General features: G+C 41.2%; 46 protein-coding genes (1 of these 46 running past the window's edge). 23 read left to right on the top strand and 23 right to left on the bottom strand.

Annotation, left to right across the window (positions count from 1 at the left end; translation table 11 throughout):
- The 7 genes from ssuE to PSF67_RS11430 form a co-directional block, all read left to right on the top strand.
- Nucleotides 1-487, top strand: partial view of an NADPH-dependent FMN reductase gene (ssuE, locus tag PSF67_RS11460; protein WP_272676935.1) — the 3' portion only. 35 nt of this gene lie to the left of the window's left edge; only the last 487 of its 522 coding nucleotides appear in the window; its start codon lies off the left edge, out of view; the stop codon is at nt 485-487.
- A 62-nt stretch (nt 488-549) separates the two neighbouring features.
- Complete coding sequence (gene ssuC, locus PSF67_RS11455; protein ID WP_272676934.1) at nt 550-1,329, top strand: aliphatic sulfonate ABC transporter permease SsuC; 780 nt, start codon at nt 550-552, stop codon at nt 1,327-1,329.
- Nucleotides 1,326-2,066 carry an ATP-binding cassette domain-containing protein gene (locus PSF67_RS11450; protein WP_272676933.1) on the top strand — a complete coding sequence of 247 codons (741 nt, stop codon included), beginning with the start codon at nt 1,326-1,328 and terminating at the stop codon, nt 2,064-2,066. Before ssuC ends, PSF67_RS11450 begins: the two co-directional genes overlap by 4 nt.
- Before the next feature lie 49 nt (nt 2,067-2,115).
- Nucleotides 2,116-3,267: an FMNH2-dependent alkanesulfonate monooxygenase gene (gene ssuD, locus PSF67_RS11445; protein ID WP_272676932.1), complete on the top strand. Its 1,152-nt coding sequence runs from the start codon at nt 2,116-2,118 to the stop codon at nt 3,265-3,267.
- A 47-nt stretch (nt 3,268-3,314) separates the two neighbouring features.
- Nucleotides 3,315-4,253: an aliphatic sulfonate ABC transporter substrate-binding protein gene (locus PSF67_RS11440; protein ID WP_272676931.1), complete on the top strand. Its 939-nt coding sequence runs from the start codon at nt 3,315-3,317 to the stop codon at nt 4,251-4,253.
- Nucleotides 4,254-4,509: 256 nt separating this feature from the next.
- A complete protein-coding gene (locus tag PSF67_RS11435; RefSeq protein ID WP_272676930.1) occupies nt 4,510-4,953 on the top strand; it encodes a PACE efflux transporter in 444 nt (147 codons plus the stop codon).
- Nucleotides 4,954-5,347: 394 nt separating this feature from the next.
- Entirely contained in the window at nt 5,348-6,361 is a 1,014-nt protein-coding gene (locus tag PSF67_RS11430; RefSeq protein ID WP_272676929.1) for a sulfate ABC transporter substrate-binding protein, read from the top strand.
- Nucleotides 6,362-6,664: 303 nt separating this feature from the next.
- On the opposite strand, the gene PSF67_RS11425 is transcribed toward PSF67_RS11430, so the two are convergent.
- The 3 genes from PSF67_RS11425 to PSF67_RS11415 form a co-directional block, all read right to left on the bottom strand.
- A complete protein-coding gene (locus PSF67_RS11425) occupies nt 6,665-7,609 on the bottom strand; it encodes an OmpG family monomeric porin (protein ID WP_272676928.1) in 945 nt (314 codons plus the stop codon).
- Between the two features lie 440 nt (nt 7,610-8,049).
- Nucleotides 8,050-8,820, bottom strand: coding sequence for a triose-phosphate isomerase (tpiA, locus tag PSF67_RS11420; RefSeq protein WP_181489948.1), 771 nt, complete (start codon nt 8,818-8,820; stop codon nt 8,050-8,052).
- A gap of 178 nt (nt 8,821-8,998) precedes the next feature.
- On the bottom strand, nt 8,999-9,628 hold the full coding sequence (locus tag PSF67_RS11415; protein WP_181489947.1) for a DUF1454 family protein: 630 nt from the start codon (nt 9,626-9,628) through the stop codon (nt 8,999-9,001).
- 35 nt (nt 9,629-9,663) lie between these two features.
- Here PSF67_RS11415 and PSF67_RS11410 point away from each other — a divergent pair, with 35 nt between their 5' ends.
- Nucleotides 9,664-10,083: a DUF805 domain-containing protein gene (locus PSF67_RS11410; protein ID WP_166267044.1), complete on the top strand. Its 420-nt coding sequence runs from the start codon at nt 9,664-9,666 to the stop codon at nt 10,081-10,083.
- 58 nt (nt 10,084-10,141) lie between these two features.
- On the opposite strand, the gene fpr is transcribed toward PSF67_RS11410, so the two are convergent.
- A complete protein-coding gene (gene fpr, locus PSF67_RS11405) occupies nt 10,142-10,888 on the bottom strand; it encodes a ferredoxin--NADP(+) reductase (RefSeq protein WP_272676927.1) in 747 nt (248 codons plus the stop codon).
- Between the two features lie 456 nt (nt 10,889-11,344).
- On the opposite strand from fpr, the gene emrD reads away from it, so the two are divergent.
- Nucleotides 11,345-12,529, top strand: coding sequence for a multidrug efflux MFS transporter EmrD (gene emrD / locus PSF67_RS11400; RefSeq protein WP_166267040.1), 1,185 nt, complete (start codon nt 11,345-11,347; stop codon nt 12,527-12,529).
- A 43-nt stretch (nt 12,530-12,572) separates the two neighbouring features.
- Here emrD and PSF67_RS11395 read toward each other — a convergent pair whose 3' ends face one another.
- From PSF67_RS11395 to PSF67_RS11385, 3 genes are all read right to left on the bottom strand, one after another.
- Nucleotides 12,573-16,346 (bottom strand): hypothetical protein, encoded by a 3,774-nt coding sequence (locus PSF67_RS11395; protein ID WP_272676926.1) that lies wholly within the window; start codon nt 16,344-16,346, stop codon nt 12,573-12,575.
- A gap of 233 nt (nt 16,347-16,579) precedes the next feature.
- The gene (glpK, locus tag PSF67_RS11390) at nt 16,580-18,106 is read right to left on the bottom strand and encodes a glycerol kinase GlpK (protein ID WP_166267036.1); all 1,527 of its coding nucleotides are present in this window, start codon (nt 18,104-18,106) and stop codon (nt 16,580-16,582) included.
- A gap of 3 nt (nt 18,107-18,109) precedes the next feature.
- Nucleotides 18,110-18,970 carry an MIP/aquaporin family protein gene (locus tag PSF67_RS11385; protein WP_166267034.1) on the bottom strand — a complete coding sequence of 287 codons (861 nt, stop codon included), beginning with the start codon at nt 18,968-18,970 and terminating at the stop codon, nt 18,110-18,112.
- A gap of 305 nt (nt 18,971-19,275) precedes the next feature.
- Here PSF67_RS11385 and zapB point away from each other — a divergent pair, with 305 nt between their 5' ends.
- Nucleotides 19,276-19,515 carry a cell division protein ZapB gene (zapB, locus tag PSF67_RS11380; RefSeq protein WP_004265299.1) on the top strand — a complete coding sequence of 80 codons (240 nt, stop codon included), beginning with the start codon at nt 19,276-19,278 and terminating at the stop codon, nt 19,513-19,515.
- 520 nt (nt 19,516-20,035) lie between these two features.
- Here the strand turns inward: zapB and rraA are convergent.
- From rraA to priA, 7 genes are all read right to left on the bottom strand, one after another.
- Nucleotides 20,036-20,560, bottom strand: coding sequence for a ribonuclease E activity regulator RraA (gene rraA / locus PSF67_RS11375; protein WP_166267032.1), 525 nt, complete (start codon nt 20,558-20,560; stop codon nt 20,036-20,038).
- A 119-nt stretch (nt 20,561-20,679) separates the two neighbouring features.
- Nucleotides 20,680-21,603, bottom strand: coding sequence for a 1,4-dihydroxy-2-naphthoate polyprenyltransferase (locus tag PSF67_RS11370; protein WP_166267030.1), 924 nt, complete (start codon nt 21,601-21,603; stop codon nt 20,680-20,682).
- A 187-nt stretch (nt 21,604-21,790) separates the two neighbouring features.
- Nucleotides 21,791-23,125 carry an HslU--HslV peptidase ATPase subunit gene (gene hslU, locus PSF67_RS11365; protein WP_102140415.1) on the bottom strand — a complete coding sequence of 445 codons (1,335 nt, stop codon included), beginning with the start codon at nt 23,123-23,125 and terminating at the stop codon, nt 21,791-21,793.
- A 9-nt stretch (nt 23,126-23,134) separates the two neighbouring features.
- Nucleotides 23,135-23,665, bottom strand: coding sequence for an ATP-dependent protease subunit HslV (gene hslV / locus PSF67_RS11360; protein ID WP_004265304.1), 531 nt, complete (start codon nt 23,663-23,665; stop codon nt 23,135-23,137).
- Nucleotides 23,666-23,834: 169 nt separating this feature from the next.
- On the bottom strand, nt 23,835-24,641 hold the full coding sequence (gene ftsN / locus PSF67_RS11355; protein WP_166267026.1) for a cell division protein FtsN: 807 nt from the start codon (nt 24,639-24,641) through the stop codon (nt 23,835-23,837).
- A 73-nt stretch (nt 24,642-24,714) separates the two neighbouring features.
- A complete protein-coding gene (cytR, locus tag PSF67_RS11350; protein WP_181489943.1) occupies nt 24,715-25,743 on the bottom strand; it encodes a DNA-binding transcriptional regulator CytR in 1,029 nt (342 codons plus the stop codon).
- Between the two features lie 341 nt (nt 25,744-26,084).
- Entirely contained in the window at nt 26,085-28,283 is a 2,199-nt protein-coding gene (gene priA, locus PSF67_RS11345; RefSeq protein ID WP_272676925.1) for a primosomal protein N', read from the bottom strand.
- A 218-nt stretch (nt 28,284-28,501) separates the two neighbouring features.
- Between priA and rpmE the strand changes: the two genes are divergently transcribed.
- Nucleotides 28,502-28,717: a 50S ribosomal protein L31 gene (gene rpmE / locus PSF67_RS11340; protein WP_004265313.1), complete on the top strand. Its 216-nt coding sequence runs from the start codon at nt 28,502-28,504 to the stop codon at nt 28,715-28,717.
- A 66-nt stretch (nt 28,718-28,783) separates the two neighbouring features.
- Here the strand turns inward: rpmE and PSF67_RS11335 are convergent, their stop codons facing one another.
- Nucleotides 28,784-29,512 (bottom strand): outer membrane protein, encoded by a 729-nt coding sequence (locus PSF67_RS11335; protein WP_166267020.1) that lies wholly within the window; start codon nt 29,510-29,512, stop codon nt 28,784-28,786.
- A 365-nt stretch (nt 29,513-29,877) separates the two neighbouring features.
- Nucleotides 29,878-30,195 carry a met regulon transcriptional regulator MetJ gene (metJ, locus tag PSF67_RS11330; RefSeq protein WP_004265315.1) on the bottom strand — a complete coding sequence of 106 codons (318 nt, stop codon included), beginning with the start codon at nt 30,193-30,195 and terminating at the stop codon, nt 29,878-29,880.
- A 315-nt stretch (nt 30,196-30,510) separates the two neighbouring features.
- Here metJ and metB point away from each other — a divergent pair, with 315 nt between their 5' ends.
- The 3 genes from metB (at nt 30,511) to ppc (ending at nt 37,168) form a co-directional block, all read left to right on the top strand.
- Nucleotides 30,511-31,671 (top strand): cystathionine gamma-synthase, encoded by a 1,161-nt coding sequence (gene metB / locus PSF67_RS11325; protein WP_166267018.1) that lies wholly within the window; start codon nt 30,511-30,513, stop codon nt 31,669-31,671.
- 12 nt (nt 31,672-31,683) lie between these two features.
- Nucleotides 31,684-34,125: a bifunctional aspartate kinase/homoserine dehydrogenase II gene (locus tag PSF67_RS11320; protein WP_166267016.1), complete on the top strand. Its 2,442-nt coding sequence runs from the start codon at nt 31,684-31,686 to the stop codon at nt 34,123-34,125.
- 403 nt (nt 34,126-34,528) lie between these two features.
- Nucleotides 34,529-37,168, top strand: coding sequence for a phosphoenolpyruvate carboxylase (gene ppc / locus PSF67_RS11315; RefSeq protein ID WP_166267014.1), 2,640 nt, complete (start codon nt 34,529-34,531; stop codon nt 37,166-37,168).
- Nucleotides 37,169-37,236: 68 nt separating this feature from the next.
- Here ppc and gadC read toward each other — a convergent pair whose 3' ends face one another.
- The 4 genes from gadC to argE all read right to left on the bottom strand — a co-directional run bounded on the left by gadC (nt 37,237) and on the right by argE (nt 43,239).
- Nucleotides 37,237-38,790, bottom strand: coding sequence for a glutamate:gamma-aminobutyrate antiporter (gadC, locus tag PSF67_RS11310; protein WP_210843126.1), 1,554 nt, complete (start codon nt 38,788-38,790; stop codon nt 37,237-37,239).
- 112 nt (nt 38,791-38,902) lie between these two features.
- Complete coding sequence (locus PSF67_RS11305; RefSeq protein ID WP_102140406.1) at nt 38,903-40,303, bottom strand: glutamate decarboxylase; 1,401 nt, start codon at nt 40,301-40,303, stop codon at nt 38,903-38,905.
- 667 nt (nt 40,304-40,970) lie between these two features.
- Nucleotides 40,971-41,855 carry a methylenetetrahydrofolate reductase gene (gene metF, locus PSF67_RS11300; RefSeq protein WP_102140405.1) on the bottom strand — a complete coding sequence of 295 codons (885 nt, stop codon included), beginning with the start codon at nt 41,853-41,855 and terminating at the stop codon, nt 40,971-40,973.
- A 229-nt stretch (nt 41,856-42,084) separates the two neighbouring features.
- Entirely contained in the window at nt 42,085-43,239 is a 1,155-nt protein-coding gene (gene argE, locus PSF67_RS11295; protein ID WP_272676924.1) for an acetylornithine deacetylase, read from the bottom strand.
- Between the two features lie 102 nt (nt 43,240-43,341).
- On the opposite strand from argE, the gene argC reads away from it, so the two are divergent.
- From argC to argH, 4 genes are all read left to right on the top strand, one after another.
- Entirely contained in the window at nt 43,342-44,346 is a 1,005-nt protein-coding gene (gene argC, locus PSF67_RS11290) for an N-acetyl-gamma-glutamyl-phosphate reductase (RefSeq protein ID WP_102140403.1), read from the top strand.
- Between the two features lie 14 nt (nt 44,347-44,360).
- Complete coding sequence (gene argB / locus PSF67_RS11285; RefSeq protein ID WP_272676923.1) at nt 44,361-45,137, top strand: acetylglutamate kinase; 777 nt, start codon at nt 44,361-44,363, stop codon at nt 45,135-45,137.
- Nucleotides 45,138-45,181: 44 nt separating this feature from the next.
- Nucleotides 45,182-46,402, top strand: coding sequence for an argininosuccinate synthase (locus tag PSF67_RS11280; RefSeq protein ID WP_166267008.1), 1,221 nt, complete (start codon nt 45,182-45,184; stop codon nt 46,400-46,402).
- A 78-nt stretch (nt 46,403-46,480) separates the two neighbouring features.
- Entirely contained in the window at nt 46,481-47,857 is a 1,377-nt protein-coding gene (argH, locus tag PSF67_RS11275) for an argininosuccinate lyase (RefSeq protein WP_166267006.1), read from the top strand.
- A 63-nt stretch (nt 47,858-47,920) separates the two neighbouring features.
- On the opposite strand, the gene PSF67_RS11270 is transcribed toward argH, so the two are convergent.
- The gene (locus tag PSF67_RS11270) at nt 47,921-48,274 is read right to left on the bottom strand and encodes a hypothetical protein (RefSeq protein ID WP_272676922.1); all 354 of its coding nucleotides are present in this window, start codon (nt 48,272-48,274) and stop codon (nt 47,921-47,923) included.
- 1,111 nt (nt 48,275-49,385) lie between these two features.
- On the opposite strand from PSF67_RS11270, the gene oxyR reads away from it, so the two are divergent.
- Nucleotides 49,386-50,291 carry a DNA-binding transcriptional regulator OxyR gene (oxyR, locus tag PSF67_RS11265; RefSeq protein ID WP_102140398.1) on the top strand — a complete coding sequence of 302 codons (906 nt, stop codon included), beginning with the start codon at nt 49,386-49,388 and terminating at the stop codon, nt 50,289-50,291.
- Nucleotides 50,292-50,369: 78 nt separating this feature from the next.
- Here the strand turns inward: oxyR and sthA are convergent, their stop codons facing one another.
- A complete protein-coding gene (gene sthA, locus PSF67_RS11260; protein ID WP_102140397.1) occupies nt 50,370-51,767 on the bottom strand; it encodes a Si-specific NAD(P)(+) transhydrogenase in 1,398 nt (465 codons plus the stop codon).
- Nucleotides 51,768-52,229: 462 nt separating this feature from the next.
- Between sthA and fabR the strand changes: the two genes are divergently transcribed.
- Both fabR and PSF67_RS11250 read left to right on the top strand, forming a co-directional pair.
- Entirely contained in the window at nt 52,230-52,886 is a 657-nt protein-coding gene (fabR, locus tag PSF67_RS11255; protein ID WP_004265350.1) for an HTH-type transcriptional repressor FabR, read from the top strand.
- A 12-nt stretch (nt 52,887-52,898) separates the two neighbouring features.
- On the top strand, nt 52,899-53,288 hold the full coding sequence (locus tag PSF67_RS11250; protein WP_102140396.1) for a YijD family membrane protein: 390 nt from the start codon (nt 52,899-52,901) through the stop codon (nt 53,286-53,288).
- Between the two features lie 68 nt (nt 53,289-53,356).
- Here the strand turns inward: PSF67_RS11250 and trmA are convergent, their stop codons facing one another.
- Nucleotides 53,357-54,454, bottom strand: a complete 1,098-nt coding sequence (gene trmA / locus PSF67_RS11245) for a tRNA (uridine(54)-C5)-methyltransferase TrmA (protein ID WP_272676921.1) — start codon at nt 54,452-54,454, stop codon at nt 53,357-53,359.
- 481 nt (nt 54,455-54,935) lie between these two features.
- On the opposite strand from trmA, the gene btuB reads away from it, so the two are divergent.
- Both btuB and murI read left to right on the top strand, forming a co-directional pair.
- Nucleotides 54,936-56,822 carry a TonB-dependent vitamin B12 receptor BtuB gene (gene btuB / locus PSF67_RS11240; RefSeq protein ID WP_206276392.1) on the top strand — a complete coding sequence of 629 codons (1,887 nt, stop codon included), beginning with the start codon at nt 54,936-54,938 and terminating at the stop codon, nt 56,820-56,822.
- Entirely contained in the window at nt 56,767-57,630 is an 864-nt protein-coding gene (murI, locus tag PSF67_RS11235; protein WP_166267002.1) for a glutamate racemase, read from the top strand. The genes btuB and murI overlap by 56 nt, the downstream gene beginning before the upstream one ends.
- Nucleotides 57,631-57,671: the final 41 nt, after the last annotated feature.

Below are 57,671 nucleotides of genomic sequence, written 5' to 3'. Positions count from 1 at the left end.
GAAATCACTTTCATCTGCCTTGCTTGATTATGTTGAGAAATGGTTAAGTGCATATGATGTAATGATTGAACGGGTTAGTGTGAATGAATTTGATTCAAGTGTGCTATTAAAAGCAGAATGTCAACATTCTCAAATAGAATTATTTATTAAAAAAGTTAAGAGAGCAGATGGTGTTATTATAGCTTCACCAGTTTACCAGTCATCGTATAGCGGTGTATTAAAGTCATTAATTGATTTGTTGCCACAAGGCTCATTTGCTAATAAAAGGGTATTGCCAATTATGTCTGGAGGTAGTGAGTGCCATCAATTAGCACTGGATTATGCATTCAAACCTTTATTAATGGCATTAAAAGCTGAAGAAATTATGCTTGGAATTTATATTAGTAATAAACAATCACAGTATTCAGAACAGGCTAAAAAATATATTTTTAATGACGAAATTATTGGTAGGGTAAATCATACCTTACGTTTTTTTATCGCTCACTAAATAAAATTGGTGGCATATATTAGAAGATAAATTATACACGGTTGTTGAATAGGGAGAACAAAATGAGCTATCAACGTAACTTATTTTTGAGTTGGCTGGTACCTATAGCATTACTTATGATCTGGCAATTTTCCGTGAATTCAGGCTGGGTATCAAGTCGTATATTACCAGAACCACTTCAAGTAATGAATGCTGGTTGGAGGTTAATAAAAAGTGGTGAGCTATGGGAAAATATGGTTGTCAGCACATTACGTGCCTCGATAGGTTTTATTATTGGCGGTTCGATAGGGCTTATACTAGGGCTAATTACAGGGCTATCCCGATTAGGTGAAACTTTATTGGATAGTTCGATACAAATGATCCGCAATATACCCCACTTGGCACTTATCCCTTTAGTTATTTTATGGTTTGGTATTGATGAGAAAGCTAAAATATTTCTCGTCTCATTAGGTACTTTTTTCCCTATTTATTTAAATACATTACATGGTATTAGACATATTGATCGAGGTTTGATTGAGATGGCAAAAAGCTATGGGCTAAGTGGATATCAATTATTCCATCACGTTATTTTTCCGGGGGCATTACCATCAATATTAGTTGGTGTCCGTTTTTCTCTTGGATTGATGTGGCTAACATTAATTGTCGCTGAAACTATTTCTACAAATGCAGGGATCGGATATTTAGCAATGAATGCACGCGAGTTTCTCAGAACTGACATTGTAGTATTTACCATCATTGTTTATGCCTTACTGGGTAAAATAGCAGACTGGTCGACCTATTTATTGGAAGTTGTACTTTTGCGTTGGCACCCTATTTGGCAGAAAAAAAGGGTTACAGCATGATGATAAGTCAACCCCTTAGAAATGCAGGCGTTACAGTTAATGTTAAGCAGATTACTCAACAGTTTGGTGCCCATGAAGTACTTAAATCCCTTAGCTTTACAATTCCTGCAGGGCAATTTGTCGCGATTGTTGGGCACAGTGGCTGTGGTAAGAGTTCTTTATTACGCCTAATAGCTAATTTAGATTTGCCCTCATCAGGGGAAATCACAAGCGAAACACTATCACTAGCTCATTTTTATGATGATACACGCATGATGTTCCAAGAACCGCGATTACTGCCATGGAAAAAAGTCATTGAGAATGTAGAGCTTGGACTTAAAGGAGAATGGCGTAATGAGGCACTTGAAGCGCTAGATGCTGTTGGATTGATTGATAAAGCTAATGAATGGCCTGCAACATTATCAGGGGGACAGAAACAGCGTGTCGCATTAGCAAGAGCGCTTATTCATCGTCCTCGTTTACTATTACTTGATGAGCCTTTGGGTGCACTTGATGCATTAACTCGAATAGAAATGCAGCAGTTGATCATTAAGCTATGGCAAGAATACCAATTCACCGTCGTACTTGTCACACACGATGTGCATGAAGCTGTGTTTATCTCTGAACGAGTTTTGATGTTAAAGGATGGTGGGCTGTATTTAGATTTACAAGTAAATGAAGATTACCCCAGAATACTGACGAACTCTCGATTGATTGAACTTGAATCGAAGGTATTGAGTGCACTTACAGCGTTCTAGAGATATTAAAAATAATTTCTGGTTATTACCAAGTAAATAGGAATTAAATATGACAGTACAGCAAGAACTACAGCTATTTTGGTTTTTACCGACGCATGGAGAAGGGCGCTATTTAGGAACACAAAAAGGTGCTCGTCCAGTGACATTATCTTATTTACAGCAAATTGCTATCGCAGTGGATAGTTTAGGTTTCTATGGTGTACTGATCCCTACAGGTAAAAGCTGCGAAGACTCATGGTTAATCGCTGCAGCATTGGTTTCAGTGACCAAACAATTACGCTTTTTAGTTGCGGTTAGGCCTGGTCTTCAACCTCCCTCACTAGCTGCTCGCATGTCCTCAACTTTGGATAGATTATCTGATGGACGATTATTGGTAAATGTGGTGACAGGTGGTGATCCAATAGAAAACAAAGGTGATGGAATTTTTTTAAATCATGCAGAGCGATATAAAGTGACAGAGGAATTCCTTGAAGTTTATAAACGTTTGATCCGTGGAGAAAAACAAGTGAATTATCAAGGAGAACATATATATGTTGAAAATGCAGAATTGCTATTTCCTCCAGTACAATCATTAGGGCCTCCACTGTATTTTGGTGGTTCATCACCAGCTGCATTAACGGTTGCAGCAGAACATATTGATACATATTTATCATGGGGCGAGCCAATCGCTGACGTAGCTGAAAAAATTACAGCGGTACGGAAACTCGCAGATGAGAAAGGTAATCAATTGGAATTTGGTATCCGTTTACATGTGATTGTGCGAGAAACAGAGCAAGAGGCTATTGATGCGGCAAATAAGCTGATTTCACATCTTGATGATGAAATTATTGCTCAAGCCCAATCTATTTTTTCGCGCATGGATTCAATAGGGCAAGGGCGTATGCAATCACTCCATAATGGTTCTAAAGATAACTTATTTATTGCACCTAATTTATGGGCTGGTATTGGTTTAGTTCGAGGTGGAGCTGGAACGGCTTTAGTTGGTTCACCTGAACAAGTTGCAGAACGAATCAGGGAATATCAGGCTGTGGGTATTAGCAAGTTTATTTTTTCAGGTTATCCACATTTAGAGGAAGCACACCGATTTGCAGAGTTAGTAATGCCTTTATTAGAGGGGCAAAAAGAGTTTTCTTTCCCTAAAACATGTATTAATACAGGACCATTAGGTGAAACAATTGCCAATGATTCAAGGCCAAAATAAGTGAGTGAAAACTACTTTAGATAACTAATTCCATCAGGAGCCCTATTATGAAAAGGTTAATACTACTTGCTTCTTTATTATTGATTTTCATCTATCCCAACTTTACTTTTGCAGAAGCGAAAATAATTAATATTGGGTATCAAAAATCCAATATTTTTGCAATATTAAAATATCGAGGTTCATTAGAAAACGAATTTAAAAAATATAATGTTAATATTAATTGGATTGAATTTCCTGCAGGACCACAAATGTTAGAAGGGTTAAATCTAGGAAGTATTGATTTAGCTGCGACGGGAGATGCACCACCTATTTTTGCTCAAGCAGCACAAGCTGATTTTGTCTATTTAGGTCACTCACCTGCTAATCCCAAATCAGAGGCAATTGTTGTTCCTGAAAATTCATCAATTAAGTCTATCAATGATTTAAAGGGAAAGCGTATTGCATTAAATAAAGGTTCTGATGTGAATTATTTGCTTCTGGCCGCATTGCAACATGTGGGGCTTAATTACAGTGATATTATACCAGTTTATTTACAACCATCAGATGCGAGAGCAGCCTTTGAGAAAGGAGCAACTGATGCATGGGCGATTTGGGACCCTTTTTTAGCTGAAGTTGAAACCAACTTGCCAGTTCGTCAAATCGTTAATGGTGAAAATTTAGTTCCTCATTACACCTTCTTCCTTGCTAGTCGTAACTTTGCTGAAAAAAAATCTAAATATGTTGAAGTGATTATTGAGCAACTAATACAACAAAGTAAATGGGTTAATACGCATCCTCAAGAGACCTCAGAGGTATTATCAGCCTCAACAGGGCTAGGCAAAGATATATGGTTAAAAGCATTACAACGCATAAATTATGGATTTGTTCATATGAGTGATGATGCGTTTGTGAAGCAGCAAAAAGTTGCAGATATTTTTGTAAAAGCACATCTAATTCCTGAGCCTATTGATGTCAAAAAAGCACAATGGATGATTAAGGTAAATTAACTTTTTAATAAAAACATATAAATTTAATAATTTATAAGTTTATATAAAGTCGCTAATTTAATACGAGAATATTAAATGCTATTTTTCGTCTGATCAGGTGTTTTACTAATTAATGTAATTTTGGGTGTTCGATACCTGCTGCTTCTCAGCAGATGAAACTGTCTCCTACGATAAAAAATTGAGTGGCTAAACTTTATTAATGTTGAAGGGTGTTTATTCTATCACTTTATGGGTAATAATATCTTGGAGGTGGAAAATGCAGGGGATAAAACGTAGAATTGTATTTATAACGATTTATGAAGTTATTGGTTGGTTTATTTCAGCATTAGCACTGGCTTTTCTTTCTGGTAATTCAGCGGGAACTACAGGTCCATTAGCATTAGTAATAACGACTATTGCAGTCAGTTGGAATTTTATTTTCAATACCGTATTTGAATATTGGGAGTCGAAACAAAAATCACGTATTAGGACATTTAGGCGTCGTTTTGTTCATGCCATATTGTTTCAAATAACACTGGTTTTTTTCTTAATTCCATTAATTGCATGGTGGCTTTCAATTAGTCTTTTACAAGCGTTAATATTTGATGTTGCCTTGATTATTTTTATCCCAATTTATACTTTCTTTTTTAATTGGGCTTTTGACAAAATCTTTGGTCTGCCAAAATCAGCATTACCGCAAGAAAATGAAACGACATTATAACGTTAAAATTGTATTTCCTTTTATTTGTTAAGAAAGGAAACTATTGATAATAGGAGACTCTTGTAAATAACGAAATAGGTTTAAACGTTTTCATCTTATACCAGATTACAGATCAATTATTCTATTTATCAGATACACTTTTCCAAAAGGCTGGCCATAATAGAAATGGCCAGCTGACCTTTGCGGAATGCTAATACCACTTAAATTTTTGTAAGTGTTACATGGCTTTTTCTAATATGGAATGAACGATACATTTTAGAAGGTGGTTATTTTTACGTCTTTATTTTTTTGTTCACATATTCCTCATTATTATAAGTTTTTCTTTTTAATTATTTCCCGTAATTGGTGCTATCTGTCAGCCTCTCCTTATCATAAATTTAATGAGGAAAGGCAGATGGCAAGTTCATGGCAGGTAACAAAATCACAATTCACCACAGCATTGTTATTGCTGTTAGCGACAGGGGCATGGGCGAAAAACATTCAATTACTGAATGTGTCTTATGATCCGACTCGTGAGTTTTATCAACAATATAATCAGGAATTTAGTGATTATTGGAAAAAGAAAACGGGGGATACTGTCACTATTCGGCAATCTCATGGGGGTTCAGGTAAGCAAGCCATATCAGTAGTGAATGGGTTAGAAGCTGATGTTGTGACGTTGGCTTTAGCCTATGATGTTGATGCTATTGCACAAAGTGGCCGTATAGATAAAAACTGGATAGAAAAACTCCCCGATAACTCAGCACCTTATACATCGACTATCGTCTTTCTAGTCCGTAAAGATAACCCGAAAAATATTAAGGACTGGGATGACTTAGTCCGCAAAGACGCCTCTGTGGTGACACCGAATCCGAAAACCTCAGGCGGAGCACGTTGGAATTATTTAGCGGCATGGGGATATGCGTTAGATAAAAACCAGCAAGATCCTGAAAAAGCAAAGCAATTTGTTAAACAACTTTATCAAAATGTGGAAGTACTCGATTCAGGGGCTCGTGGTGCGACCAATAGTTTTGTTGAACGCGGCATAGGTGATGTATTAATTGCTTGGGAAAATGAAGCGTTGTTAGCTATCAATGAGTTGGGGGAAAGCGGGCAGTTTGAAATAGTGACGCCAAGTATTTCGATTCTTGCTGAGCCAACCGTCGCTGTTGTTGATAAAACTGTCGATAAACGTGACCGCAGGGCTGTTGCAGAAGCTTACCTAGAGCATCTTTATTCTGCGGAAGGGCAGGAAATTGCAGCGAGAAACTATTATCGTCCACGAAATGTGGAAGTGGCTAAAAAATATCAGCAGCAGTTCCCTGAGCTTAAGTTGCTGACGGTAGACGCCAGTTTCGGTGGTTGGCAATTAGCACAAGCAACGCATTTTGCGAATGGGGGGGTGTTCGACGAAATCATTCGACGCTAATACTCTTCATATTTCGTACTGTAGCGTTGTTGGCGACGCTCGCTAACCCTAGTCACATACTGGTGTATGCTCCTAGGGATTAGCTTCTCTTGCCGCCTAGCTACAGCACGAACTATTTTGAGTATTGTACTCTTGTCATATTTTGCATTGTAGCGTTGTTGGCGACGCTCGCTACCCCTAGTCACATACTAGTGTATGCTCCTAGGGATTAGCTTCTCTTGCCGCCTAGCTACAGCACGAACTATTTTGAGTATTGTATTTTCGGGTATTTCTCTGTGAACTAAGTTAGTTGCAATCTAAAAATTACCACTGATATTTTACGCCGATTTTACCGAGATATAGGGTTTGCTTGTTATCATATCCTGACGTGATCCCATTCTTTTTAGGCGATTTCCATGTTGAGGGCTCATAGGCGAGTTCACTCCATAAAGTTAGAGATGGTGTAGCTTTGTATTCCACGCGGGAGCCAATGCGGAAGCCATTTTTAATTTCCTGAGTTAAATAATTATTTTTGTCATAGGTATTTTCTTGTAAGAAATAGCGTACATACGGTGTAATTTTCCAGTTGGGTTTAATGGTAATGGGTAAGTAAGCGCGAACTTGTGATTGTAAAAAGCGGGTACTGAAATGTTTATCCCATTGGTTATCAATATAAACAGTGAGTTTTGCTTTTAATGCATCTGAATATTTATAAGTCACGCCATATTCGGTTTCTGCTTCATGGCTACTGTCGTTGAAATAATTGCTGTAATAAAGATAAGAGAGCCAAAAGTTAAAAGACCAATCATCGTTGAAACGGTACTCACCGGCAGGGGTTAAGCCATATAAACGATTCGAAGAACGTGCTTTGCTGTTAGGCTCCACATCGTTTGATTCTTTTCTGTAACGAAAACCAAGTTCTAAGTCTGATTTTAAGGTGTTGATAATTTGCTTGATAGCATCAATTTGCGTGCGGTTCCGAATGTAAGAATCCCGTGAGGTTGAGAAATTGCGACCATGATTCCTTAAGGATTCACGATGATCTAGGGTAAAACGCCAGTCAGATTTAGGGTTGTATAGCTTTAATTGGCCAACTGTGCTGATTTTATCGTAGACTTTATTTTTGAATGAATCACGCTGACCTTGGTATTCTTCTATTTCCAAATAAATATTAGTATTAACTCGCCAAGAGTCATCGTTTGATTCAGAAAAACAAATTGCAGGGAATATAGTTATGATGCTATAGATTAAACCAACTATATATTTCATATTTATCCTTCAAGGTAAAAGTTATTAATGTCAATTATCTAGCTGAGCGATTAGCGAGATTAAATGTGAATTAACTTTTATAGGTTGTCTACCGTTATTATTTAATAGAGGATAAGTGGTATAGATAAAATGAAATTGAAGCCCCTTTCAATTTACTGTTATTTATGGTGTTTTTATTTTGTTTCAAATTGATGAATATTTTTATTAATGATTTATTTCTGAGTTTTTAATCATTCGTTTATTAATTTATTTCGAATTTAATTAATTTCAATTTATTTTTTTTGAAATTAAATTTCAATTATATTGTTTGGTGGTAATTGTTTTTTGGCAATTATTATGGGAGTAAGGTTATTGATATGAAATTATTTATGAATAACAAAATTAATAAAAACAAAAAAACCGCCAATATTGGCGGTTAATCTCAAGGTGTTAAAATAACCTTATTTTGTTTTTTTTGCTTCAGCTGCAGCTTTAACAATTACAGCAAAAGCGTCAGCTTTCAGAGAAGCTCCACCCACTAAGGCACCATCGATATCTGGTTGAGTGAATAGCTCTGCTGCATTGCTGGCATTAACAGAACCACCGTATTGAATGATTACTTGTTCAGCAATGGCTGCATCTTTTTTCGCAATATGGGTACGAATAAATTTATGGATTGCTTGTGCTTGTGCAGGTGTTGCTGATTTACCTGTACCGATAGCCCAGATTGGCTCATAGGCGATAACGGCACCTTGGAAAGCTTCCGCACCTAAAGAATTTAATACGGCATCAATTTGGCGAGCGCATACTTCTTCAGTTTTACCAGCTTCATTTTCAGCTTCAGTTTCACCAATACACAGTACTGGGATCAGGCCTTGCTCTTTTAATACCGCAAATTTCTTAGCGACAAATTCATCACTTTCGTTGTGATAGGTACGACGTTCTGAGTGGCCGATAATGATGTATTTGGCGCCAACATCTTTTAACATTTCAGCAGAGGTTTCACCTGTAAATGCACCTGATAGGTTAACGTCAACGTTTTGTGCACCTAATGCAATACGGCTACCTGCTAATGCATGTTTAGCTTGGGTCAAATAAAGTGCAGGTGGTGCAATAGCCACACCACAGCCATCAACGCTGCTGAGTTCATTACGCAAGCCAGCGATGAGGTCATTGACCATCTGTGTGCTGCCGTTCAGTTTCCAGTTACCCATTACCAATGGATGTCGCATGTTGTTTCCTCCAACCAGAGAGTTTGAATGATTAATCAATAAGTTATTCATCACACGCTTATGTTACACGCGCAATGTGACAATGTTGTCGCCATTCACCTTCTGCATTATAAGAACAATGGATAATAATAGCTTTGCTTTTTATCATGCTTGTTCTTAGAGCGTGATCACAGTCAGTTTAGGGTGTTTGTTGTTCTAGCTTAATCGGTTCAACAGCAAAAGTAAGCACATTATTGTCACTTTTTACTAAAATATACCTTAACGTACCTAATCGAGCTTCTTCCGCGTGAGTTGTACTATTATTGGCAATAAATTTATTTAAGGCTTCCGTAAGCTCAGGGGCTTTATCCAGTGAAACTTCAGGGGAAAATATACGGACCATTGCCATGGTATAACTTTCCATTAATTGCCGGTTTTTTTGGTTTTCTTGTGGGTTATCAGACGGTAGTAATGTGATCTGTAAACTTTTAATTTTTTCACTACCACGCTCTAACACTGCTGAGGAGTATATCTGTTGGTTAATACGAGAGGCCGCGCGAATGTAAGGAGCGGAGATATCCTGACTCGTAATGACTTTATATTCATGGAGATATAAATCTTTATATTCATGATTGAATTGATTGCGCAGCTCAGGAATAGTCAACTCAAAAGAGGGGGCGTCAGGGGCTAAATAGGCGACTTTGAAATCGGTATCTGGCAAAGTGGGGACTTTCTGAGCGAAAGCCAGTTGTGGCGCACTAAGCACAAAAATGGTTATGATGGCGTATACCGAGCGAAATAAAGTTTGGGTCATTTTTGAGCCACTCATTTTTAGTTTTCCACATTGTATCAGGATTATAGGTAATGACATTACAACAATGGGCTTTTTCCTTCAAAGGCCGTATCGGTCGCCGGCCATTTTGGGTAGGTATTGCAGTCATTTTTATTTTAATGACCGCCGTTGCCCTGTTACAAAATGCACTGCTATTTTCTGAAACGCTTGCTATCTCGTTATTTATTTTACTACTTTATCCTTTGGCGGCTATCTTTGTGAAGCGTTTACACGACCGTGGGAAATCGGGGGGATGGTTTGCGTTAATTTTATTGGCATTTGCACTTTTTTCAATCGATGTCAGCCAATTTGAACCTGTGTGGCAATGGGGGATAGGGCGTTTCTTACCATTATTAATTACTATGATAATGGTACTCGATTGTGGGGCTTTTGTGGGAATGGATGGTGTTAATCACTATGGTGAAGAAACAGAAACAGTAGATTATCTATAGCGCGAATACCATATAGCATAAATGCTACCCTGAAGATGCATCAGGGTAGTGTATGACATTACCAATATTGTTCACTAGAGATATGGCCAGGCTTGCGGCGCAAGTGTTTAACCATCCCATGGCTATTTTTCAGCGTATTACGAGTATCTCTGACCATTTCAGGGTTGCCACACAACATGACGTGACAGGTGTCAGGCGAAAGTGTTAAGCCAACAGTGTTTTCAAGTTCATGATCCTCAATTAAAGCTGGAACACGACCATATAATGAACCCGCACATTGTTCCCGGCTCACTACGGTGACAATCTTTAATTTTCCTTGGTATTGTTGTTCCAACTTTTTCATTAAGGGTAAATAACTTAAATCTTTCTCATAACGGACAGCGTGAAGTAAAACAATTTTCTCGAAACGCTCAAGGTCTTTACCCTCCTGTAAGATGGACAAAAAAGGCCCAATTGCGGTACCTGTTGATAACATCCACAAATTTTTACATTCAGGTATTTCGTCTAGCACGAAGAAACCCGTGGCTTCATCCGTGATCTGCAACGTATCATCCGGTTTTAATTGCGCTAGTTTGGGGCTAAGTTTTCCTTCGGGAACGATGACAAAATAAAATTCAAGTCGGTCATCACTGGGTGCGTTGACATAAGAGTAAGCTCGCTGAACACGAACCCCTTCGATCTCTAGTCCAAGTTTTGCATATTGCCCTGCGGTAAAGGGTTTAATCGGGGCCTTGATGACAAGGCTGAATAATGAATCGGTCCAAAATCTGGCTTCAATCACTGTTCCTGTTACCCAATTTGCCATAAATCCCACCTCTTCATATTTTAAAATCGACTATCTTAGAAATAACTCATTTTTGATATAAATGAGCCAAAGTCTGGTTTACTAGGATTTAATACTAAAACAGTTCATTATTTATGCTTATCGATAATGTGTTTCAGTGTTTTATTCTTGGAATTGGTAAGTTTTAAAGTTCAATGTACAGTTATGTTGACAATGCTGGCGAATATTACTGCCATTAGCGGAAAATATAAAATGTCGTACTACTACGAAAAGATGGCAGCTTTTGTTATCTTAGTCACACTCAAGCAAAACGCATTATTTGCTATTTATTTAAAATGACATGAAAGCGTAGAGCAGTATTTTTATATTGATAATTAAGCACCTAAATAATTTTGCGTTATTACAATGAAATAATGCAGCGTTATTTTGTGTCCGAAATAGAGTGTTTTTGCATTATTGGATGTATTTGAGAGAAAAATGAGAAAACTGGAACATTTTAATTTGCTATTGATGCTAATTGCATTGGCAGCGGTCGGCCAAATGACACAAACTATTTATGTTCCTGTCATTGCTGAAATTGCCGCTTATTTTAATGAGCCATCTGGTGCTGTTCAACAAGTGATGGCGGCTTATTTATTTTCTTATGGTTTTTCGCAGTTAGTTTATGGGCCGCTATCTGACCGAATTGGTCGCCGACCTGTTATTTTAACGGGTTTAACTATTTTCTTATTTTCAACGATTGTGGCAATTTTTGCGCCAACATTAAATGTACTCACTATAGCGAGTGGGTTGCAGGGCCTAGGAACGGGTGTTGCGGGTGTGATGGCAAGAACCATGCCTCGTGACCTATATAAAGGCACTGCGTTGCGTTATGCAAATAGTTTATTAAATATGGGAATATTAGTGAGCCCATTATTAGCTCCAATGTTTGGCGGAATATTGGCGCATTTCTGGGGGTGGCATGCTTGTTATATTTTCCTCTTTGTCTTAGGTGCTTCTGTATTATTAAGTATGTATCGTTGGTTACCAGAAACACGCCCTGTTTCACCTGAAAAGCATAAAATGATCGCATCATATAGAGAGTTATTATCGAGTGGCTCATTTCTCTCTTATCTTGCTATGTTAGTGGGTGCATTAGCTGGAATAGCAGTGTTTGAGGCCAGTAGCGGTGTATTGATGGGCGGTGTATTGGGGCTAAATAGCATCACCGTAAGTATCTTATTTATCTTGCCTATTCCTGCCGCTTTCTTTGGTGCTTGGTATGCAGGGCGAGAGGGAAAAACGTTTTATAATTTGATGTGGCATTCAGTGCTTGTTTGTTTATTGGCTGGTTTCATGATGTGGGTGCCAGGTTGGTTTGGCGTTATGAATACCTGGACATTATTAGTACCCGCAGCGGTGTTTTTCTTTGGTGCAGGCATGTTATTTCCGTTAGCAACGACAGGGGCAATGGAGCCTTTCCCTTATTTGGCAGGGGCTGCGGGCGCACTCGTTGGTGGCTTACAAAATGTCGGTTCGGGTGTTGCAACTTGGGTTTCTGCGTTGTTGCCGCAGAACGGACAGTTTAGCCTCGGGTTGTTGATGTTTTTAATGTCAGTACTCATTTTACTGTGCTGGCTACCACTCGCCAAACGAATGGCACATTCAGAACGGACTGTCTAATGGGAAGAAGGTCAGGCTGTGAAAAGACAGACTGACCTTTAGATTACGCGCTGAGTAGTATATCAGCTTGCTTCTGTTGCGGAATTGATTGTGTTGATGAATAAAAAGAGCTAGGTTCCTCTTCAGGTATTGATGATATTAACTCTGGCAAAATGGCTCCTGAATTAAATATTACCGGTCGGTTGTGATCTAGAAATTCTGTATTCTCTGCTAATTGTCCCACTGGGTTTTTATAGTCTTGTTGGAGCCAAACCAATTTTGGTATCGCATTGTCCTGCAAGTGTTGGTCGATATGAATGAGTATTCCATCCAGTTTTAGTTCTGGGGTACTGTCTATTGTGCCTTTTATTGTTAATTGATTTTGTTGTACTGAAAAATACCACTCTTCTGCTGGCACATTTTCTTGAACTTGTTTCTGAGCATCACTTGTCCATAGTGTGACCCAAAAAGCGTACTGGCCATCAGGCAAGTTTAAGTGAGTAATATCAACCGTTTGTTCGAAATTTACATCTGCAACTAAAGGTTGCTCCGCTGTGCAGTAGAGCACATCAGGTCTCGTGGAGTAATCCATTGTGTGAGTATCAAGGTGATTGAGCGCAATAAACTTCACAGAAGTATCAACTTGCCGTTTTTGGCCAAATGGGTCAGATAATGAAAAATATTGTTGATGTAGGCGGCCATTTTCAACCCATTTAGCGTAGAGCGCACTGTTTGAGGTGACTTTGTCGGTGTTGACTTTACCTGTCGAAAAATCAATTAAGCCTTCTTCTGTTGCAGCCCAGTAAATAGGGGTTCCTTGCCAATAATTATCGAGTAACAATTGGTTAGGTACTGTTTGGCCATCATGCTCTGCAAATAGACGATTCGCTAATGAATTTGGGTTGCTATAGTGAGAGAGCAACGAACCCATCTCTTTTTTGTAGTTTAATTCATGTACAGTAAACTGAACCAATTCGCCTTTATCTGCAATATTGAAGCTCACTGCGTGTGGAATTTGTAATACCTCGGTTAATAACCCATTTGGAGTCGCATAAGTGACAGTTAATGCATAGTCACCATAAATATCATATGGGCGGCCACCCCCCGTTTTTAGATTATGGTAGTCAGCGGGGAGGTTTCCTATGGTTCGATCAACAGTGATAGTGCTATAAGGATGAAGGGTATTATCCGTCATTTTGGCAAATTGGTGCTGTATCCAATAAATTGGTACATCGCGCTGATGAGGAAATTGCTCAATTTGCGTTAGTTTATAATATTCAGCGTAATTTTGTTGGGTTAGTGTGACCCATTGTTTATTGGTTTGATCCCAGCGCTGATAAAAACCGTCACCTGCAAACCCGCCATCTTCGGTATCTTCCCCTTTCGTTTTATTATATTGCCAGCGTACTCTTCCACTTAAAAATTGGTGAATTTTTTGGTTATAGGCATCTGCGTGAGGCAAGAAGGCATCATAAGCACCACTTCGAAAAGGAACAAAGCTGGAAAGCATGGTTGGCATGGCTTGTTGTAAGTGACTGTGGAGATCGTGATAAGTGACATAATATTGCCTAGATTGGTTATAGGCTGGGTTTTTACCGTGACTATAATAACTGTAAGGGTATGTTGGCTGATTATTGCGATCTTTCATATCGGTATGAGGCAAGTCAAGGCCGTGACCAAAAACTTCATGAAACATCACGTTGGGTTCGTGAACTCCACCACCGTGGTTAGGTAATGCTAGTCCTAATAGGGCAGTGCTAGCATTCGAAGTCAAGATTTCAACTGCGGTATATTGATAGTCACAATTAGCATTGTTAGCAGCTTGGTATTTCTTACTATTATTGTAAGCCCAATAAATTTGTGCGCTGGGGTGGTAGCCAATTTCTTCAGGGTTATCATAATGAGGATGAATAAGAGGGATAGCTTTACTATTGGAAGAGCTAAAATATGGCGTTAAGCTTGGGTGACTCACTGTAGCAGGAGCGCTATACAATGTGAGTTGTCCAACAGGTAAGATTGTCGCGGCTTCTTTTCCCCAACTGAGCGGGGAGGATGAATAAACACCATGACCTTGTTGATATAAACTGTGGCTATCAACATGAACAATTAAGTGGTTATCAAGGGTAACATTTGGGGAGAACAAACCATATTGGTTGGTTTCTTCGGTGATAATGGGTTTGCCATTAACCGTGACTATAATGTTGATATCCGGTTGTATCCACTCACCTTTTAGCGGTGCTGTAAAACGTTGCTGATGCCAATTTTGCGCAGAGACATTCATTTGTTGGGGAAACGCGGTTAATGTTTTTGGCAGATGGTTTGGGCCAGTGAGTCTCACTCGACCTAATATTTTTCTTTCTTTGTTACTGACAATAGCTCTAATATCGGGGGAGTTTGCTGCCGTTTCGCTGGTGATCTCCACATTCAATAGTGCCCAGCGATTAGCCGTTAAGCTCATATGTTTATCCGTCATATTCTGCAAGTGAGTCTGCGCAAGTTGAATATTATGGACTTTCATATCGCTTGGTGTGGGGTTGTAACGTCGTTGAGGTTCATGGTAGATCGGGTCTGGAACAGAAAACGTACGCTTCCCTGGAATGCGGAGTTGCGGTGCATTTTCAGTTTGTAACTGAATGGAAAGTGGCTGTGATTGCTGGCCATTAGGTAGCATGGCGATAAAATCAAATTGATCTGAGTGGGTTTCAAATTTTGCGTTATTGGCAATATATTGCCACTCATTGGTGGTGCTATTGAGTGTTAGTCGGCCAAATTTAGGCTGTTCAAGGATTTTGTAATCCTTAATGTGAGGATTATTTGGCAGTTTTCCTGTTATGGCACCCACAACTAAATGATTAGGAAGCTCATCTGGGTTTTCTGCGACTAAAATAGGTAGAATTTGAGGAACACTTTCTTGCGTATTATATCGAGAAGTTGCCTGTTTTGTTTGTTTCAATTGGAATTGGCGAAAAATGATATTTTCACCGACAAGTTTTAAGGTATTCTTTTCATAGCTGATTTTAACTGCAGGAAGCTGATTTACTGCCATCATTTTATTAACATCAGTTTCGATGGAATGGGCAATCTGTTGCCAAGACGACGCTTCTGTAATTGGGATGTCATGTAAAGATAATACACTGTTATTATTTGTATTTTTTATAGTTATTGAAAAAAACTGGCTGTTTTCCCGTAACTCATCGGTTAGCTTCAATGAGTTTATTGTGTGGGGTGGTAGGGTGATGGCTTGCTGGAAATTGTGATTTTCTAAGGTGTTATTGGTTAATGCAATGTGTTCTACTGGGCGAAGTTCATCAATGAGTTGTTGAGTAGAAGCTGAGGGTTTTTTGTGTTTATCTTTGACTATCAATAAACTCCCATCTGTGAGTTCCAACCAGTGGCGAACGAGATCGATTTGCTTGTCATTGGCATTTTCGGGTAAGACTACGATGCTATAATGGCGATGCCATTGCCCGCTTGGTAGTAATAAGTCAGCGAGCTGAGCTTGTGCTCTGGTTTCTCCATCAATCCATTCGTGGGGTGAATTAAAACTTTCAACAAACAGATTTTGCTTCGTATGGAAACTAAAGCCGGAGAAATGTTTAGCGCCGAGCGTACTCAATACATAGGTTTTTTTATTTTCACCCGCTAAACGGGGCTTATCACTTAACCAACTGAATAACTTAAATGCTTTTTCGCCGTCAGCTGATTGTTCAGGGTTATCCTTTAATGCATTTATCAAGGTGGTATCTTGCTGAATAACTACCACTCTCCCTTTTTTATACCATCCTAGTTGTAAGTTACCTTGCTGTATCTCATCAGCAAATATTTTAAGGTTATCCATTACCATAATCCATTTTTTGAGGGTTAATTTTGAATTTTATTGGAATGTTATTCTAGAGAAACTCAAAAAAATGGTCTAATTTATTATTGTTTTAATAACTGCACTTTCATTGATTAACTAATTAGTTATTAGGAAAAAGTGATATTTATAGGGGAAGTGGACAGGGGAAAGAGGAAAGGCCATATAAATTATATGGCCTTGGGGGATTAAAAATAAAGGCGGTTAAAAATAGACTAGCCGCGGTCTTCCCACTCTTGGGCGCGTGCTACGGCTTTTTTCCACCCTTCGTATTTGAAATTACGTTCTGTTGTTTCGATACCCGGTTTGAATACACGCTCAATGGTCGCTTTGCTCTGTAACTCATCAAGATTATTCCAGAAGCCAACCGCTAAACCTGCAAGGTAAGCGGCGCCCAACGCGGTGCTTTCCCGCACTTCAGGACGCTCAACAGGAGTACCTAAAATATCTGACTGGAATTGCATTAAAAAGTTATTGGCGACAGCGCCCCCATCAACCCGCAGTGCTTTTAAGCGTTCACCAGAGTCTGCTTGCATTGCATCAAGTACATCACGGGTTTGATAAGCGATGGACTCTAAGGTTGCGCGAATGATGTGGTTGCGATTTGCGCCACGCGTTAGGCCAAAAATAGCGCCACGCGCATACGGGTCCCAATATGGTGCGCCTAAGCCTGTAAAGGCGGGAACAACATACACGCCATTACTGTCCTTCACTTTAGTGGCAAAGTACTCAGAGTCAGTCGATTCATCAATCAATTTCAATTCATCGCGTAGCCATTGAATAGATGCACCGCCTACGAAAACGGCACCTTCAAGGGCATAATTGACTTCGCCTTTTGGACCGCACGCGATAGTTGTCAGTAGGCCATGATTTGAACGTACTGCGGTTTCCCCTGTATTTAGCAGTAAAAAACAGCCGGTTCCATAAGTGTTTTTAGCCATACCCGGTTTTACACACAGTTGGCCGTATAGAGCGGCTTGTTGGTCTCCCGCCATCCCTGAAATTGGGATACGAGTCCCACCTTTCCCCCCAATATTGGTTTGTCCGTAGACTTCGGAAGAGGGGCGTACTTCAGGGAGCATTGCACGTGGAATATTGAGCGCTTTGAGAATTTTGTCATCCCACTCAAGGTTACGGATATTGAATAACATAGTTCGAGAGGCATTGGTGTAGTCGGTGACATGAACACGCCCTTGTGTCATTTTCCAAACGAGCCAAGTATCCACCGTCCCAAACAGTAATTCGCCTTTCTCTGCGCGTTCACGTGCGCCTTCAACATTATCTAAAATCCATTTTACTTTTGTACCGGAGAAATAGGGGTCAACAACCAGCCCCGTATTTTGGCGAATATACTCCTCTAAATCGCGGTCATTTTGTTTTAGATGCGTACAAAAATCAGCAGTACGGCGACATTGCCATACAATCGCATTATAAACAGGCTTACCTGTGGCTTTTTCCCATACGATGGTGGTTTCACGTTGGTTAGTGATCCCAATGCCAGCGACTTCATCAGTACGAATATCCGCTTTAGCGAGTACTTCTACAAGTGTTGAGCTTTGTGATGCCCAAATTTCCATTGGGTCATGTTCCACCCAACCTGGTTTAGGATAAACTTGGGTGAATTCACGTTGTGAAATGCTGACAATATTTGCATCATGGTCGAGTACAACAGCGCGTGAGCTGGTTGTGCCTTGGTCGAGTGCAACAATATACTTTTTCGCAATAGTGGTTTCAGTTGTCATAATTTAAGCCTGTTCCGAGGATTTGGTGTTTTTAACGGATAATGTTTCTGTTTTGGTCTCTTCTTCACATACCATGCAAGGTAAGTGGCGACCAATCAGTTTGCGATAGGCGAATGCGCCTAGCAGACCACCAACAATAGGTGCTGTCAATGGGACAAGGAAATACGGAATATCGCGGCCACCAGTCAGGGCAATATCACCCCAACCTGCGAGGTAAGCCACAACCTTTGGACCAAAGTCACGAGCAGGGTTAAGTGCGAACCCTGTGAGCGCGCCAAATGACCCACCGATGACGGCAATTAAAATACCGATTAACAATGGCGCGAGTGGGCCACGAGGAACACCGTTGCCATCATCAGTTAACGCGAGTATTAAACAAACAAGAATGGCCGCAATAATGACCTCAATAAAGAATGCATGAGGAACACTAATTTGTGGGGCTGGGTAGGTAGAGAAAACACCCGCAGTAAATAAGCTTTCTTGTGAGCCTCTAATGATGTGATGGACTTGGTCGTAATCGAAAAATACAGGGGAATACATTGAGTAGACTAATGCGGCAGCAAAGAAGCCACCTAGCATCTGTGCGATGATATAAGGCACGACTTTGCGTCTATCAAAACACGCAAACAGCCATAGTGCCAGGGTGACGGCTGGGTTTAGGTGGGCACCTGAGGTGCCAGCGGTTAGGTAAACGGCTAAAGCAACGCCAAAGCCCCATATAATACTTATTTCCCACAAGCCTAGTTGTGCGCCCGCTATCCTAACGGCAGCAACGCAACCTAGACCAAAAAAGACCAGTAACGCAGTCCCTAAAAACTCTGAGATGCACTGACCCGTGAGTGATGTAGTCGTCATTTGGCTCATATGTTTCTATCCTACGAAAATGAAAAATATTGTAATGTTTTTTTAAGTTAAGATTTTCTAATCGAAAATCATTAACTGTAAATTTATCGTTAAAGAACATAAACGAGAAATATCGAAATTGAAAAGTGTGTGTTACATCACTAAAGCGAAACAAAACAATCAAAAATAGTGATGGATTCGACCTTTGTGATGTGATCTGACCAGTGTTTCTTAATGAAAGTTATGACGATTCAGAAGGAAGGAACTGGACACAGAGGATCATGCTACTTACAATCGTGTAAAAGCTGATAAGGGAGACCAGAATTATGTCATTTGAAGTATTTGAGAAACTCGAATCCAAAGTTCAACAAGCGATTGATACAATCACACTGTTACAAATGGAAATCGATGAATTAAAAGATAAAAATGGTGCGTTAAGCCAAGAACTTGAAACCGCAAAATCAGGTACGGATTCACTGGTGCGTGAAAATGAACAGTTAAAGCAAGAGCAGCAAGCTTGGCAAGAGCGTCTGCGCACTTTGCTCGGTAAGATGGAAGAAGTGTAATTTCTCGTCATACTTCGCGTTGTAGGGGTGTTGGCTTCGTCTCTTCGCCCTAGTCACATACTTATGTATGCTCCTAGGGTCTTATCGACTTTGCCGCCTACCTACAACACGAATTATTTAGAGAAATGTTTGTTATGCCTCACATTGTAGGGTGTTGGCTTCGTCTCTTCGCCCTAGTCACAGACGTTATATGCCTCTAGGGTCTTATCGACTTTGCCGCCTACCTACAACACGAATTATTTAGAGAAATATTTGTTATGCCTCACATTGTAGGGTGTTGGCTTCGTCTCTTCGCCCTAGTCACATACTTATGTATGCCCCTAGGGTCTTATTGACTTTGCCGCCTATCTACAACACGAATTATTTAGAGAAATTTTTGTTATACCTTACGCTGTAGGGTTTAGAGAAACTTTCGTCATACCTCACGTTGTCACAGGGTTGGCTTCGTCTTTTCGCCCGATTGAGATAAAAATAAGGGCCGCAAATCATTGCAGCCCTTATTTATAGAATTTTTAACGGATTATGCGTCGATATTGTCATCTTCGACGAAACCGTCGTTCTCATAAGGTGTTAATGGCTCTTCAGAAAGGATAATACCGGTGTTATCGGCATAGAGGTAATCACCAGAGAAGAAGGTGACTCCACCAAAGTTGACTCGGATATCACTTTCCCCAATACCTTCATCAGGGCAACCAGCAGGCATCGCAGCAATGGCTTGAATACCGAGATCAAGCTCCATCAGTGCATCAACTTGACGTACTGCACCATAAACCACAATACCTTCCCAGTGGTTATCAACGGCTAGCCTTGCAATTTCAGCATCAATGAGTGCCTTACGGACAGAACCGCCGCCATCAATCAGTAGAATACGGCCAGAACCATCCTCTTCCAGCAAATCATACACTAGGCCGTTATCTTCAAAACACTTAACCGTAATGATTTGACCGCCAAATGAAGTACGTCCACCAAAGTTGGAGAAAAGGGGTTCTACCACGTTAACGCTTTCTTGGTATATATCGCAGAGTTCGGAAGTATCATATTTCATAGGAGTTAGGTCTTTTTTGCTGCAAGAGGTAACCAGTATATCCCTTTTGAACCGTACTTGGCAAAGCTACCCGCCTAAAAATAGGCGGAAAAAGTCAAAAAAACGACAAATAGTGATTATTATTTGCTCATCACAACGCCGATAGAGAATAAAACGTTAGTCACGAGCGCGGCTTTTACCATATTTTCCAGTAAAGGACGCATACCTTCTGGCGTAGGGTCACTCAGAACACGGCGTAAATGATTCATTAACATCGGTACGGCAAGTAAAAATAACCAACCGCTCCATCCGTGCAAATAAATTAGATTAAAAAAGGCCAAACATAAAATAGCCGTAACTATAATAATAGTGTGGTAAATGCGAGCGCCTTGGGGGCCTAAGCGCACCGCTAAGGTGTTTTTGCCTGCTTTAATATCATTTTCGATATCACGCATATTATTGATATTCAATACCGCGACAGAGAGCAACCCACAGGCCGTTGCGGGCAGGACAGTGATGATATTAAAACTATTAGCCTGTAAATAATAAGTCCCAATAACACTTAGCCAGCCAAAGAAGATCAAGACAGAAATATCCCCTAGCCCTAGGTATCCATACGGTTTCTTGCCAACGGTATAGGTAATGGCAGCTAAGATAGCAATAAGCCCTAATGCGACGAAACCAATGGCATCCTCTGGTTTTTCACAGGCGACAATAATTAAGAGTAAGCCAGAAAGGCAGGCTGCTGTAATATTTAGCTTGAGCGCCTTTTTCATATCTGCTTGCGTGATAACGCCTTTTTGCATGCCGCGTAATGGACCAATACGTTCAGCCGTATCAGAGCCTTTGACCGCATCACCATAGTCATTCGCAAGGTTTGATAAAATCTGTAATAACCCCGCGGTGATAAGTGCTAATAAAGCGACGGGCCATTTAAAATTATTCGTTAAATAAGCGAGTGCAGAGCCTGTCACAATCGCAATCACCCCTAATGGTAGGGTTTTAGGGCGGAGACTTTCAATCCAAGCTTGTTTACGACTTATTGTTGTGGATGTCGACTGCATGCAGTTACCTATAATTCAAACTCTTTAGAGACGTGTTCTTGATAGTTTAATAACCCATCATATAGATGAATACCTTAGTATTTTCAATGCAATGGGCAGAATATTTCATAGAAAAAAGTGCAGCGATAAAAGCTGCACTTTAGTCGATGTATATTAAGGATACATGAAAACCAGATAATTAATAAGATTATAAAATAAATCTACTTAAGTCTTCATCTGCCACTAGCTCATCTAAGTGCTGTTTGACATAGTCTGCATCGATTTGGATAGTTTGCCCGTTACGGTCACTGGCATCGAAAGAAATATCTTCCATTAAGCGTTCAAGCACCGTGTGCAAGCGACGAGCACCAATATTTTCGGTTGACTCATTCACTTGCCATGCTGATTCTGCAATTTTACGAATACCGTCAGTTGTGAATTCAATATTCACGCCTTCTGTTGCCATTAACGCTTTATATTGTTCAGTTAATGAAGCGTTTGGTTCCGTCAAAATTCGTACAAAATCTTCAGTGGTCAGCGCTTGTAGCTCAACACGAATTGGTAGACGACCTTGGAGCTCAGGGATCAAGTCTGATGGGCTCGAAACTTGGAATGCACCTGAAGCAATAAACAGAATGTGGTCAGTTTTGACCATCCCGTGTTTAGTAGAAATGGTACAGCCTTCGATTAATGGCAGTAAATCACGTTGAACCCCTTCACGGGATACGTCTGGGCCTGAACTTTGTCCACCACGTTTACAAATTTTGTCGAACTCATCGATGAAAACAATACCATTTTGTTCAACGGCTTCAATCGCTTGTTCTTTCAGTTCTTCAGGGTTGACTAATTTAGCCGCTTCTTCTTCAACGAGCAGTTTGAATGCCTCTTTGATTTTCATCTTACGAGGTTTCTGTTTTTGGCCTGCTAAGTTTTGGAACATGGATTGTAACTGGTTTGTCATCTCTTCCATGCCCGGAGGCGCCATAATTTCAACGCCCATAGGGGAGGCCGCAACTTCGATTTCAATTTCTTTATCGTCTAATTGGCCTTCACGTAATTTTTTACGGAATGCTTGGCGAGCTGGGGAATGCTCATCCGTTGGCTCAGACTGCCCCCAGTTATTTTTTGCTGGTGGGATAAGCACATCTAAAATACGCTCTTCAGCCATTTCTTCAGCACGATAGCGGTTTTTCTCGATAGACTGCAAACGCACCATTTTAACGGCTGAATCAGTTAAATCGCGAATGATGGAGTCAACTTCTTTACCTACATAGCCGACTTCAGTAAATTTGGTCGCTTCGACTTTGATAAATGGCGCATTGGCTAATTTCGCAAGGCGGCGAGCAATTTCAGTTTTACCCACCCCTGTTGGCCCAATCATCAAAATATTTTTTGGTGTGACTTCGTGACGTAATACTTCGTTTAACTGCATACGGCGCCAGCGGTTACGCAGAGCAATCGCAACAGAACGTTTGGCTTTATTTTGGCCAATAATATGATTGTCGAGTTCGCTGACAATTTCGCGTGGAGTCATTTCGGACATACTAAATCCTTATGATTTTGAAGAAATTTCTTCAAAGTTGACGTTATGGTTGGTGTAAATACAGATATCACCCGCAATAGCGAGCGCTTTTTCAGCGATTTCTTTAGCGCTTAAGTCTGTATTTTCTAACAAAGCACGTGCGGCTGATTGCGCATATGGGCCACCGGAGCCAATAGCAATCAAGTCGTTTTCCGGTTGAACTACATCACCATTACCTGTAATGATCAGTGAAGTGTGTTCATCAGCGACAGCTAATAAGGCTTCTAATTTACGAAGCATGCGGTCAGTACGCCAATCTTTAGCAAGTTCAACGGCTGCTTTGGTTAAATGGCCCTGATGAAGTTCGAGTTTGCGCTCGAACAGTTCAAATAATGTGAATGCGTCTGCGGTGCCACCGGCAAATCCGGCAATGACTTTGTCGTTGTATAAACGGCGAACTTTGCGGACATTGCCTTTCATGACGGTATTACCCATCGTCGCCTGTCCATCACCACCAATTACGACCTGGCCATTACGGCGAACACTTACGATTGTTGTCATGAGTTAGCCCCTGGTTTTATTACAAAAAAGAATGCGGTTGAATGTGATTTTCAAAAGATTAAATTCAAGTGATAGTTGTTTAATTAACTATCACTTGAACTAGGTTGAAGACACAAAGTACCGCTCATGAGTACATTAAAACAGTACATGGGGGGGGCGCTGAGGTTTTTCAACCCCCAGACGCACGAAGAATACAACCAGAAACACCTGCACTTGCTGCGCGGTCACGCATTTTTTCGGCAGTGGACTTGGAATAAGGGCCTAAAACAATACGGTGCCAACCACCACCTGCACTTACACGGCTTTCAATACCTGAAAATGCCAGAGTGGCTTGTACAGACCCGGCTTGTTCAGCTGTACGGAATGAACCACATTGAACAATCATGTTTTGCAAACTGTTAGCCGGTTTAGTACTTGGTGCTGTTTGTGGTTGAGCTGCTGGCGCAGTTGGTTGAGCCTCAAGCTTCGGAGGGATATTAGCCGCCGGTTTACGTTGCACTGGCTCGATAGGTTGGGCTGGCTCATTGATGAGCACTTGTGAGCGTGGCACCGGTTTACCATTCGAGGGAACTTCTTGTAAATTAGTTACAGGTTGACGTCGATCAGAATCGATTTGTTCTAATAGCTGGCGCTGCTCAGGTGTTAAATCTGATGGGCGCACAATATTATTACCTGTGCTTGGTTGTTGAATATTTGGCGTATCCACACCACGACGTTCGAGCTCTTTAATATAGCGCCAACGCTCTTCAGGTTTTGGTGGAAGCGTACTTCCCGGTGTTGTTGGTGTGACAACTTGGGGTTGCGGCGTGTCCTTTTTATTTTGGGTGATGTAAAACAGGCCGCCAACAAATAGCACGACAATCGCGACAGCGACAACCAATGTTGTCATTGGTAGTCCTTGTGCTTTCTTGGATTTACCTTTGCTTTTTTTACGGGCGGATGAGCGCCCTCGAGCTACATAATCTTTTTGTGCCACGCTATTAATTCACTAGTTATCAATTGTTCGTCGTCATTTGGCTTAACATGTTACTTAACCTGAGCAACTTTGACTAGCTTTTAGGCGCTTTTGTGCTCTCTCTGATGATTAAATCAGAATCTAGGAGACGTGAGCCCGGGTTAACATTGTGTCCATGGATCTGCTCAAGCAGTAATTGCATCGCATGATGACCAATTTCAGCGCGAGGTTGGTTGATAGTCGTTAGGGCTGGTAAGGTGTATTTTGCTTGTTCTAAGTTATCGAAACCAACAAAAGAGAGGTCATCTGGGAGCGTTAAGCCCATTTTTTTCGCTTGCCACATCGCGCCAATCGCCATGATGTCACTATGGCAAAAGATTGCGGTTGGTGGTTCAGGAAGTGACAGTAATGTTTTTACCGCTTCAGCGCCACCTTCATGGGTAAAATCGCCACGAATAATATAATTTTCACGCAATTTTTCGCCTGTACGCAACATGGCTTTTTTATAACCTTCTAAACGGTATTGGCTTAAAGGCATATGGTTGGGGCCTGCAATACAAGCAATCAGTTTATGGCCTTGTTTTTGCAGGTAATGTGTCGCATTAAATGCGGCTGTGAGGTTATCAATATGTACAGTAGGCAGCTTTAGTTCAGGGGCGAATTCATTTGCCATCACAATCGGAGGGAGGTTTTTCTGCTCTTCGGTTGAGATATCAAAGGGAATATTTGAACCCAGTAAGACCATGCCATCAATTTGTTTGGTAATAATGAGATTAATAAAGGCATTTTCTTGTTTTTCTTGGTGTTTGCAGTCCCCAATCAAAACAAAGTAGCCTTCTTGAGCTGCGATTTCTTCAATGCCGCACACGACATCACTAAAGAAAGGGTCACGGATATTAGGAACGAGTACTAGAATTGTTTTTGATTCATTGCGCTTATAGCTTCTAGCAAGGTTATGAGGATAATAGCCAACATCCATCACCGCTTGTTCGACTTTTTGGCGTGTTTGCAAAGAAACTTTTTCCGGGTTCATGAGTGTTCTAGACACCGTCGCTGTCGAAACGCCCGCGGCACTAGCAACATCTTTCATTGTTGCCGTGTTATTGTGTTTTTTACTTTCCACAACGCCTTCCTTAGATTGATTTAATCGTTTGCTTTTTTTGAATGGCGCAAGTACGTCATTATTAGTGGTTATTCTAATTGGTTTCTCAATAATATCTGTTACCTAGTTTGCATAAAAAGTGTGACTTGCGTCATTTTTTAGAGCTACTTCGCAAATTTTGAAAATAATTCTAAGGGCAAAAAGATAAACGAAACTCAATGTGTATAAAAAATGCTCAATTTGACCGTTTAGCATTATAGGGTAAATAATTCAAATTTATCAACATACTGCGAAGAAAATATTGGTATGGTTTATAACGTTAAATGGTTAGATAAAATGAATCATTTAGCATGGATAATGAGTTAACAATCCGTCGGGTCAACATCAATGTTCCATTTTACCTTGCGACTTTCTGGCTGTTGAAGTATTTCTGGCAGTCGCTTTGCCATAAACTGCTGTAGATAAAGTCGTGAAGGGTGTTGCAATAGCAATTGCCAGCGGAATCGGCCACCGCGTTTGGCTTGAATTGACGGCGAAGGGCCAAGGATCCACATTTTCGCGTCACTTTGGGGATGTTCAGCAATATATTGCCGCACATTTTGCAGAAATTGGCGTGAATCTTGGTTATTGTGATCTTCTGAGCGGATCAATATATGGCTGGTATAAGGCGGTAACATCGCGACCCTACGCTCTTCCATCGCTTCTTGGGTAAATGCGTTATAGCCTTCTTCAAGCAGTGTGAGTAACAGAGGGTGCTCGGGATGGTGGGTTTGTAAGAATACTTCGCCCTGCTTACCGGCTCGTCCCGCTCGACCAGAAACTTGCACGTATAATTGGGCAAACCGTTCGGCTGCACGGAAGTCACTCGAAAATAATGCCCCATCGACATCTAATAAGGCGACTAAGGTGACATCAGGAAAGTGGTGGCCCTTGGCGAGCATCTGCGTACCAATAAGAATGCGAGCCCCTCCTTCATGCACTTGGTTTAAATGCTGCTCCAGTTCCCCTTTGCGGCTGGTGGTATCACGGTCAATACGGGTTACAGGGGTATCAGGGAACAGTTCACAGATGCCTTCCTCAAGTTGCTCAGTTCCCATGCCAACAGGCACTAAATGCGTTGAACCACATTGTGGACATTGGCGAGGCACAGGGCGTTGGCTATCACAATGGTGGCAGCGTAATTGATGAAAGTTTTGGTGCAAGGTGTAATAGTGGTCACAACGCTGGCACTCCGCAATCCAACCACATTCATGGCAAATTAATGTTGGAGAATAGCCTCGACGATTTAAAAATAAAATCACCTGATTGTTTTGTGCAAGGTGTTCTTTAATATGTTGAATCAATAAATGCGAAAGGCCAAATTTTAACGGCTGGCCTTTTAAGTCAATAAGGTGTTGAGCCGCAGGACGTGCATTACCGGCACGAATCGTGAGATTTAATTGCCGATATTTATGTTGTTGAACATTGAATAAGGTTTCCAATGAAGGGGTCGCGGTCCCCATGACAATCGGTATATTGTTCTTTTTAGCACGGAAAACAGCTAAATCACGGGCGTGATAACGCCAGCCATCTTGCTGTTTATATGAGCTGTCATGCTCTTCATCAATAATAATAATGCCAAGGTGGGCGAAAGGGGTGAACAGTGCCGAGCGAGTACCAATAATAATGGCATTTTGCCCTTGTTTAGTGCGTAACCAAACAGCTAAACGCTCGCTATCGTTAAGCCCAGAGTGCAAAACATCTACGGGGGCATTGAAGCGTTCACGAAAACGGTTAATGGTTTGTGGGGTTAAGCCAATTTCAGGCACCAAAACTAAAGCTTGCTTACCTTGGGCAAGGACATTTTCCAATACACTCAGATATACTTCCGTCTTACCGGACCCTGTGATCCCTGCGAGCAGCCATGGCGAAAATTGGTCATCTTCAGCACGTATAGCACCGACCGCTGTGGCTTGCTCACTATTAAGGCGCAGCCTTTCACCACAAACTGTAAAGCTTGGTTGCCACTTTTCGCTAGTCGGTTGAACGGGGTGTAAATCAATATAAGCTTTCTTTTTCAGTGCTTGCAGAGCGCTTTCACTGATTTCAAGCTCACTGACTTGATGGCGATAAACGGGTCTACGACGCAAAAGTGCAAGAGTTTGCTGCTGTTTTGGAGAACGTTTTAGTTCATTAAGGTCAATCGCTAAGCCTTCATCCGTTACTTGCCATTGCCAAATAGGGGTAAATTCAGCGGGTTTACCTTGGCGCAATAGTGTGGGTAATGCGTGGAAGAGTACTTCGCCTATTGGGTAATGATAGTATTGAGAAGACCACAGTAAGAGCTGCCAAATATCATCAGGGAAGGGTGTTTGGTGGTCGAGAACCAACTCGATGGCTTTTAATTTATCTTCAGCAAACTCGCTTTTATCGCTGTGCTTTACCACAATACCAAGGGCTTGGCGCTTGCCAAATGGCACCATAACACGGCTGCCAATCACTGGGAGTGGCATGTTATCAGGAAGGCGATAATCAAATGTGCGGTTTAAAGGGACAGGTAAAGCCACCTGAACGACGATCATATCTGGTTTTCCGTCTGTTTTTTATGCGATAATGCGAGCGATTGTTGACTAGAGTACCACAAAATTTACTCGGTTTTCATTGCGCGATAAACAGAATTTCTGTATGATCCGCCGCCTTTGGTATCTATTTTTACCAATATATTAAATTCAATCAACACGACGTGTGGTGTCCGGCGTTAGGGCTGGAATGGCGACACGGCCTTAATAGAGGTTCTCCCATGAAAAAAGGTATTCACCCTAAATACGAAGAAGTTACTGCAACTTGTTCTTGCGGTAATGTAATGAAAATTAATTCAACTGCTGGTCACTCGCTGAACCTGGACGTTTGTGGTAACTGCCACCCGTTCTATACTGGTAAACAGCGTGATGTTGCGACTGGTGGTCGTGTTGATCGCTTCAACCAACGTTTCAGCATCCCAGGTTCTAAAAAATAATCGAACTTGTGAATGCGAAAAAAAAGGGAAACTGAGTTTCCCTTTTTTAATGCCTAAAATAAGCCGTTAGAAACGGTAAACCACGCCAAACATGATGTCATTACTACGCACTTTCACTTTGGACTTGAGCGTTTCGCCATCTGCGTTATAGCTAACATCTGATTTTCCTGCATCTAAGAAACGATAGCTTAAATCTAATGAAAGGTTATCATTAATTGCATATTGTGAACCTAAACCTAAGCTCCAAGCAAAGTTACTGTTGGTTTTCGATTTAGAGAATGAATCATAGCCATAGTACATACCATGATGGCTTTTTTCTTCGTATGAATAACTAGATTTATGCTTAATACTTGCTAAACCTAATCCAACTGATACGTAAGGGGTAAAATTGGTTTCATTTTTGAAGTCATAATAAGCATTAACCATGAAGGTATTCAATGTGATATCGTTTTTGATGTCATCTGAAGCGGTAAAGAAGCTATTGTTTTCATAGAAAAGATTATGTTTAGATGAAGCTTTACCTCTTAGTGCAATATCTAATTCAGCACGTAACGGAAGAGATGTCACATCATATAAGTCATAACCTAATGCAATACCACCACCGAATACTGCCTTGGTTTTGCTACCGTTGTTATAGCTTTCATAAAAACCTACATCTGATTCTTCCCATTTCTGGTCTGATAATTTAAGAATAGATGTACCTAATTTTCCAGAAACATAAAAACCATTACTAGATGCCATAGCCAGACCACTAAACGTAAGGCTTAAAAGAGAAACTAAAATTACTTTTTTCATTGCTTATTTACCATTTAATAGTTAGTTAAATATCCTTATCTATTATATGGCATAATTTTTAATTGATTTAAGTGGAATTATCAAATTATTGATAAACAAAACAAATTGCTTTTAAAATATTAAATTTGCTAATTAAATAGAACTAAAACACAGAAAAGCACAAAAAGCTAAGTTGTTATCCTGTCAATTTTAACAGTATTTGATGTTAATGGATTAGGTTTGGCAAAATGAGTAATGGCCTATCTAGTTCTTGTTGAATTTAAACTCATTCATAGGTATCTGGGCGGAAATATAGAGGGGTAACTACGCCGCAAGGCTTGCGACGTAGTCAAAACTTTAAGGCACGTAATGGCGACTAATTGGGATTAGTATTCCCACGTTTCAGGGTCGATACCTAATTCACGCATAATTTCTTTTGCAGCTTCAGGGATCTCGTCATTACGCTCTTTACGCAAATCTTCATCATTTGGCAGTGGTTGGCCTGTGAATGCATGTAAAAAAGCTTCACACAGGAGTTCACTGTTAGTGGCATGGCGTAAGTTGTTAATCTGACGACGAGTCCGCTCATCAGTTAAAATTTTCAGTACTTTTAATGGGATAGATACTGTGATTTTTTTAACTTGCTCACTCTTTTTGCCATGTTCAGCATACGGACTGACATACTCACCATTCCATTCAGCCATGGGATACCTTGGATATTTTCAGTAATAATTAAAAATAATATGCACATTCTTTTTAATAGAAACTTAATCTAAGCTTTCAAGGATGAAGAACTGCATACAAACGTGACGACACTTCACTTAGTTTATCACAATATTTTTTGTGAAATTAGTAAGTTAAGCTGATTTGTGTGATTGACTATCAATTTACACATCATAATTAAGGTTGATTATTCCATTAGTTGATATAAACGTAAAGAGGTTTAGACGTCTAGATATATTGACGTCCAAACATCCGATGGGTATGATTTAGCCTATCACTGTTCAGGAGAAGCGTTTATGACTTACAAGCCGTCAACTATCGCAATTCATAATGGATTAAATGAAGACCAACAATTTGGTTGCGTAGTGCCTCCCATTTATTTATCCAGTACCTATAATTTTACTGATTTTAATGAACCGAGAGCTCATGATTATTCACGTCGTGGAAACCCAGGGCGTGATATTGTGCAAAAAACATTGGCACAACTTGAGGGGGGTAGTGGTTCGGTCATGACTAACAGTGGGATGTCTGCGCTTCACCTGTTATGTACCGTTTTTCTGCAACCGGGGGATTTACTCGTTGCGCCACATGACTGTTACGGCGGAAGCTACCGGTTATTTAATAGCCAAAGCCAGCGTGGGGCGTATCAGGTGCAATTTGTCGACCAAAGTGATGAATCTGCATTGCAGGCTGCATTAGCGAAAAAGCCCAAATTAGTGTTAATCGAAACACCAAGCAACCCGCTATTAAGAATTTTTGATATACAGCATATTGCACAGTTAGCTCATGATGTAGGTGCATTAGTCGTTGTAGATAATACTTTTTTAAGCCCAATTTTGCAGCAGCCTCTTTCACTCGGTGCAGATTTTGTGGTGCATTCATGCACTAAATACCTGAATGGCCATTCTGATATCGTTGCAGGGGTGGTGATTGCGAAAGAAGAAAAGTGGGTAACAGAGCTTGCTTGGTGGGCGAATAATATTGGTGTTACTGGGGGCGCTTTTGATAGCTATCTACTATTGAGAGGTATTCGGACATTATCTCCACGTGTATTACAGCAACAGCAAAATGCACAAGAGATCGTAAAATATCTTAAATCACAGCCTTTAGTGAAAAAATTGTATTATCCTGCATTAGAAGATCACCCCGGGCACGAAATAGCAGTAAAACAACAAAAAGGCTTTGGAGCGATGCTGAGTTTTGAATTTGCAGGTGATGAGTCACAACTTCGCCATTTTCTTCGCTCACTCAGCTTGTTTACATTAGCGGAGTCATTAGGTGGTGTGGAAACATTGATTTCCCATACCGCGACAATGACGCATGCAGGTATGTCAGCAGAAGCCCGTGCGCAAGCGGGGATCACAGATAGCTTGCTAAGAATTTCAGTGGGAATTGAAGACTCTCAGGATTTAATCACAGACTTAGACCACGCATTTAAGGTTGCGGCACAACGTTAGCGGAGTTTTTTGATGAGTGTACTAACAGCGGTTGAGGTGGCTCCTTGCCACCGCCAGTTACATAAGTTTGGGGGCAGCAGTTTAGCCGATGCGAAGTGCTATCAACGCGTTGCAACAATTATGGCAAACTATAGCCAACCCGGTGATTTAATGGTGGTTTCTGCCGCGGGTAGTACAACCAATCAGTTGATTAATTGGTTGAAATTAAGCCAAAGTGACCGTATTTCAGCTCATCAAGCTCAACAGTCATTACGCTGTTATCAACTTGATTTAATTGAATCTCTTTTACCCGAACAGAAAGCCATAGAATTAAGCCAACTATTTATTCACGATTTAGAGCGTTTAAGTGCATTGTTGGATCAACCCACAAATGATGCGACTTATGCAGAATTGGTCGGCCATGGTGAAATTTGGTCTGCGCGTCTCATGGCTGAAGTGCTTGCACAGGCAGGTATGATGAGCGCTTGGTTAGATGCACGCTTATTTTTACGCGCCGAACGCGCGGCACAACCACAGGTTGATGAAATCCAATCACGTTATTTATTGCAACAGCAGCTAACTCAGTTACCGAACAGGCGTATTGTCGTGACAGGCTTTATTTCGCGTAATCAGCAAGGTGAAACCGTACTGCTTGGGCGTAATGGGAGTGACTATTCTGCAACACAAGTCGGCGCGTTGGCTGATGTAGAAAAAGTCACGATTTGGAGTGATGTCGCTGGGGTATATAGCGCGGACCCTCGCAAGGTGAAAGATGCCTGTTTGTTACCCTTACTGCGCCTAGATGAAGCCAGTGAATTAGCACGTTTGGCGGCACCTGTTTTACACACACGCACTTTACAGCCTGTTTCCGTGAGTAATATTGATTTGCAATTAAGGTGTAGCTATCAACCTGAACAAGGTTCAACAAAAATTGAGCGGGTACTTGCGTCAGGTGCAGGAGCAAAAATTGTCACTAGCCATGATGATGTGTGCTTAATTGAATTGCGCATCGCGACAGGGCGTGACTTTAAACAAATTTGCAAAGATGTGGACTTATTACTTAAACGAGCTCAATTACGTCCTTTGGCTCGCGGTATTCATCATGACCGTTCTTTACTGCAATTATGTTATACCTCCGAAATTGTCGAGAGTGCTTTAAATGCTCTTGAAGAAGCCGGTTTACCGGGGTCATTATCATTACGCGAAGGTTTTTCTCTGGTGGCATTAGTCGGTGCGGGGGTGTGTAAAAAACCGCTACATAGCCACCGTTTTTATGAGGAACTGAAAGGGCAACCTGTTGAATTTATTTGGCATTCAGAGGATGCGATTAGTTTAGTGGCGGTATTGCGCTCAAACCAAACAGAGCACCTAATTCAAGGGATGCACCAGAGCTTATTTCGTGCAGAAAAACGCATTGGTTTAGTGTTATTTGGTAAAGGAAATATTGGTGCGCGTTGGCTAGAGCTTTTTGACGCGGAACAACACAAAATTTCGGCACGTAGTGACTTTGATTTTGTCTTAGCAGGCGTAGTAGACAGCCGCCGTAGCTTACTGAATTACCAAGGGATTGACCCAAGTCGTGCACTAGCTTTCTTTGATGATGAAGCCGTAGAGCATGAGGACGATAACCTATTTTTATGGATGCGTTCCCACCCTTATGATGATCTAGTCGTGTTAGACGTCACGGCAAGTGAAACACTGGCAAATAATTATGTTGATTTTGCGAGTTATGGCTTTCATGTGATCAGTGCAAATAAAATTGCGGGTGCAGCGCAAACGGCACAATATCGTCAAATCCGCGATGCATTTTCAAAAACAGGTCGTCATTGGTTATATAACGCGACAGTAGGGGCTGGGTTACCGATTAACTATACGGTTAGGGATTTAAAAGAAAGCGGTGATTCTATCCTGAGTATCAGTGGTATTTTTTCGGGAACGCTATCATGGCTATTTTTACAGTTTGACGGCTCCATTCCATTTAGTGAGCTAGTAGAGCAAGCTTGGCAGCAAGGGTTAACTGAGCCAGACCCACGTATTGACCTATCAGGGCAAGATGTTATGCGGAAATTAATTATTTTAGCCCGTGAAGCGGGTTATGACATTGAGCCGGGTGATGTGAGGGTTGAATCTTTAGTACCAAAACAAGCACAGACGGGTTCTTTGGATGAATTTTTTGAAAACAGCGCTGTCATTAACGAACAAATGCAGCAGCGCTTAGAAGCTGCGCAAGAGCTCGGGTTAGTGCTACGCTATGTAGCGCGGTTTGATGCGGTAAAAGGCAAGGCAAAAGTGGGCGTGGAAGCCGTGAAACCGGAACATCCTCTGGCTTCATTATTACCGGGTGACAATGTGTTTGCTATCGAAAGCCGTTGGTATCGAGACAACCCATTAGTGATCCGTGGCCCAGGCGCAGGACGAGATGTGACTGCGGGCGCTATTCAATCCGATCTTAACCGACTCTCTCAACTTTTATAATCATTTTCCGATCGCATTGGTGTTCCCTATGGTATAGGGGGCATCAATGCGTCATGAAAATTTTTAATTTATCCTTTCATTTTCTGTTTTTTATTCTGACGATTTAATTCTTAAACATTATTCATGTCTTAAAAGTGCTGAATCGACGATATATTGCGCTGAAACAATACTTAAATAAGAAAAATTAATAAAAATAAGGCTGTAATTAAATTTCAGAAAAATCCCCCAAAGTCATTTTTTTCTGATATGAATATACACTGAAGGGTAAATTTAGCGGCCTGCATCACAAAACGACAACTCTAACGCAGCCGACTGAAATTTAGTTACAGGAAACAGGTAGCAGTCTGTTAACCGTGAACCGTGCGGGAATGCATTCTGCCAGAAGCACAAGGTCAGGAGTCTCATGAATCAGCAATATTCCGCAATGCGCAGTAATGTCAGTATGCTGGGTAAGCTACTCGGCGATACCATCAAGGAAGCCTTAGGTGAGGACATACTCGACAAAGTTGAGTCCATTCGTAAGCTTTCCAAATCTTCTCGTGCAGGTAATGAAGTTCAGCGCCAAAAGCTGCTGATGACATTACAAAATCTCTCTAATGATGAATTGCTACCCGTTGCAAGGGCATTTAACCAATTCTTAAACCTGACAAATGTCGCGGAGCAATACCACAGTATTTCGCCTCATGGTGAAGCCGCAAGTAACCCTGTCGCATTAAAAAATCTGTTTGGCCGACTAAAAGGCAAAAACTTCACTGATGGCGATATCCAAAAAGCGGTTGAACAGCTTTCAATTGAGCTGGTTTTAACGGCTCACCCAACAGAAATTGCTCGTCGTACATTGATCCATAAATTGGTTGAGGTAAATAACTGTTTATCACAACTCGACCATGATGATATTGCGGATTACGAACGCAATAACATCATGCGTCGCTTACGCCAATTGGTGGCGCAATCATGGCACACCGATGAGATCCGTAAAATTCGCCCAACACCAATAGATGAGGCGAAATGGGGCTTTGCCGTTGTTGAAAACTCATTATGGGAAGGGGTTCCCGCTTTCTTACGTGAATTTAATGAACAGCTGGAAGACTCAATTGGCGCGGTGTTACCCGTTGAAGCCAATCCGATTCGTTTTACCTCATGGATGGGGGGTGACCGTGACGGTAACCCGAACGTGACTGCGGATGTGACTCGCCAAGTTCTATTGTTAAGTCGCTGGAAAGCAGCGGACTTATTCCTCAAAGATATTCAAGTATTGGTTTCAGAACTTTCGATGACGGAAGCAACCCCAGAGCTGCGTGCGCTAGCCGGGGGAGATGACGTTGATGAGCCTTATCGCCAAATCGCGAAGAATTTACGTAGCCAACTATTTTCGACGCTAGAGTACTTAGAGCGCCGTGTAAAAGGCGAGCAAGTTTTACCACCGGCAGACTTATTGGTGGATAACGCCCAATTATGGGACCCGCTATACGCGTGTTATCAGTCACTGATTGCCTGCAATATGAAAATTATTGCCAATGGTCAGCTCTTGGATACTTTGCGTCGCATTCGTAGCTTTGGTTTACAGCTGGTACGTATTGATGTGCGCCAAGAAAGTACACGTCATACAGAAGCGATTGCAGAATTGACCCAATATTTAGGGCTGGGTGATTACTCTCAGTGGTCAGAAGAAGAGAAACAACAGTTCTTACTAGCTGAGTTGCAATCTCTACGTCCACTGATCCCACAAGATTGGCAACCAAGTGCGGAAACTCAGGAAGTATTTGAAACGTGCCGAGTGATAGCAAAAGCCAAAAATGATTCTGTCGCGGCATATGTGATTTCAATGGCGAAAGTCCCATCAGATGTGTTGGCGGTTAAATTACTGCTGAAAGAGAATGGCGCGTCAGTTCGCTTACCCGTCGCGCCATTATTCGAAACACTGGAAGATTTAAATAATGCTGAAAGTGTGATGACAAAGCTTTTAAGCATTGAATGGTATCGCGACCTTATCGATGATCGCCAAATGGTGATGATTGGTTACTCGGACTCAGCAAAAGACGCAGGTGTAATGGCGGCTTCATGGGCGCAGTATCGCGCACAAGATGCATTGATTAAGTTGTGCGAAAAAGAAGGCGTGACATTGACGCTATTCCACGGACGTGGCGGCACAATTGGTCGTGGTGGTGCGCCAGCACATTCGGCATTATTATCTCAGCCTCCGGGAAGTCTAAAAGGCGGTTTGCGTGTGACTGAGCAAGGGGAAATGATCCGTTTCAAGTTTGGTTTACCACAAGTGACCATCAGTAGCTTGGCGTTATACGCCAGTGCAATATTAGAAGCGAACCTATTACCACCACCAGAGCCTAAAAATGAGTGGAAGTCGGTGATGGATTCGTTATCTGATGTTTCTTGCGCGATGTACCGTGATTATGTACGTGAACAACCGGATTTTGTCCCTTATTTCCGTGCTGCGACGCCAGAATTAGAGCTTGGCAAGTTACCGCTTGGGTCACGTCCTGCTAAACGTCGTCCAACGGGGGGCGTTGAAACCTTGCGTGCTATTCCATGGATTTTTGCATGGACACAAAACCGCTTAATGTTACCCGCATGGTTAGGGGCAGGAGCAGCGTTAAAACATGTCATTGAGAAAGAAGGCAAACAAGCCATTCTTGATGAAATGTGGCAGCAGTGGCCATTCTTTAATACGCGTATTGCGATGTTAGAAATGGTTTATGCAAAAGCGGACTTATGGCTGGCGGAATATTACGATCACCGCTTGGTAGAAGAGCGCTTATGGCCATTGGGGCAAAAATTGCGTGACCAGTTGTCTGAGGATATTAAAAGCGTATTGGCGGTTTCGAAAGACGAAGCGCTAATGGCGGATTTACCTTGGATAGCGGAATCTATCGCATTACGTAATGTTTATACTGACCCATTAAACGTCTTACAAGCAGAGCTTTTACACCGTTCCCGCCAACAAGAGCATTCAGACCCTCGTGTTGAACAAGCTCTGATGGTGACGATAGCCGGCGTGGCAGCAGGAATGCGTAATACGGGTTAGTTTTCTTCATTTGAAAGTAATTAAATAATTTAAGGGCTGCCATTTGGCAGCCCTTATCATTTTACAAATCAATGTGAGCTAGATGAGCTATCATCTGACTTATCATGATGGATCAAGTGATATGCAGAACGAGCTCGAGGGTGAATAAAGAAATGGTTAGTTGGCGCATTATGCGTTTTGATATGCACCATAGAGACATTAGTTTTCTTACCTTGTTTGTTATGGAAAGCATAAATAACAAAGGGCAGTAAGAAAATAATCACAAAGCTAACCGCAAGTAACGTCACATAGGTGGTATTACTCGCACCATTCGGTAAAGAACTCGGTGGGAAGAATGAAATCACAAAGGCTAAAATAGAAACAACTAGGCCGACTAACGCAATGAGAACTTTAATGCCTTTACCCCCCGGTATATTAAAGACACGTTTTTTCTCGGGTTGTTTGCAAACTAACTGCATATAACCTAAAAATAGCATGAAATAGCTACATAAATAGATAACTACCGTTAAGGCTAGAGCAATAAGGAATGACATATTACCACCGCCCCCAGTATTGGTGAGGACGATAATCGCTACTGTTGTGATCAGCAACTGGGAAATCACCAGTGTTACCGGTACGCCATTTTTATTCACTTTGGCAAAGCTTTGCGGCAGAATACCTTTCTGTGCCGCGACATACATACCGCGGGATGGCCCAACAATCCAAGAAGCAATCTCAGCCAGTACGCCAAGTAATAATAATGCAGCAATAATCCTTACGGCCCATTCAAGGGATGAATTAAAGTGTGTGACAAGCACATTGAATGTCTGTACCACGCCAGCAGATAAATTAATTTCACTGTTTGGGATCACGGCTGCCACCGATAACCCACCAATTGAGCTTAAACAGATTGCCGCTATCATGAGTAAAAACATGGCTGCGGGGTAATCTCGACCGGGGTTTTTCATCTCATTGACGTGAGTTGCTGAAGCTTCAACACCCATATAGCTCAAAATAAAGGCGACAAATACCACGAGTGTGCCAATTTTGGTGAAATCAGGAATAAATGTTTCGGTACTAATTTCAATGGCCAATGGAGAGCCGCTGACTAAATAACTGATTGCCAAAAAGACCAAAATCAGCGCTGGAAGTAAGATACCCGCAAAGAAACCGACTTTCGCAATCGTTGCCGTATATTTGGTTCCACCAAACTGAGTGAAAGCCAATACCCAAAGAATAACAAGTGCCCCTATCGTTTTGGTGATTGGGTCTGTATTAAGTTCTGGCCAATTTAAAATATAAGACAGAGCCCCTAAGACGAAATACAGCATAGGAATAAAGCCAATCGCAATTTGTAAATAGCCAAATGAAATGGCGGCAAATCCCCAACGTTCGCCTAATGTATTAGAAACCCATGCAAATACACCACCTTCCTCCCAACCTTCTACGGTTGCCATTTCTGCGGCACACAATGCGACAGGAATAAACCACAATAATCCTCCTAATAGCAGGAAAAATACGAGGCTAAAGCCAGATGTTGCAAATGTTGGGTATTCATAAACGGCCATCACCATTGATGCAGTAATGGCAAAAAAGCCAAGTAGTGTCAGTTGCTTTGTGGCTGGAGCTGTCGTTGTTGCCATACGAGTTCTCCTCAAATCGATAAACAATCTGCCTTTGCAGGGCGGATCTCAGTAGGAGCCAAAGAACCTAAGGCTCTTTGGCTCGTTAACAACACAATCATGAATAAAAGAATTAACTGTGATTAAAGCCGCCGCCTTCTTCTTCCGTTAGCGGGTTATTGACGGGGTGCTTATCGAAATACTCTAATGTACGTTTGAAGTCATCAATGAGTAATGCGGCTAAATCTAAACTGACGCCATGACGCACTAGAATACGTTGAATAACAAGATCTTCACGGTTTGCTGGCATTGAATAGGCAGGAACTTGCCAGCCGCGACTACGCAGTTTGTCTGCGATATCATAGAGGGAATATTTGCTGGTGGTTGTGCCTTCTTTCAGTTTCCATGCTAGTGCAGGGATACCCGTTTGGCTATTACCATCAAAAATCATTTCAAATGGCCCTAATTTTTCAATTTCACGGCTGAGGTATTGTGCGGTTGCATAGCAAGCGTTGTGGATTTTTGCATAGCCTTCGCGGCCTAGCCTCAAGAAATTATAATATTGAGCAATGATTTGACCGCCAGGGCGAGAGAAATTCAGTGCGAATGTTGGCATGTTACCGCCTAAATAATTCACATTAAAAATCAATTCTTCGGGAAGGTCTTTGGCTTCACGCCAAACTACCCAGCCAGCGCCTAATGGGGCTAAACCAAATTTATGGCCTGATGCATTAATGGATTTTACCCGTGGTAAGCGGAAGTCCCATTCTAAATCGGGAGCACAAAATGGGGCTAAGAACCCGCCACTCGCACCATCCACATGGATAGGAATATCCAGACCCGTCTCTTTTTGCAGTTTATCGAGCGCATCGTGTACCGCTTTTACGGGCTCATATTGGCAGGTAAATGTCACCCCTAGCGTTGGCACGACACCAATGGTGTTTTCATCGACACGTTTGAGCACTTCTTCCGGTGTCATGATGAGACGGTCACCTTCCAGTGGGATCTCTCTGAGCTCAACATCGAAGTAACGGGCAAATTTGTGCCAACAGATTTGAACTGGGCCACAAATTAAGTTGGGTTTATCGGTTGGTTTCCCTTTAGCAGCCTGTTTTTTACGCCATTGCCATTTTAACGCGAGCCCCCCAAGCATTGCAGCCTCTGAGGACCCGATGGTTGAACAACCAAGGGTATTTTCTGCTTCTGGTGAATTCCATAAGTCCGCTAACATATGTACGCAGCGGTTTTCAATTTCTGCTGTTTGTGGATATTCGTCTTTATCTATCATGTTTTTGTCGATAGATAAGTCCATTAAATCACGAATTTCATCATCCACCCATGTCTGGCAGAATGTTGCTAAGTTTTGGCGTGAATTCCCATCTAACATTAATTCATCGCGTACTGCACTAAATACATTACGTGGTGCTTGTTCTTTCAATGGAAATTTGGTTTTTGGTAACGATTTGGATAATTCTAATGATGCATAGACATCATCTATTCCATTGTATTTTGAATTTAATGCATTATTACTCATGCTTTAATTCCTCAATGACTATGTGGTAATCAAATAGTATTAATCTTGAGCTCAATATTAAATATACGCTGACTTTTGAAAAATTCAAAAGCAATCAAATAAAAAAGATAATTTAATGAAAACTGTCATAATTAGAAAGTCACAGTGGAGTGAATGATGGTTTGTGGTTATTTTGGTTATAGATAATTTTTTGCAAGAGCTGATTGCTTTCATAAAATGATGCTCAGGTTACAAGATTTAACTAAGCTATTACATTTTTATGGTTTTTATTTCTGCTAATTTAGCTTTTTTATTATTTTTATTTGATTTTATATGGGTGGAAAATGTGGCGAAAATAAATTAATATTCATCAAAAATGAATATTTCAATAATGTTAACTTATGTAACTTTTATTTAAATTCTAATTTTCATTGTGTTTAAAGTTAATTTGTACCGTTAACCGTTAAATATATTTATTGTGGTGAAATGAATTTGAATATAAAGAGGGTAATAACATGAGCTATATCGTGGAAAAGTTTCCCGCGAATTTAATGAGTTTGGATATTACGTTAATATATTTTTCTTAAAGAGACAGGGTCTTTTTTAAACAAGAAATAGAAGATATCTATAAGTATAGAAGACAAGTAGCAAAGGGATGAGACAAAAATAGTTGCCTCATCCTAAGAAATTAAGGCCTAACTCCCAGAGTATGGCAGATGGCATAGGTAAGCTCAGAACGGTTCAATGTATAAAAATGGAAATCTTTCACGCCTTCACGGCTAAGGATTTTAACCATGTCCATGGCGATTGATGCCCCGACAAGGTTGCGGCTCTCAGGGTCGTTATCTAGCCCTTCGTACATTTTACTCATCCATGCCGGAATGCGAACGTTAGTGAGTTTGGCGAAGCGCTCTAGTTGACGAAAGTTAGAGACAGGTAAAATCCCCGGCACAATTTCCACATCAATTCCTGTTGCGACGCAGCGGTCACGGAAACGTAAATAGCTTTCAACATCAAAGAAAAACTGGGTGATTGCACGGTTAGCACCTGCATCAATCTTCTTTTTTAAACTAATTAAATCGGCTTGCGCGCTTTTGGCTTCGGGGTGAACTTCAGGATAGGCTGCGACAGAAACATCAAAATCCGCTTCGCCTTTTAACAGCTCGACCAAATCAACGGCATACATATCTGGCTTACGGCTGTTGTCAGGCAAATCACCACGCAATGCAACAATATGGCGAATACCATTATTCCAATAGTCACGAGCAATCGCTTTTAGTTCATCAGAGCTTGCATCAATACAAGTTAGATGAGGAGCTGCAATCAAGCCGGTTTTATCTTTAATATCTTTGATGATGCTGTGCGTTCTATCACGTTCACCGGAATTCGCACCATAAGTCACAGATACAAATTTAGGTTTCAGGTTTTTCAGCCGATCGATGGATTTCCACAGTGTCTGTTCCATCTCTTCACTGCGAGGTGGGAAAAATTCAAATGAAACATTAATCTGGCCATCTAATTCAGCTAAGTTTTGATTTAGCGCTTCGCGCTGATTTGCGTGAAAAAAACTCATACCCTGTAACCTCGCAATTTGCAGACTTACTATTTCTTGTACGTTATTATATCCATTTGTGCGTCTATACGTTTAGACGGCTAAATAGAAATTACCAGATCGGTACCAATAGTCAATACTTAAATTAAATTATGACGCTGAGGTTTTTTCAAAGGCAACAGGAAAATAATTCATGATCAAAAAACGCGACCCTTTTCAGTGTCGCGTTCGGACCTATCGCTAGTCAGATTTACTCAGTAAAACAGAAATGCTCAATCATTTGGCTAATTAATTGGCGAGTAGGCTCAATAAAGCGCATATCGATAAATTCATCAGGTTGATGTGCTTGCTCAATAGAACCAGGGCCAAGAACCAACGTCGGGCAGAGTTCTTGGATAAACGGCGCTTCAGTACAGTAATTCACGGTATCCGCTTTTTGCCCTAATAACTGTTCAATTACTGCCACCATCTTGTGATCCGTTGGGCATTCATAGCCAGGGATCGGTGGATGCATGGGCTCAATCGCCAAGCGTCCCGGCCAACGGGCACTAACAGGCTCAAGAGCTTCATTGAGTAGTTCATCTAAGTCTTGCAAAGTTAGCCCCGGCAGCGGGCGAATATCCATATGTAATTCACAACAACCACAAATTCGGTTAGCAGCATCACCACCATGAATATGACCAAAGTTCATCGTCGGGTAGGGAATGACAAATGCAGGATTGTTAAATCGTTCTTTTAACGTATTTCGTAAATCCATTAAATGGGAAATAGATTCATGCATTAATTCAATCGCATTGACGCCACGCTCTGGGTCACTAGAGTGCCCCGATTGCCCAGTAATACGGATAGCGTTCGATAAATGCCCTTTGTGTGCGCGGATCGGTTGTAACGACGTCGGCTCACCAATAATCGCAAAATCCGGTCTTAGTGCTGTACTAGCTGCAAAATAGCGTGCCCCAGCCATGGAGGTTTCTTCATCCGCTGTTGCTAGGATATGTAATGGTCGCTTGAGCTGCGTTAGATCCATATCGCGTAACGCATCGACAATAAACGCAAAGAAGCCTTTCATGTCTGCGGTTCCGAGCCCATATAACTTGCCATCATGCTCTGTCAGCTCAAACGGGTTTTTGCTCCAACGTCCATCATCAAAGGGCACGGTATCGGTATGACCACATAGCATCAGCCCACCATTTCCTTCGCCAATGGAAGCAAGCAAATTATATTTATCACGTGTTTCCGGCACGGGTTGAATGTTGACCGAAAAACCTAACGTCTCGAGCCACCCACCGAGAAGCTCAACAAGGGCTTTATTGCTCTGGTCCAAATGAGAATCAATCGCACTAATCGACGGAATGGCAATTAATTGACGATAAATCTCAATAAATGCAGGTAATTTAATATTCACTGTTGACAGCCTTTATCCATAATAGTATCAATATTCATGCACTTTATTTGAATAAAAATACACATTAAACTGTTTGGGTCACGAGTACAAGGTAGAAAGCATATGTTGAACACACTCATTATCGGGGCCAGTGGCTATACTGGAGCAGAATTAGCCGCTTATTTGCAACGCCATCCTGAAGTTAATCTTCAAGGATTGATGGTATCGAAGCAAAGTGCGGATGCAAATAAACGTTTTTCTGATTTGCACCCTCAGTATAAAGGCATCATAGATCTTCCTGTTCTGCCATTAACAGATGTCGCAGAAGCAGCGAAAGGTATTGATGTTGTTTTCCTTGCCACGGCACATGAAGTGAGCCACGACATTGCACCTCAGTTTCTTGAAGCGGGCTGCATTGTGTTCGATTTATCGGGTGCGTATCGTGTTCAAGATCCTGCCTTCTATACGCAATACTATGGCTTTGAACATACAAATACTGAATGGCTAATGCAAGCAGTTTACGGTTTAGCGGAATGGCAGGCCGATAAAATTCGTCAAGCGCAGTTGATTGCGGTTCCAGGGTGTTACCCAACGGTTTCCCAATTAGCCCTTAAACCATTGATTGAAGAAAATTTACTGGATGAAGCGATGTGGCCAGTGATTAATGCCACCAGCGGTGTTTCCGGTGCAGGCCGTAAAGCCTCGATGACCAATAGCTTTTGTGAAGTGAGTTTGCAGCCTTATGGCATCTTTACTCATCGCCATCAGCCAGAAATTGCGACTCACTTGGGAAGAGAGGTTATTTTCACACCACATTTGGGTAATTTCTCTCGGGGCATTCTTGCCACGATTACATGCAAAGTAAAAACGGGTGTGACGGCAGAAAAAATCACACAAACGTTTAAAGATGCTTATCAAAATAAACCGTTAGTGCGGCTATATGAAAAAGGCGTTCCTGCATTGAAATCGGTAGTGGGGACACCGTTTTGTGATATTGGCTATGTATTGAATGGTGAATATCTGATTTTAGTGGGTACAGAAGATAACCTACTCAAAGGTGCGGCAGCACAAGCCGTTCAGTGCATGAATATTCGTTTTGGTTTTGCTGAAACTCAGTCTTTATTTTAAGAAGGATTAACCCCATGCAACCCTTAGTGATTAAATTGGGCGGAGTGTTACTTGATAGCATCGAGGCACTTGAAAAATTATTTACAGCTATTCAAACCTATCGTCAAGTCCATCAACGTGAGTTGGTGATTGTGCATGGCGGTGGCTGTTTAGTTGATGAATTGATGAAAAAACTGCAATTACCTGTCGTTAAAAAGCAGGGGTTGCGGGTCACGCCAGCAGACCAAATCGATATCATTACCGGGGCATTAGCAGGTACGGCGAATAAAACATTATTGGCATGGGCAACGAAGTATCAACTTCCGGCTGTAGGGCTTTCCCTCGGTGATGGGCAAAGTGCCACAGTAACGCAATTAAACGAAGAATTAGGCCATGTTGGTAATGCGAAACCCGGCGATGCGAAGTTATTGAAATTATTGTTGGGGGCGGGGTATTTACCCATTATTAGCTCTATCGGTATCACCTCTAACGGTGAGCTGATGAACGTAAATGCGGACCAAGCGGCAACCGCTATTGCCCAAGCCATAAACGCAGATTTGGTTTTACTGTCTGACGTAAGCGGTATTTTGGATGGCAAAGGCCAAAAAATTGACGAAATGACGACACAAAAAGCGCAAAAGCTCATTGAGCAGGGAATTATTACTGATGGAATGATTGTGAAGGTCAATGCGGCATTAGACGCTGCGGCTGCCTTGCAACGTTCTGTTGATATTGCAAGCTGGCGTCATGCAGAACAACTTCCCGAGCTGTTTAATGGAACAGCAATTGGAACACGGATCTTGGCATCATAAATGAGCCATGGAATAACCATATTAATTGAGCGGATAGGTACGTTATGAAAAAGGGCATTAAAAAGATTGTATTAGCATATTCAGGCGGTCTGGATACATCAGCAATTATTCCATGGCTAAAAGAAAACTATGATGATTGCGAAGTTGTGGCCTTTGTTGCAGATGTGGGGCAAGACAGAGAAGAGTTAGTCGGCGTAGAGAAAAAAGCGCTACAGTCAGGTGCATCTGAGTGCTATGTCGTCGATTTACGTGAAGAGTTCATCAAAGAATATATTTACCCTGTTCTTAAAACAGGTGCGTTATATGAAGGTAGCTATTTATTAGGTACGTCAATGGCTCGCCCAATTATTGCTAAAGCACAAGTTGAAATTGCCTTAAAAGTGGGTGCAGATGCGGTTGCTCATGGCGCAACAGGTAAAGGTAATGACCAAGTACGCTTCGAAAGCACCTATACGGCATTAGCACCACAGTTACAAGTGGTTGCGCCATGGCGTGAGTGGGACTTACGTTCCCGTGAAGCGCTGCTCGATTATCTGAAAGAGCGTAATATTCCAACAACGGCAAGCTTAGAAAAAATCTATAGTCGAGATGAGAACGCATGGCACATTTCTACTGAAGGTGGTGTCTTAGAAAGCACGTGGAATGCAGCAAACCAAGATTGCTGGGTATGGACCGTTGACCCGCAAGATGCACCAGATGAAGCTGAATTAGTGACTGTTGGTGTTAAACATGGTGAAGTCGTTTCGGTGAATGGGCAAGCATTGTCTCCACTCGGTTGTTTAGAAACATTAAATACTTTAGGTGCAAAACACGGTGTGGGTCGTATCGACATCGTTGAAAACCGTTTAGTGGGGATGAAATCTCGTGGTTGTTATGAAACCCCAGGAGGCACCATTATGATGGCCGCACTGCGTGGTATTGAACAACTGGTGCTTGACCGTGACAGCTACAAATGGCGTGAGCAACTCGGTTTAGAAATGTCATATGTCGTTTATGATGGGCGTTGGTTTGCACCATTACGCCACTCGCTGCAAGCAGCTGCTGAATCATTAGCGCAAGATGTCACGGGTGAAGTTGTTCTGAAGTTATATAAAGGGCAAGTGACTGCGATTCAGAAAAAAGCGGATAAAAGCCTGTATTCAGAAGAATTTGCAACATTCGGTGAAGATGAAGTCTATGACCACAGCCATGCAGGTGGGTTTATTCGTCTTTACTCACTGTCTTCACGTATTCGTGCGCTGAAAGAACAAAACAAAGCGAAATAAATCAAATGATAGTCCCCCGGCAGCCAAGGCCGCTGTCGGGGTTAAAAACTTATTTTATCAATCAGGTAGGGATTAGTTATGGCACTTTGGGGTGGGCGTTTTAGTCAACAAGCAGATCAACGGTTCAAACAGTTTAATGATTCATTGCGTTTCGATTACCGCTTAGCGCAGCAAGATATTGTTGGCTCAGTCGCATGGTCAAAATCACTGGTCACAGTTGGTGTATTGTCTGATAGCGAACAACAAACTTTAGAACAAGCGCTAAATACCCTACTTAAAGAAGTGCAAGATAACCCTGAAATCATCCTGCAAAGTGATGCAGAAGATATTCATAGCTGGGTTGAAGGTAAGCTGATTGATAAAGTGGGGGATTTGGGCAAAAAACTACATACTGGCCGTAGCCGTAACGACCAAGTCGCAACGGACTTAAAATTGTGGTGTAAAGACCAAGTCGCATTATTACTTGAAGCGGTGACAGAATTACAAAAAGCGTTGGTCATCACCGCGGAAAATAACCAAGACGCAGTGATGCCAGGTTATACACATTTACAGCGTGCGCAGCCAGTGACATTTGCCCACTGGTGTTTAGCCTATAGCGAAATGTTAGCGCGTGATGAAAGTCGTTTACAAGATACATTAAAACGCTTAGATGTCAGCCCATTAGGGTGTGGTGCATTAGCGGGAACTGCCTATGATATCGACCGTGAGCAGCTTGCATCTTGGCTAGGTTTCGCTTCGGCAACGCGTAATAGCTTGGATACAGTTTCAGACAGAGACCACGTCCTTGAATTATTATCAAACGCAAGTATCGGTATGGTTCATTTATCTCGTTTCGCAGAAGATTTAATTTTCTTCAATAGCGGGGAAGCAGGTTTTGTCGAATTATCAGACAAAGTGACATCCGGTTCATCATTAATGCCACAAAAGAAAAACCCTGATGCATTGGAATTGATCCGCGGAAAATGTGGGCGTGTTCAAGGTGCACTGACAGGTATGATGATGACGCTAAAAGGGCTTCCTCTTGCTTACAACAAAGATATGCAAGAAGACAAAGAAGGGCTATTTGATGCATTAGATACTTGGTTAGATTGTATGCACATGGCTGCATTGGTTCTTGATGGTATTCAAATTCGTCGTAGTCGTTGTGAAGATGCAGCGAAACAAGGTTATGCGAACGCAACCGAATTAGCCGATTACCTCGTTGCTAAAGGTGTCCCATTCCGTGAGGCTCATCATATCGTGGGTGAAGCAGTTGTTGCCGCAATTGGGCAAGGTAAGGCTTTAGAAGAAATGGCACTCAGCGAATTGCAAAAATTCAGTGATACTATTCAGTTGGACGTTTATGAAATTTTATCACTGCAGTCTTGTTTAGATAAACGATTAGCAAAAGGCGGGGTTTCTCAGAAGCAAGTGGCAAAAGCCATTGTGGAAGCAAAAATTCGATTAGGGCTGTGATTGGCTGTCGAAGATAAAATGGGGGGTAGCATGACTACCCCGATCCCCATAACGCGTTTGTTTTTAAATATATTTAATGGTTAGCATTCCGAGTTGTTTTTCTTCATTCACCCAGTTATATGAATACTCCCCTCTGCCATCATTAATTACTTTCCACCCTTGTGTGTTTGTGATGTCATTTAAATTCACTTTGTTGGCAACCATATCAGACTGGTTATTTAAGCAGTTTAAAGTGACGTGTTTGTCAGTGACATCATTAAAACAAGGCGGGAATACTACCGCACCAGAAAAATTAATAACGCCATTTTGTTGGTCACTGTTTGCATAGGCATTAATCGATGCGCCAGCGGTAACCAATAATAACGCAGTAAGCGAACGAACACCGAATTTTTGAATATTTGATAATAAATTTTTCATAATAGTATCCCGTCATTGATTTTTGATTAATCAACTTGCTGTATGTTTAAATTAGATATGTGTGCTTTTTAAATAAGAATAATAATAGTGATTCGATATTCCCTGGTGTTTTTGATGAAGGGATTATAAATTGAAAAACGCCGTTTAGGTGTAAAATAAAAAAAGGAAATGTTTAAAAATATAAAGAAAATAAAATTACTACCATTATGATTTAAATCTATTTACTCATACTTTCGCGGCTACAGATTCTAATTTTTGCCATGTTATTGGTGTAATATGTTGTATTTTTGCTTTCTAATGAATTTTTTAGGTTTTATCCTCTGTGTTTTTTCTTGCTGTTATCAATCTGTATTAATGCTTAGTGTGGGATTTAACAAAAGTGGGTTGTAATTTACATTTATTTTTATATAAAAACTTACAAACTTTAATAAAGAGTGAAAGGGAATATAACAAAATGTTTCTTTCATTTGACGTTAATATAATGATTAACATGCAGGGTGGTATTTGATTGGGATTATTCATCAGTTGAAGAGTATATATTAGTACTAAGTTTGGTTAACTCCTTTAGGGAGTAACAAAAAGAGCTCCGAAGAGTCTTAATGGAAGTGATGGTGAGACAATTACTGATACTCTACTTTGATGAGCCCAGTATTATTCGAACTACCTACCCATTTAAATTCATAATTTCCGAGTTGATTAGATAAAGCTATGCTTTTTGTCGTACTACTTAACTTATGAATATCGATATACTCTGTTTTCACATTTGGGATAGGTAATAAGACCTTACTTAGCCACGCTAAGAGGCGATTTGTCGACGTTTAGATCTAAAAAAAACCAGTTAACGCCTTTATTTAGCATGTTATGCTAAGATGTTTATGATAAATAAATTTAACCATTAGTTAACGGATTATCTATTTTAAAGGATAACTAGCAAGACGTATTTTGTTTCCAAATATTACATTTTGTTTCGTTTTATTGCGAGTATTGTTCAAAAAATGAGGTTTTCCTACCATTTTTCAATTTATTAATAGATAAAACAAAACAATATCGATATAGTGATTGGTATTATCTATCTTTGGTTTGACAGAGAATTCACGAAAGGAAAAGAAATATGAATATTCGAGATTTAGAGTACCTCGTCGCGCTCGCCGAACATAAACACTTTAGACGTGCCGCGGATTCCTGTCATGTCAGTCAACCTACGCTTAGTGGCCAAATTCGTAAATTAGAAGAAGAACTTGGTGTCATGCTATTAGAAAGAACTAGCCGAAAAGTTCTTTTTACTCAACAAGGTTTATTATTAGTTGAGCAAGCCCGTACTATTTTGCGTGAAATTAAAGTATTACAAGAAATGGCTGCCCTCCAAGGGGAAAGTATGTCGGGCCCATTACACATTGGTTTAATTCCAACGGTTGCGCCATACTTATTACCTCATATTATTCCGCAATTGCACCAAGCTCACCCTAAATTAGAAATCTATTTGCATGAAGCACAAACCCAACAATTATTAGCTCAGTTAGATAGCGGTAAATTAGATTGCGCTATTTTGGCGGAAGTTAAAGAAACGGAACCTTTTATTGTTGTACCGTTATTTGAAGAGCCCATGAAATTGGCTATTTATGAAAGTCATCCATGGCGTGATCGCGATACAATTGAAATGAGCGAACTTTCAGGTGAAAAGCTATTAATGTTAGAAGATGGCCACTGTTTACGTGACCAAGCCATGGGTTTTTGTTTCCAAGCCGGTGCTAAAGAAGATACACATTTCAGAGCAACGAGCTTAGAAACGTTAAGAAATATGGTGGCAGCAGGGAGTGGAATTACACTTTTACCAGATTTATCGGTACCTAATGAAGTTTGTCGTGATGGGGTATGCTATTTAAATTGTATTGAACCTGAGCCGAAACGAACAATTGTATTAGTTTATCGCCCGGGTTCACCGCTACGTGGTCGCTATGAACAATTAGCTGAGACCATCTATAACTCAATGGATAACTATTATAAAAATAGAGTTTAGAGATTAAAGCACCAATATTAATTACTTTTTAGTTGATGATGGTTGCCAGGTTATTGGCAACCATAAATCACAAAATAATTAAAATAGTCGATTCAAACCATTTAAAGCTGCAACACGGAAAGCTTCCGCCATCGTCGGGTAATTGAACGTCGTATTCACGAAATATTCAATGGTATTACCTTCACCTTTTTGTTCCATGATAGCTTGGCCGATATGGATAATTTCAGCCGCTCTCTCACCGAAACAGTGAATGCCTAATATCTGTAATGTTTCTCTGTGGAATAATATTTTCAAACTACCGACATTCATACCTGCGATTTGTGCACGTGCTAAATGTTTAAACTGTGCCCGGCCGACTTCATAAGGCACTTTCATTGCCGTCAATTCTTGTTCGGTTTTGCCAACTGAACTAATTTCAGGAATGGTGTAAATCCCTGTTGGTATATCTTCCACTAAATGTGCATTACCTAAACTACCACCAATGGCTCGGGCTGCAATTCGGCCTTGGTCGTAGGCTGCAGAGGCCAAACTTGGATAGCCGATAACATCACCAACAGCATAAATATGTTCATTAGTGGTACGATATGCTTTATTGACTTTAACTAAACCGCGGCTATCAGACTCTATTCCTACATTAGCGAGACCTAAGCTATCTGTGTTACCGGTTCTTCCGTTCGCATACAGTAAACAGTCAGCTTTGACTTTTTTACCCGACTTCAGGTGAACGATAACACCGTCTTCGACCCCTTCGATTTTTTCATATTCTTCATTATGACGAATAACAACGCCACTATTCCAAAAATGATACGATAAGGCATCTGACATTTCTTGGTCAAGAAAGGCCAAGAGATGATCACGGGTATTGATTAAATCAACTTTAACCCCTAATCCACGGAAAATAGATGCGTATTCACAACCGATGACACCGGCACCATAAATAATCACATGGCGAGGTTCGTGAGTCAGGTTGAGGATAGTGTCACTGTTGTAGATTCGAGAATGGTTGAAATCAACGTCGGAAGGGCAGTAAGGGCGAGAACCTGTGGCAATCACGATTTTATCTGCACTTAAAACGTCACAACTTCCATCCGCGTAGCGAACACTGATATGTTGCTCATCGATAAAGGTGGCTTCCCCCGAGAACATTTGGCAACCATTACGTTCGTAAAACCCTTGGCGCATGCGTGTTTGTTGGCTAATTACTGTTTCAGCATGACGAAGAATTTCAGAAAAAGAGGAGCTTAAGCTACGGGAGTTATCACTATAAAGAGGGTTTTGGTTGAATTCGATAATACGGCTAACTGCATGGCGGAGGGCTTTTGAGGGGATCGTCCCCCAGTGGGTACAGCCTCCGCCGACATTATTATAACGTTCTATAACAGCAACGTTTTTTCCTTGTTTCACCAGCCCCATGGCGGCGCCTTCACCACCAGGACCGGAACCAATGACTATTGCATCAAAATGGGTAAGTTGCATGAGGTAAGACCTGCTCTAAAACAAAATGACAACAAGATGTTATCATTAGTTGGTTATTTCACCTAATTTCCTCGCCCTCTTTCAAATTGATACAGGTTAGCTACACTCGCTTACCCTAGTTACATACTTATGCGTGTTCCTAGGGGCTCGCTTATTTGGCCGCCTTGTCTCAATTCAAAATTCTTAGAGGAATTGTTTTATAAAAAAAGAAAGTCAGAAAATCGAGTGCATTTTTGGTGAATCTATTTTTTGCAGTTCGGGTAGGGTAGAGGGGAAAGTGATTGCTTCTATATATAAGAAAGCGGTGAAGGGAAACACGGAGTGAGTAAGCGAAATTCTGAAAATGAGTAATTTGTCGTTAGAGTCGATTTTTCTCTGAACCAGATGCGCAAATTTCAGGTATGCTAGGCGAAGAGTAATGCTTATTACATTTACCTTCCATGATAAGAAACTAGGATCACCGTGAGCAACACAATTGGCGTTAGAGCAAAACAAAAAGAAAAAACTCGGCGTTCACTCGTCGAAGCCGCATTTAGCCAATTAAGCGCTGAACGGAGCTTTACTAGCCTCAGTTTGCGGGAAGTTGCACGTGAAGCTGGGATTGCACCGACTTCATTTTACCGTCATTTCAAGGACGTTGATGAACTCGGGCTGACGATGGTCGATGAAAGTGGCTTGATGTTACGCCAGCTAATGCGCCAAGCAAGGCAGCGCATTGCAAAAGGTGGGAGTGTGATCCGTACATCAGTCTCAACTTTTATGGAGTTTATTGGTAATAACCCTAATGCCTTTAGGTTATTATTGCGGGAGCGTTCGGGTACATCTGCTGAGTTTCGTGCAGCAGTTGCTCGGGAGATTCAACATTTTATTGCGGAATTGGCCGATTACCTTGAACTTGAAAGCCGTATGCCTCGTCATTTTACTGAAATGCAAGCAGAGGCAATGGTCACGATTGTCTTTAGCGCAGGCGCGGAAGCGCTCGATATCGATGAAGAAAAACGCAGAAATCTCGAAGAACGGCTGGTATTACAGTTAAGAATGATAGCGAAAGGTGCCTACTACTGGTACCGCCGGGAACAGGAAAAACAAAATCAAACTGACCCAGACCTCACTAAATAATAAGGAGAATCAATGACGGATCAAAAAAGTTATGAAAGAAGCACTCTATTGCTAGCCTTTGTGATTGGCCTTGCAACCCATGGGACCTTTTCAACGCTGTTTAACTCGTTGGTCGACTTTTCATTTTTCCCAATTTTAACCCTGATATTGGCGGTGTATTGCTTACACCAGCGCTATTTACATCAAGCGATGCCGATGGGGCTGCCAAAATTTGTTGCAGGTAGTTTTTTTATTGGGTTATTTGGCTATGCCGCGATTTTACGTGTTCAAAACCCTGAAATAGGCTCTAACTTTATCCCTGCAACCTTTATTGTCATCATTGCATTGTGGATGTACTCAAGCTGGAAAGCACGTAAGAGAGAAAAAGCGGAACTCGCACTTGAGCAAGAAGTTGAAAATTAAGTTTATACGACTTTTCTAATATAAGACGCCGTAGTTCATATCACTGCGGCGTTTTTGTTTTCAGTCAATTAATAGCGGCTTAGAAGTACCCCACTTTCCATATGATGGGTATACGGGAATTGGTCGAATAAGGCTAATTTCTCTATTTTATGGGTTTTAGTCAGCTCAACTAAGTTGTCGCATAGGGTTTCTGGGTTGCATGAAATATATAGGATACGGTCATAACCCTGAACTAGCTTCACTGTTTCTGTATCTAAACCACTGCGAGGCGGGTCAACAAAAATGGTATTGCATTGGTAATCAGCTAAAGAAATACCTTCCAGACGCCTAAATTCACGAGCACCTTGCATAGCTTGGGTAAAATCCTCTGCGGACATACGAATAATTTGTACATTTTCAATATTATTGGCTTCGATATTATATTGAGCTGCTGCTACAGAAGGTTTTGCAATTTCAGTCGCTAATACGCGTTCGAAGTTTTGCGCTAATGCTAAAGAGAAATTTCCATTTCCGCAGTACAGTTCCAATAAATCACCCGTCGAATTCTGCGTTGCCTCAATTGCCCACTCCAACATTTTGATATTGACCTGCGCATTAGGTTGCGTGAAGCTATTTTCGACTTGGCGATAAACCATTTTTTTACCCATCACAGGTAAGACTTCATCAACATAATCATTATCTAACATGATTTTGGTTTTTGAGGCACGGCCAATCAACTGCACATCAAAGCCTTGCTCAACTAAAACAGCTTTTAACGCTTTTGCTTCTGTCTCCCACTCTTCACCCAGTTTTTTATGGTAAAGCAGCGAAACAATTAGCTTATTACTTAGTGTTGATAAATAGTCAATTTGAAATAATTTATGGCGCAGTAATTCATTTTGCTTAATGAGAGGCAATAATGCTGCCATCATGTCATTAATAAGCTGACTTGCGACAGGGAACTGATCAATACGAATACGCTCTTTTGTTTCTTTATTGAACATAATATGAAACAGGTCATCACCTTCATGCCAAATGCGAAATTCAGCACGCATCCGATAATGGGATGTTGGTGATGAAAATATTTCAGGTTCTGGGGCGTTAAAAGGAGCCATCATCGCCTTTAAACGATCCGTTTTTTCTTCGAGCTGTTGTCCGTAGTCTTCAGTGTGCAAGGTGTTTGGCATGTTTGGCTCCATAAAACAGTAATAAATTCGTATCAGGAGCGAAATTGTAGGGAAAGCGGCGAAGATGTCCAGTTTTCATTATCCATCCGTAGACACTTATAACTATTCAACTTACGATAATAGACTGTGGTTTAGGGAATTTGGTGTGAATCCAAAGCTGACGCGCAACGGTAATTAAGGTATCCCCGTCATTCTTCAAGCTACATGGGTGTTGGCATCGCTTAGTTACCCTAGTCACATACTTCAGTATGCTCCTAGGGATATCTTCGCTTGCCGCCTACATGTCACTTGAATTATTTAGGGGATATAACAGGTCGAATTTTCATTTTATATATCGTTTTTATTTCATATATAGAAGCCCAACTTGTCACTTATAAGTCCGATACCTACCACACTTCCAATCGCTTAGTTGAATATCTGCGCGAATCTATATTCAACCTCGCGGAATGTTAATTGAATTGATTTTCCGAGTGTAATCATAATGAATAATAAAAAGTCGCTGCCGTTATCGGCCGCTGCGCTGGCAGTACTGTGCGCTACTTCTTCTTTGGCAAGTGCAAATAACCAAGCTGACCAAGTCGTTGTGTCCGCTAACCGCTTTGAACAACCGATTTCTTCTATATTAGCGCCAGTGACGGTGGTGACTCGTGAAGATATTGACCATTGGCAGTCAAATACCATTATTGATGTATTAAGGCGCTTACCGGGAGTGGATATTTCTCAAAGTGGCGGAATGGGGCAACAAAGCTCCTTATTTATACGTGGCACAGAGTCACGTCACGTTTTAGTGTTAATTGATGGTATCCGTTTGAATCAAGCAGGTATTTCCGGTTCTTCCGATATGAGCCAAATCCCAATTTCTCTGGTACAGCGCATTGAGTATATTCGCGGCGCACGCTCTGCGGTTTATGGATCTGATGCTGTTGGTGGTGTGGTGAATATTATCACTCGTCGTGATAACGATGGCACAACATTAAATGCAGGTATTGGCTCACACAGCTACCAAAACTATAACGGTTCCACTCAGCAAAAAATTGGTGAGAATACGACGGTAACAGCTGCCGGAGCTTATACGCATACCAAAGGATTTGATTTGGCGCCAAAAGAAGTTAGCCCGAGACAGTATGATAAAGATGGATTTTTGAGTAAGTCACTGTGGTTAGGTGTTGAACATCAATTTTCTTCAGAAATCTTAGCGTACGCAAGAGCATATGGTTATGACAATCGTACGAGTTATGACGTATCAGAATATGCGGGAGTTAGTGTTGATACACGTAAACTCTATAGCCGAACTTATGAAACAGGCTTGAAATATCATCAAGGGAAATATTCATCATCATTGATGGGAAGCTATGGTTATTCAAAAGATTACAATTTTGATCCAAGAAAAGGGCAATATAGTGAATCTGCAAATCTTGATGAGTCCAAACAGTACAATATTCAATGGGGTAATAGTTACCTATTAGATAAAGGAAATATTAGTGCGGGGATTGATTATCAACGCCAAAGTATTGAGCCTAGCAGCTACGCGATGATCAATGAAAAACAGACGTTAAATAACACAGGGATATACCTCACAGGGCAATATGCAATTATTGATTCTGTAACAGCAGAAGCGGCTATACGTTCTGACCATCACTCTGAATTTAATTGGCACACAACATGGCAATCAGGCCTTAGTTGGGAGTTTTATGAAGGCTACAAACTTGTTGGTTCATATGCAACTGCTTATAAAGCACCTAATCTAACCCAATTATATGCATATTCTTCATCGGCATATGGAACAACGCTAGGTAATCCGAGCTTGAAACCTGAAGAAAGTAAACAGTGGGAGGTTGGTGTTGAAGGAACAACGGGACCACTATTTTGGCAGGTCAATGCATACCACAATGATATTGATAACCTGATTGCATATAAAGCAGGTAACCCAATTAGTTCTTATGAAAATATTGGTGAAGCTGAAATTAAGGGAATTGAATGGGTTGGTGAGTTCGAAACTGGCATCCTTCATCACCAAGTTACCTATCAATATGTTGACCCTCGTAACAAAAAGACGGATAAGGTTCTCGAGCGACGCGCTAAGCAGCAAGTTAAATATCAGCTAGATTGGGCTATTGATAAAGTAGACATGGGGCTAACCTACCAATATATAGGCTCCCGCTATGATAATGACTATAGCCAATGGCCTTCTAAGCGAATAAAACTCGGCGGCGTTAGCCTTTGGGATCTAACAGCTGCATATCCAATCACTTCACATCTCACAATTCGTGGTAAAATAGCTAATATGTTCGATAAAGACTATGAGACCGCGTATGGTTATCGCACCGCTGGAAGAGAATATTTCCTCACAGGAAGCTACAACTTCTGATAACACCCTATCTGTTCGCCCGACCATTCTAGTGTTTGACTCTGGAGTGGGCGGGTTATCTGTCTATCGTGAAGTCAAAAAAATGATCCCGAATGCTCACTATATCTATGCATTCGACAATGAAGCCTTCCCTTATGGTGAAAAAAGTGAAGAGTTTATTATTGATAGGGTCTATCAAATCGTAAATGCAATTGCTGCAAAGCATCCTTTAACTATTGTGATTATTGCGTGTAATACCGCAAGTACGGTCAGCCTTCCTAATTTGAGAGCACATTTTACGTTCCCAGTTGTTGGGGTTGTTCCAGCCATTAAACCCGCAACCAAGTTAACGCGTAATGGCGTAGTTGGTTTATTGGCGACGAAAGGCACTGTAAACCGCGAATACACCAAAGAGCTGATCGAACGGTTTGCAACAGACTGCAAAGTGATTTCTCTCGGTTCTGCGGAATTAGTTCAACTTGCAGAAAGAAAGTTACATGGGGAAACTTTACCACTAGATGAAGTTGCTCAAACAGTCAGGCCATGGATTAGAATGCCAGAGCCGCCTGATACCGTTATTTTGGGTTGCACGCATTTTCCTCTATTAATAGAGGAGCTCGAAAAAGTGCTACCAAATGGAACTCGATTTATTGATTCAGGTTCTGCAATCGCCAGAAGAACCGTCTGGCTCATTAATAATCAAGAAGAAATCGCCAATTCAGAGGAAGAAAACTTCGCATATTGCTTATTAATGGATGACAACGCAAAAGGATTACAGCCTGTTCTCGAAGCAGAAGGGTTCAAAACGCTGGAAAAACTAGCTATCTAAGTCAAATTTGATGGAAAGCTGAGCGAACGGAAAAAAATATG

Source organism: Providencia sp. PROV076, from assembly GCF_028483405.1.
Lineage (GTDB): Bacteria > Pseudomonadota > Gammaproteobacteria > Enterobacterales > Enterobacteriaceae > Providencia > Providencia huaxiensis.
The sequence above is the reverse complement of the archived record's forward strand: the minus strand, read 5'-3'. Positions and strand labels throughout refer to the sequence as shown.

What these genes read in the sequence shown, in the direction of transcription:
- ppc (WP_166267014.1), top strand. Translation starts at nt 34,529, where the DNA reads ATGAATCAGCAATATTCCGCAATGCGCAGTAATGTCAGTATGCTGGGT.
- metF (WP_102140405.1), bottom strand. Translation starts at nt 41,855, where the DNA reads ATGAGTTTTTTTCACGCAAATCAGCGCGAAGCGCTAAATCAAAACTTA.
- oxyR (WP_102140398.1), top strand. Translation starts at nt 49,386, where the DNA reads ATGAATATTCGAGATTTAGAGTACCTCGTCGCGCTCGCCGAACATAAA.
- sthA (WP_102140397.1), bottom strand. Translation starts at nt 51,767, where the DNA reads ATGCAACTTACCCATTTTGATGCAATAGTCATTGGTTCCGGTCCTGGT.
- zapB (WP_004265299.1), top strand. Translation starts at nt 19,276, where the DNA reads ATGTCATTTGAAGTATTTGAGAAACTCGAATCCAAAGTTCAACAAGCG.
- PSF67_RS11415 (WP_181489947.1), bottom strand. Translation starts at nt 9,628, where the DNA reads ATGAGTGGCTCAAAAATGACCCAAACTTTATTTCGCTCGGTATACGCC.
- PSF67_RS11320 (WP_166267016.1), top strand. Translation starts at nt 31,684, where the DNA reads ATGAGTGTACTAACAGCGGTTGAGGTGGCTCCTTGCCACCGCCAGTTA.
- murI (WP_166267002.1), top strand. Translation starts at nt 56,767, where the DNA reads ATGGTTATCGCACCGCTGGAAGAGAATATTTCCTCACAGGAAGCTACA.
- PSF67_RS11385 (WP_166267034.1), bottom strand. Translation starts at nt 18,970, where the DNA reads ATGAGCCAAATGACGACTACATCACTCACGGGTCAGTGCATCTCAGAG.
- gadC (WP_210843126.1), bottom strand. Translation starts at nt 38,790, where the DNA reads ATGGCAACAACGACAGCTCCAGCCACAAAGCAACTGACACTACTTGGC.
- tpiA (WP_181489948.1), bottom strand. Translation starts at nt 8,820, where the DNA reads ATGCGACATCCATTGGTAATGGGTAACTGGAAACTGAACGGCAGCACA.
- PSF67_RS11305 (WP_102140406.1), bottom strand. Translation starts at nt 40,303, where the DNA reads ATGAGTAATAATGCATTAAATTCAAAATACAATGGAATAGATGATGTC.
- metJ (WP_004265315.1), bottom strand. Translation starts at nt 30,195, where the DNA reads ATGGCTGAATGGAATGGTGAGTATGTCAGTCCGTATGCTGAACATGGC.
- glpK (WP_166267036.1), bottom strand. Translation starts at nt 18,106, where the DNA reads ATGACAACTGAAACCACTATTGCGAAAAAGTATATTGTTGCACTCGAC.
- rraA (WP_166267032.1), bottom strand. Translation starts at nt 20,560, where the DNA reads ATGAAATATGATACTTCCGAACTCTGCGATATATACCAAGAAAGCGTT.
- argH (WP_166267006.1), top strand. Translation starts at nt 46,481, where the DNA reads ATGGCACTTTGGGGTGGGCGTTTTAGTCAACAAGCAGATCAACGGTTC.
- PSF67_RS11250 (WP_102140396.1), top strand. Translation starts at nt 52,899, where the DNA reads ATGACGGATCAAAAAAGTTATGAAAGAAGCACTCTATTGCTAGCCTTT.
- ssuC (WP_272676934.1), top strand. Translation starts at nt 550, where the DNA reads ATGAGCTATCAACGTAACTTATTTTTGAGTTGGCTGGTACCTATAGCA.
- PSF67_RS11450 (WP_272676933.1), top strand. Translation starts at nt 1,326, where the DNA reads ATGATGATAAGTCAACCCCTTAGAAATGCAGGCGTTACAGTTAATGTT.
- hslU (WP_102140415.1), bottom strand. Translation starts at nt 23,125, where the DNA reads ATGTCCGAAATGACTCCACGCGAAATTGTCAGCGAACTCGACAATCAT.
- hslV (WP_004265304.1), bottom strand. Translation starts at nt 23,665, where the DNA reads ATGACAACAATCGTAAGTGTTCGCCGTAATGGCCAGGTCGTAATTGGT.
- PSF67_RS11440 (WP_272676931.1), top strand. Translation starts at nt 3,315, where the DNA reads ATGAAAAGGTTAATACTACTTGCTTCTTTATTATTGATTTTCATCTAT.
- metB (WP_166267018.1), top strand. Translation starts at nt 30,511, where the DNA reads ATGACTTACAAGCCGTCAACTATCGCAATTCATAATGGATTAAATGAA.
- PSF67_RS11280 (WP_166267008.1), top strand. Translation starts at nt 45,182, where the DNA reads ATGAAAAAGGGCATTAAAAAGATTGTATTAGCATATTCAGGCGGTCTG.
- PSF67_RS11270 (WP_272676922.1), bottom strand. Translation starts at nt 48,274, where the DNA reads ATGAAAAATTTATTATCAAATATTCAAAAATTCGGTGTTCGTTCGCTT.
- priA (WP_272676925.1), bottom strand. Translation starts at nt 28,283, where the DNA reads ATGATCGTCGTTCAGGTGGCTTTACCTGTCCCTTTAAACCGCACATTT.
- PSF67_RS11370 (WP_166267030.1), bottom strand. Translation starts at nt 21,603, where the DNA reads ATGCAGTCGACATCCACAACAATAAGTCGTAAACAAGCTTGGATTGAA.
- ssuD (WP_272676932.1), top strand. Translation starts at nt 2,116, where the DNA reads ATGACAGTACAGCAAGAACTACAGCTATTTTGGTTTTTACCGACGCAT.
- trmA (WP_272676921.1), bottom strand. Translation starts at nt 54,454, where the DNA reads ATGCCAAACACCTTGCACACTGAAGACTACGGACAACAGCTCGAAGAA.
- argB (WP_272676923.1), top strand. Translation starts at nt 44,361, where the DNA reads ATGCAACCCTTAGTGATTAAATTGGGCGGAGTGTTACTTGATAGCATC.
- PSF67_RS11430 (WP_272676929.1), top strand. Translation starts at nt 5,348, where the DNA reads ATGGCAAGTTCATGGCAGGTAACAAAATCACAATTCACCACAGCATTG.
- PSF67_RS11395 (WP_272676926.1), bottom strand. Translation starts at nt 16,346, where the DNA reads ATGGATAACCTTAAAATATTTGCTGATGAGATACAGCAAGGTAACTTA.
- PSF67_RS11435 (WP_272676930.1), top strand. Translation starts at nt 4,510, where the DNA reads ATGCAGGGGATAAAACGTAGAATTGTATTTATAACGATTTATGAAGTT.
- PSF67_RS11335 (WP_166267020.1), bottom strand. Translation starts at nt 29,512, where the DNA reads ATGAAAAAAGTAATTTTAGTTTCTCTTTTAAGCCTTACGTTTAGTGGT.
- emrD (WP_166267040.1), top strand. Translation starts at nt 11,345, where the DNA reads ATGAGAAAACTGGAACATTTTAATTTGCTATTGATGCTAATTGCATTG.
- rpmE (WP_004265313.1), top strand. Translation starts at nt 28,502, where the DNA reads ATGAAAAAAGGTATTCACCCTAAATACGAAGAAGTTACTGCAACTTGT.
- PSF67_RS11425 (WP_272676928.1), bottom strand. Translation starts at nt 7,609, where the DNA reads ATGAAATATATAGTTGGTTTAATCTATAGCATCATAACTATATTCCCT.
- PSF67_RS11410 (WP_166267044.1), top strand. Translation starts at nt 9,664, where the DNA reads ATGACATTACAACAATGGGCTTTTTCCTTCAAAGGCCGTATCGGTCGC.
- btuB (WP_206276392.1), top strand. Translation starts at nt 54,936, where the DNA reads ATGAATAATAAAAAGTCGCTGCCGTTATCGGCCGCTGCGCTGGCAGTA.
- argC (WP_102140403.1), top strand. Translation starts at nt 43,342, where the DNA reads ATGTTGAACACACTCATTATCGGGGCCAGTGGCTATACTGGAGCAGAA.
- fpr (WP_272676927.1), bottom strand. Translation starts at nt 10,888, where the DNA reads ATGGCAAATTGGGTAACAGGAACAGTGATTGAAGCCAGATTTTGGACC.